Origin of the sequence: Streptomyces sp. NPDC051913 (assembly GCF_044593635.1) — a bacterium.
Taxonomy (GTDB): domain Bacteria; phylum Actinomycetota; class Actinomycetes; order Streptomycetales; family Streptomycetaceae; genus Streptomyces.
In genome coordinates, this window is record NZ_JBIUCI010000019.1 from 3,662 (window position 1) to 61,332 (window position 57,671).

Below are 57,671 nucleotides of genomic sequence, written 5' to 3' on the forward strand. Positions count from 1 at the left end.
CGGCCGGCCCGGCGGACGTGGAAGCGGATGCGGGCACTGGTTCGCCGAGGAGGCCGGGTGATCTGGCCCCGGCTTCCTCGGCGCGGCGATCGGCCAGGGGGCCGACTGCGGCTGGCGGCCCGCAGCAACTCGCGGCTGGGTATCCGGTAGTGGGGCCGGGCCACGAGGTGGATGCGGGCACGGGTTCGCTGAGGAGGCCGGGTGACCTGGCCTCGGTGCGCGAGGGTCGGTCGCCGGGGACTACCGCGATGGTCAGCCGCCTTGTCGGCCGCCGGGTAGGCCGCCACGGTCGGTCACTGTGGTCGCCCACTGTTCACAGCAGCCGGCCACCACCGTGACCGTTCGCGGCCCAGGTATCCGAATGTCCCGGCCGGGACGTGAGGTAGGGCGTCGGTTCAAGAGGGCGCGCGGGGCGGGCGGTGGTCGGTCGTGGGCCTCCGATCAGGTTCAAGCAGCACTTGAGGGGGTCCGGCAATCCTCGAATCCCACCCCGTGCGACGCAGGTCGGGGTAGAGGAGGATGTCATGTCGGACGAACGGCCGGTGCGCCTGCACTGTTTCGCGCACTCCGGAGGAGGCGTCTCCGTCTTCGACCACTGGGCGGAGAACATCGGCCCCGGAGTGGAGGTGGTTCCGGTCCCCGCGCCGGGCGGACCACGCCACCGATCCGACAGTCGTACAACCGCGTACGAGGCCCTGCTCGCCGACGTACTGCCCCGGTTCACCGACCCGGACCCCGGCCCGTACGTCCTCTACGGACACGGCCTCGGCGCGATGGTCGCCTTCAGCGTCACCCGCGTCCTGCACGAGGCAGGCCTGCCCGGCCCGGCGCTTCTCGCCCTCGCCGCCTGCCCGCCGCCCCGCATGGCCCCTGCCCTGCCGGACGCCCGCACCGCGACGGACGCCGAGCTGCTCGACGCCCTGAGCGCCAACGGGGCCGTGCCGCCCACCAGCGACGAGGGCATCTGGCTGCACGCGATGCTGCCCGTGCTCCGCGCCGACCTGGAGCTCGCCCAGTCCCTCGAGGACGCGGCCGCCACACCCTCTCCGGCCGGACCGCTCACCACCCCGATGCTGATCGTCGCCTCACAGGGCAACCCGCTGGCGCCGCCCACGATCGCGGACGGCTGGCGGCAGTGGACCGACGGGCCCTCCTGGCTCCGCACCGTCCCCCAGCACCACTTCTTCGCACGCGGCCGTGAACTGCCCCGCCTGCTGGGCCGCGCCTGCCGGGTCACCGGCCGCCTCGCCCGGGAGAGCGTGCCGGTCGGCTGAGCGAGTACATGCGGACAACCGGCGCGGGCATACGACGCCCGCCCACCCCCTGAATTCCAGAAATACACGTCGGTGAGGGCCGACCACCACCCGGTCGCGCCCGGATCGACCCGGACTCTGTTCATCTCCGAGCGGTCTTCCGAAGACCATTCCGAGGATCATTCCGAAGGTCATTCCGAAGGTCATTCTGAACGGCATTCCGAATGGTCTTCTGGACGGTCTTCGGACGGCCGCCACAAACCCCGTTCATGTTCCCGTCGGCGCTATAGGAGGAGGGGAGCTCAAATGATTGCTGAGCATGCGGACAAGAGGGCGCGCACAGTGCACGCATCCGCACCTGCCGGCGTGGCCTACGCGCTGATGGCCGACGCGCCGAGCTGGCCGCTCTATTTCTCCTCGATCATCCATGTGGAACAACTGGAATTCGACGGCGTAAGAGAGCGGATGCGGACCTGGACCCTCCTCGACGGTCAGGTCAAGGCGTGGACCTCGCAGCGGCACCTGGACCCCGTGGCACGCCGCATGGAGTTCTGGCAGGAGATCGCCGCACCCCCCTTCCGCACCGCGGGCGGCATCCTGAGCGCGCGCCCGGACGGCCCGCACGACAGCGAGCTCGAACTGCGCTACGACTACAGCGTCGGCGCCGACTCACCCGACGACCTGGAGTGGGCGCAGCGGGCCACCGATGCCCACTCCCGTGCCCAGCTCGCCGACCTCAAGGCGTTCGCCGAGCGCTGGACGCGGCTGGACGAACTCGTCCTGTCCTTCGAGGACACGGTCCACATCAAGGGCCCCGCCGAACTCGTCTACGACTTCCTCTACCGGGCCGGCGACTGGCCCGACCTGGCACCTCACGTCCAGCAGGTGGACCTCACCGAGACCGTCCCCGGTGTGCAGCACATGACCATGCGGACGTGTACCGAGTACGGCACCCACACCACGTCCTCGGTACGGATCTGCTTCCCGCACGCCGAACGCATCGTCTACAAGCAGACGGCTCCGCTGCCCCTCCTTGAGGCCCACACCGGCGAGTGGTCGGTCGTCCCGGACGAGCGAGGCGTCACGGTCACCGCGCAGCACAACGTCGTCTTGAGCGAGGAACAGATCGCCGACGTACTGGGCGAGCAGGCGACCCTCGCCGACGCCCGCCGGCATGTGCGCGAGGTGCTCGGCCGCAACAGCCGCGTCCTGCTCGCCCACGCCAAGACGCACGCGGAGAGCGCTGTCCGCATGCTGTGACCGGCGTGTGAGCGCGAAACGGGGGGCCGGGCTCACGGATGACCTCTGCCGGACTCGGGCAGCGCTCCACACCCGCTTGGGAAATCGGACGCCGGGCGCCTGCTGCCCTTAGCGTGCTGAGCACGACCGTTGTCGATTCCGGCGGACCAGGAGGGGTCATGGAAGCGAGGCAGTACGGCAGGGCTCCGGGCCCCGTCCGTCCCGGCCGGTGCCGCCGACGTCGTACGCACTCCTTACGGCCGGCCCCCACCGGGGCCGCAGGCGGCTCGTCCTAGGCACGGCGCCCGGCTCCCGCAAGAGCTGAGTGAGCGCCACCAGCAGCTCATCCACCAGCTACCGAGAGGAGAGAGGGGACCGCGCCGGTCACGGCGGAGCGCATGTCCCTGGACGCGTATGACTGTTCCTCGCTCCTCGCACGCGGTGATGTCCGTGGTCGTGGACCCCGGACCCGTCCCGCACGACACCCCGTGGGACCTCGAGTTGCGCGGGCCGCTCGACGATGCCGTGCTGGCGGGCGTCCTGGGTGAGCTCGCCGACGGCGACCCCGACCGGGCCGACCGGCAGCACCGGCTGCTGCGGCACGGCCCCGACCACCACACGCTCCGGTTCACCCCGGCCGAGGACGCGACCGCCGCCTTCGTGGTGGGCCGTCTCGCCGACCTGCTCACCGAGCGGTCTGCCGCCGACCATCCCCTCACACCCGCCCAGTGCGCCGCCCTCACATCCGGCGGCGGCCCCCGCTACGAGGCGATCCACCTCGAACCCGGCGGCCCGCTGGACACGGACACGGTACGCGAGGCACTGCACGCCGTTCTGGCGGCCCATCCGCAGCTGGGCTTCCGCCTGGACAGCAGGGGCAGGCGGCTGAGCGGACATGGCGCGGTCACGGCCGTGGGCCGGGAAGGAACTTCGTCCCCGTCCCTGTCCCCGTCCCCGTCCTCGTCCTCGATCTCGGTCGAGCAAGGGCTGCTGGTGGAGGGCGAGTTCACCGACGAGGCCGGCTTCAGCGCCGCCGTCGACTCCGTCGGCCGCGGTCTCGACGCGTACGCAGGCGTCCAGTTGCGGGCCCTGCTCGCCCGGGACCGCCGCCCGGCGGGGGAGCGTGCCGACCGGCTGGTCCTGGTCGCCCATGAACTCGCGGTGGACGCCGCCTCTTGGCGGATCGTCGCCGACGACTTCCTCACCGCCCTGGAAACGGTGACGGCGAACGTTCCGGTACGGCGGCCGGGACGCGCGCCGGGCGGGCTGACCGACTGGGTCACCGAACTGCGCGAACTGGCCCGCGATCCCGCCGAGATGCGCCACTGGTCGACCGTCGCCGAGCGCAGGACCGGGGGCGGCGACTCCCGCACCTCCGCCCATGTGGCCCGCGCGAACGACACCGTCGAGGCGGCGGACACGGCCTTGCCGGAGACGCGGGACGCCGGGCCGGCCGGGGCCGTGCCCGAGGTGGGACCGGTCGGGGTGGTGCCCGATGCCGGGCCGGCCGGAGACGTGCCCGACGCGGGACCGATCGACGTACGACGTACCGGCTTCGCCCTGCCCGAGGCGGCCACCGAGCGGATCACCCACGGCCTGGCCCAGCGGCTCGCACTGACCGTCGGACAGGTGCTGACCGGTGTGTTCGCGCTGGCCCTGGCCCGCTGGCAGCACACCGACGACGTCACCTTCGACGTCCGCAGCGACCCGCGCACCGGTCACCCAGGTCTACGTCGCCATGTCGGCCGCCTCACCGATGTGCACCCCGTCCATCTCACCCTGGACCGCGGCCTCACCACCCTGGGACAACTGGCCGCAGTGGCGGGCCCCTTGGCGGCCGCCGCCGGACACGCACCGGGCGGCGCCGGGTTCGGGGCCTGTCGGGAGTGGAGCCCCGACCCACTGCTGCGCACCACTCTGCGCGAACTGCCGCCCGCCCAGGTCTGCTTGACCCTGCACGGCTCGGACGAACTGCTGCCGCCCGCCGCCCGCCCGGTCCCCGGGGGCCCGATCGACCGCGACAACGGCGGCAGCACCGCGCGCAGCGCCTCGCACCGACTGCACGCATGCGCCCACATCGCCGACGGCAAGCTGCACTTCGGCCTCGACTGGATCCCCGACCCGGCCGACGGCATCACCGACACCACCGTGGCCGCCCTCGGCGACCTGCTGCGCGAAGTGCTGGCGGAGCTGGCCGAGGCTCCCGACGCCCCGATCCCGTCCGTCTTCCGCGCCACCCCCCAACAGGCGGCGCTGTACCTGGGCGGCGACGGACAGCCCGGCACCGGCCGCCACGTCGAGCAGGTCGTATGGGTCTGGCACGGCCCGCTGGACCTGGAGCGCTTCACCGCCGCCTGGCAGGCCGTCTTCGACTGCGAGACCGTGCTGCGCACCGCGTTCACCGGCGGCCCCGAACCCCAGCTCATGGTCCACAGCCGGGTCGCCCCCGAGATCACCCGCCGCGTCCACCGCGGCGACGACTGGTCCCCGCTCCTGGAGCGCGACCGGCTGCGCGGCTTCGACCTGCGCTGCCCCGGAGCCCTGCGCCTCACCCTGCTGGAGACGGACGGGAGCCACCGCACCGGCGCCCCCTCCACCCCCACCCGGATCGTGCTCACCTATCACCGGGCACTGCTCGACAACTGGAGCGCCCACATCCTGCTGCGCGAGTTCTACCGCGCCTACCTCGCCGGCGGCAGCCTGCCCGGCGGCGAACGCCGCCCCGACCTACGGGACTACGCTGCCTGGATCGCCGCCCAGGACCCGGAGACCACCCAGGACTTCTGGGCGCGCTCCACACCGCCCGACGCCGCCGCCTCCAGGCCGGGCCGCTCCGTCCGAGGCACCGCGGCACTGCCCGGCGTGGGCCGGGCCCGGCTCCGGCTGACCCCTGCAGAAACCATCCGTCTGGCGCTGTGGGCGGGCCGCTGGGGCATCGCCGAGAGCACGGTCCTCCAGGCCGTCTGGGCGATGCTCATCTACCGCGCCTCCGACGCGACCGGCGGCCCCGCCCCCGTCTGCTTCGCCGTGACCGCCCCCGGACGCGGCATACCCCTCGACGGCGCCGCCCGCATGCTGGGGCCGCTGCGCAACGCCCTGCCGATGTCCGTCGAGGTGGACCCGGCCGGCACCATCCCCAACCTGCTGCGCCAACTGCGCGACCGCGCCCTGGACATGGCCGCCTACGAATGGGTTCCCGTCGGCTGGTTCCGCACCCACGACCAGCACGCGCCCGGCGTCGGACACGCCGACACCGTCATCGTCTTCGAGGACCTGCCGCACCCGGTGAAGGGCCTGGAGGCCGAACTCGCCGCCCACGGCATCAAGGCCGAGTTCCCCGGCACCGTACCCGCCCGCTCCGTGCTGCCCATCGGGCTGCTCGCCCACCACGACAGCTCGGGCCGCCTCGTCCTCACCCGCGTCCACGACCGCGACGTACTCGACGAGGAGGCGGCAGCCGAACTGCTGGTGCAGAGCGCCACACTGCTGCGCGAACTCCCTTCCAGAACAGGGGAGTCCACCACCGTCGCGGAGATCCTGAGCCTTCTGGAGGGCAGGACCGTACCCCGCATGACCGAGCCCCCCGGCCCCGGCCGGAGCGCCCCGCTGGTCACCCTGCGCGCGGCACGGCGCGAGGCGTCGGGCACGATCTGCCTCATCCCACCGCCAGGCACCCCGGCGACCTGCTACGACCTGCTGTCCCGCGCCTACACCGGCTCCGACGAGCTGCTGGTGCTCACCACCGACGCCGACAGCGCCCACGCCGCCCTCGCCGCCCACGGAACCGGCCGCCACCTCCTGCTGGGCGGCTTCTCCGGCGCCGGCGGCCTCGCCTGCGACCTCGCCCGACGCATCGCGGCCGACGGCGGCCCCCGAGCGAGGGTCGTGGTCGCCGGAGTCTCCGCCGACGACCAGGAACGCGCCCGCGAACTCGCCCGCGCCCTCAAGAACGCCGGGATGAGGAACGCCGGTACACCGGACAATCCCCAGTAGTGCCTGGTCAGTTCCATATGGGCCGCCCCTCGACCCCGGTTCCGCCGCACTTCAAGCGCTCCTCGTTCGACGTCGTCCATCGTGGCCGTGACACGGGTCACTTCGCCCGGTCTGTGACGCCGTCCGTGCTTGGGCCGCAATCAACTGGAGTGTCATGTCCCGTCGTCTGTTCACCTCGGAGTCCGTGACCGAGGGACATCCCGACAAGATCGCCGACCGGATCAGCGACACGATCCTGGACGCCCTGCTCGGCCAGGACCCCGCCTCCCGGGTCGCGGTGGAGACCCTGATCACCACGGGGCAGGTGCATATCGCGGGTGAGGTGACCACCACCGCGTATGCCCCGATCGCCCAGTTGGTGCGTGAGGCGATCCTCGACATCGGTTACGACTCCTCCGCCAAAGGCTTCGACGGCGCCTCGTGCGGGGTGTCGGTGTCGATTGGGGCGCAGTCCCCGGACATCGCCCAGGGTGTCGACACCGCCTATGAGTCACGGGTGGAGGGTGAGGAGGATCTCCTGGACCGTCAGGGGGCCGGCGACCAGGGTTTGATGTTCGGCTACGCCTCCGATGAGACGCCGAGTCTGATGCCGCTGCCGATCGAACTCGCCCACCGGCTGTCCTTCCGGCTGACCCAGGTGCGCAAGGACGGCACGGTGCCTTATCTGCGCCCGGACGGGAAGACGCAGGTGACCATCGAGTACGACGGTGACAGGCCGGTCCGTCTGGACACGGTGGTGGTCTCCTCGCAGCACGCGGCCGATATCGACCTCGACGCGCTGCTCACTCCGGACATCCGCACGCATGTCGTGGAGCCGGTGCTGGCTCAGCTCGCGGTGGACGGGATCAAGCTGGAGACCGAGGGTTATCGGCTGCTGGTCAACCCGACGGGACGGTTCGAGATCGGCGGGCCGATGGGTGATGCGGGCCTGACCGGCCGGAAGATCATTATCGACACCTACGGCGGGATGGCCCGCCATGGTGGTGGCGCGTTCTCCGGCAAGGACCCCTCCAAGGTCGACCGCTCGGCCGCCTACGCCATGCGCTGGGTCGCCAAGAACGTGGTCGCGGCCGGACTCGCCAAGCGGTGTGAGGTGCAGGTCGCCTACGCGATCGGCAAGGCCGAACCGGTCGGGCTGTTCGTGGAGACCTTCGGGACCAACACCGTCGCCGTCGAAGCGATCGAGCAGGCCATCACCGACGTGTTCGACCTGCGCCCCGCCGCCATCATCCGCGACCTCGACCTGCTGCGCCCGGTCTACACCCAGACCGCCGCCTACGGCCACTTCGGCCGCGAACTCCCCGACTTCACCTGGGAACACACCAACCGCGCCGACGCCCTGCGCACCGCAGCCGACGCCCGCTAGGGCACCAGACCACCACCGGTGATCAGCGACCGAAGCGACCCAAGGAGTGCCCGTGCGCATCGCGGTGACAGGATCGATAGCCACCGACCACCTGATGGTCTTCCCCGGACGGATCGCGGACCAGCTGCTGCCCGAGCAGCTCGCCCACGTCTCGCTCTCCTTCCTCGTCGACCGACTTGAGGTGCGCCGGGGCGGTGTCGCCGCGAACATCGCCTTCGGGCTCGGCGGCCTCGGCCTCGCACCCCTGCTGATCGGAGCGGTGGGCACGGACTTCGCCGAGTACGAGCTGTGGCTGAAGGAGCACGGCGTCGACACCGGGGGCGTGCACGTCTCCGCGGAACGGCAGACCGCCCGCTTCATGTGCATCACCGACGAGGACACCAACCAGATCGCCGCCTTCTACGCGGGCGCGATGGCCGAGGCGTCCGACATCGACCTGCGCCCGCTCGTCACCGGACCCGACCGCCCCGGCCTCGTCCTCATCTCGCCCGACGACCCGGCGGCGATGCTGCGCCACACCGCGGAATGCCGCGACCTCGGCATCCCCTTCGCGGCCGACCCCTCACAGCAACTGGCCCGCCTCGACGGCCCCCAGGTCCGTGACCTCGTCGACGGCGCCACCTGGCTCTTCACCAACGAGTACGAGGCCGCGCTGCTCAAGGAGCGCACCGGCTGGAGCCGCGCCGACGTCCTCGCGACCGTCGGCACCTGGGTCACCACCCTGGGCGAGAAGGGCGTACGCCTCGAACGCCTCGGCCAGGCACCCCTCGTCGTCCCCGCCGTCCCCGACGCCCCGACCGCCGACCCGACCGGCGTCGGCGACGCCTTCCGCGTCGGCTTCCTGGCCGCCGTCGGCCAGGGCGCCCCGCTGGAGTCCGCGGCCCGACTCGGCTGTGCGCTGGCCTCCGTCGTCCTCGGCGCGGTCGGCTCGCAGTCGTACGAGATCGACCGGGCGCAGCTGACCGGCATCGTCGAGCGCACCTACGGCCCCGACGCGGCCCAGCCGCTCGCCTCCGTCCTCGGCGACCTGTCATGACCGCCCCCCACAACGCCCGCATCGCCGCCCTCCGCGAGGCGCTCGCCACCCGCGTGGTCGTCGCCGACGGAGCCATGGGAACCATGCTCCAGGCGCAGGACCCGACCCTTGAGGACTTCGAGAACCTCGAAGGCTGTAACGAGATCCTCAACGTCACCCGCCCGGACATCGTCCGCTCCGTCCACGCGGAGTACTTCGACGCCGGCGTCGACTGCGTGGAGACCAACACCTTCGGCGCGAACCACGCGGCCCTCGGCGAGTACGACATCCCTGAGCGCGTCCATGAACTGTCCGAGGCCGGCGCCCGCGTGGCCCGCGAGACCGCCGACGTGTACACGGCAGGCGACGGTCGTCAGCGCTGGGTCCTGGGCTCCATGGGCCCCGGCACCAAGCTGCCCACTCTCGGCCACGCCCCCTACACCCTCCTGCGCGACGCCTACCAGCGGAACGCCGAGGGCCTCATCGCCGGCGGCGCCGACGCGCTGCTCGTGGAGACCACCCAGGACCTGCTCCAGACCAAGGCCGCCGTCCTCGGCGCCCGCCGCGGCCTCGAAGCGCTCGGCCTGGACGTGCCACTGATCGTGTCGGTGACGGTGGAGTCGACCGGCACCATGCTGCTCGGCTCCGAGATCGGCGCCGCGCTCACCGCGCTGGAGCCGCTCGGTATCGACATGATCGGCCTCAACTGCGCGACCGGCCCCGCCGAGATGAGCGAGCACCTGCGCTACCTCGCCCGCCACTCCCGCATCCCGCTCTCCTGCATGCCCAACGCCGGCCTGCCGGTCCTGACCAAGGACGGCGCCCACTACCCGCTGGCCCCTTCGGAGTTGGCGGACGCCCAGGAGAACTTCGTACGGGACTACGGCCTGTCCCTGGTCGGCGGCTGCTGCGGTACGACGCCTGAGCACCTGCGTCAGATCGTCGAGCGGGTACGGGGCATGGCTCCGGGGGAGCGGGAACCGCGTCCCGAGCCGGGCGCGGCCTCGCTGTACCAGACGGTGCCGTTCCGTCAGGACACGGCGTACATGGCGATCGGTGAGCGGACGAATGCCAACGGGTCGAAGAAGTTCCGTGAGGCGATGCTGGAGGGTCGCTGGGACGACTGTGTGGAGATGGCCCGGGACCAGATCCGTGAGGGCGCGCACATGCTGGACCTGTGTGTGGACTACGTCGGCCGTGACGGTGTGGCGGACATGGAGGAGCTGGCCGGACGCTTCGCGACCGCGTCGACGCTGCCGATCGTTCTGGACTCGACCGAGGTCGACGTCATCCAGGCCGGCCTGGAGAAGCTGGGCGGCCGTGCGGTCATCAACTCCGTCAACTACGAGGACGGCGACGGCCCGGAGTCCCGCTTCGCGAAGGTCACCAAGCTCGCCCAGGAGCACGGGGCGGCGCTGATCGCACTCACCATCGACGAGGAGGGCCAGGCCCGCACCCCCGAGACCAAGGTCGCCATCGCCGAGCGGCTGATCGACGACCTGACCGGGAACTGGGGCATCCACGAGTCGGACATCCTCATCGACACCCTGACCTTCACGATCTGCACCGGTCAGGAGGAGTCGCGCAAGGACGGTATCGCGACGATTGAGGCGATCCGTGAGCTCAAGCGGCGCCATCCGGATGTGCAGACGACGCTGGGTTTGTCGAACATCTCCTTCGGTCTGAATCCGGCGGCCCGCATCCTGCTCAACTCGGTCTTCCTGGACGAGTGTGTGAAGGCGGGGCTGGACTCGGCGATCGTGCACGCGTCGAAGATCCTGCCGATCGCGCGGTTCAGCGAGGAGGAGGTGCGGACGGCCCTCGATCTGATCTACGACCGTCGCGCCGAGGGCTATGACCCGCTCCAGAAGCTGATGGCGCTGTTCGAGGGCGCGACCGCGAAGTCGTTGAAGGCGGGCAAGGCCGAGGAACTGGCCGCACTGCCGCTGGAGGAGCGGCTGAAGCGGCGGATCATCGACGGCGAGAAGAACGGCCTGGAGGCCGACCTCGAAGAGGCCCTCCAGGACTCGCCCGCTCTCGACATCGTCAACAACACGCTCCTGGACGGTATGAAGGTCGTCGGTGAGCTGTTCGGGTCGGGGCAGATGCAGTTGCCGTTCGTGTTGCAGTCGGCCGAGGTGATGAAGTCGGCGGTCGCCTATCTCGAACCGCACATGGAGAAGTCGGACGCGGAGGGCAAGGGCACGATCGTGCTGGCCACGGTCCGCGGGGATGTTCATGACATCGGTAAGAACCTGGTCGACATCATCTTGTCGAACAACGGCTACAACGTGGTCAACCTGGGCATCAAGCAGCCGGTCTCGGCGATTTTGGAGGCGGCCGAGGAGCACCGGGCCGATGTGATCGGTATGTCGGGACTGTTGGTGAAGTCCACGGTGATCATGAAGGAGAACCTGGAGGAGCTCAACTCCCGGGGCATGGCCGCTGATTACCCGGTCATCCTGGGGGGTGCGGCGCTGACCCGGGCGTATGTCGAGCAGGACCTGCACGAGATCTACGAGGGTGAAGTCCGTTACGCCCGGGACGCGTTCGAGGGTCTGCGGCTGATGGACGCGCTGATCGGTGTGAAGCGGGGCGTGCCGGGGGCTGTCCTGCCGGAGCTCAAGCAGCGCCGGGTCAAGCCCGTCGCGAGTGCCGTCGTCGTCAAGGAGAGTCCGGACAGTCCTGAAGAAGGGGGGCGTTCCGATGTCGCCGTCGACAATCCCGTCCCCGCGCCGCCCTTCTGGGGCACCCGGGTCGTCAAGGGCATCCAGCTCAAGGAGTACGCCTCCTGGCTGGACGAGGCCGCTCTGTTCAAGGGGCAGTGGGGGCTGAAGCAGGCGCGCAAGGGTGACGGGCCCACCTATGAGGAGCTCGTGGAGACCGAGGGGCGGCCGCGGCTGCGCGGGCTGCTCGACCGGCTTCAGACGGAGAACCTCCTTGAGGCCGCCGTCGTGCACGGCTACTTCCGCTGTGTGTCCAAGGGCGAGGACCTGATCCTGCTGGACGAGAACGGGTCCGAGCTGACCCGTTTCGCGTTCCCGCGGCAGCGCCGTGGCCGTCGGCTGTGTCTGGCCGACTTCTTCCGTTCGGAGGAGTCGGGGGAGACCGACGTCGTCGGGCTTCAGGTCGTCACCGTCGGCTCCCGGATCGGGGAGGAGACGGCCCGGCTCTTCGAGGCGAACGCCTACCGCGACTACCTCGAACTGCACGGCCTGTCCGTCCAGTTGGCCGAGGCCCTCGCCGAGTACTGGCACGCACGCGTGCGCGGCGAGCTCGGTATCGCCGGGGGTGACCCGGGCTCGCTGGACGGCATGTTCCGCACCGAGTACCAGGGCTGCCGCTACTCCTTCGGCTACCCGGCCTGCCCCGACCTGGAGGACCGCGCCAAGATCGCCGCCCTGCTCCGGCCGGAGCGCATCGGCGTCCATCTGTCCGAGGAGTTCCAGCTGCACCCCGAGCAGTCCACGGACGCCATCGTCCTGCACCACCCCGAAGCCAGCTACTTCAACGCCGGAGGCCGGGAGTGACGACGACCCTGCGCGACCTGCTCGACCGGGGAACCCCGTCGTTCTCCTTCGAGTTCTTTCCGCCGAAGACACCCAAGGGCGAGCGGACGCTGTGGGAGGCGATCCGCCGGATCGAACCGCTGGCCCCGACCTTCGTCTCGGTCACCTACGGAGCCGGCGGCTCCTCCCGGGACCGTACCGTCGAGGTGACCAAGCGGATCGCGACCGAGACGACCCTGCGCCCCGTCGCCCATCTGACCGCGGTCGGGCACTCGGTGTCGGAGTTGCGGCACATCATCGGCCAGTACGCCGACGCCGGCGTCCGGGACGTCCTCGCCCTGCGCGGTGACCCGCCCGGCGACCCCAACGCGCCCTGGATCGCCCACCCCGAAGGCTTCACCCACGCCCATGAACTGGTGCGTCTGGTCAAGGAGTCGGGGGAGTTCAGCGTCGGGGTGGCGGCCTTTCCCGAGCGGCATCCGCGCTCGGCCGACTGGGAGTCCGACATCCGGCACTTCGTCGCCAAGTGCAAGGCGGGCGCCGACTACGCGGTGACCCAGATGTTCTTCCACGTCGAGGACTACCTGCGGCTGCGCGACCGGGTCGCCGCGGCCGGCTGCGACACCCCGGTCATTCCGGAGATCATGCCGGCCACCGACGTACGCCAGATCGCCCGCTTCGCCGAACTCAGCGGCGCCGCCTTCCCCGAGGACCTCGCCCACCGCCTGGACGCCGTCCGCGACAACCCGGCGGACGGCCACCGCATCGGCGTCGAGTACGCCACCGCGATGGCCGAGCGGCTCCTCGCCGAGGGCGCCCCCGGCCTGCACTACATCACCCTCAACAAGTCCACGGCGGCCCTGGACATCCACCGCAACGTGCTGGCGGCGACCCGCGTCACCGCGTGAGGTCCACGGCACGACCGACCGAGCCGAACAGAGTCCAGCAGGAGGCGCAGGTGTACGACACTCCGGAGGAAGACGGCAGACAGTCCCAGGACATCCACGTCCTCGCCCCGCCGATCCGGCTCGCGGGCATCGACGAGGACGACTCCTGGGAGCCCCACGTCGTACGCGGCATCGACTGACGCCACCCTGCTCCACCGGTCCACGAGTGGGCGTTGGCAGTTTCCGACGAGCGGCGATGCGGAGGGGGTGCGGACATGGACGGTCTGCTGCGCGGCGGTGCGCGATGGTTGAGGAACCGCTGCCTGTGGCCGCTCTGGCGGTCCCTGGCGGCCTTCGGAGCCATGCATCTCGGCACCGGAACGCCCCAGGACCAGGGCCACGGCCAGGACATGGCTGATCCCGCCGCCGGCTCCCGCGGTTTCCTCGCGGGTCAGCTCTGGCGACGGTTCCTGGTGCTGCCGCCGGGGGTCGGTGGGCCACCGCCCGCCCACCCCGAGCGACTGCGTGCTGATCTGCCGCTGACGGCGCAGGAACGGCTGCTCGCCCGGGATTTGTGGCCCGGTTACGAACAGCGCGTCCGCGACACCAACTGACTCACCGTTCCTGACTCACCGTTCCTGACTCATTGCTCCTGGCTCACCATTCGATGAGGGCGAGCCCTGCGGCCATGCCGCCGCCGAAGCCGGCGAGGAGGATCAGGTCACCCCGGTGCAGGGCGCCTGCTCGGTGCGCTGCGTCGAGGGTGATGGGGATGGAGGCGGCGCCGGTGTTGGCGTAGGTCTCCAGGGTCTTGTGCATGGTGGCGTTCGGCAGGGCCAGCTCGGTGAACAGGTCGTCGAGCATGACGCCGTTGGCCTGGTGCGGGATGAAGTGACGGATGTCGTCGGGGACGACACCGGCCTCGTGCAGGAACTGCTTGACCAGCTGCGGGACATGGTCGGCGACGAAGCGGCGTACGCCCCGGCCGTCCATGGTGAAGTACTGCTGGCCCTCCTCAAGGGCCTCGGCCGTCAGGGGGGCGCGGCTGCCGCCGCCGGGGACCTTGATCAGGTCGGAGAGCTCACCGAAGGTGTGCAGGTCCAGGTGCCTGATCCGCGGCCCGCTCTCGCCTTGTCCGAGGACGATGGCGCCGGCTCCGTCGCCGAACAGCACGACCGTCCTGCGGTCGGCGGGGTTGAGGATGCGGGAGTAGATGTCGGCGCCTATGACGAGGGCGTGGCCGCCCTTGCGGGCCAGCAGGTTCTCCGCCGCCGACAGGGCGAACACCTCACCGGAGCAGACGGCGTTGACGTCGAAGGCGGCAGCGCCGGTGGCACCGAGGTTGCGCTGGACATAGGAGGCGGTGGGGGGTTGGGGCCGGTCGGGGGTCGACGTGGCGACCACGATCACGGACAACTGCGCGGCCGTGATGCCCGCCGACTCCAGCGCGGCGCGCGCCGCGGCGGTCGCCAGGTCCGACGTGGCCTCGTCGTCGGCGGCCCAACGCCGTTCACGGAAGGCCGTCTTGGTGATGATCCAGTCGCTGTCGACTCCGGCCGGTGCGCCGACTTCGTCGTTGGAGACGATCCGGTCCGGTACGTAGGCACCCGTACCGATGATCCTGACATCCTGCATGCGAGTGCCGCCCCTCAAGTGATGTTCGAATAACTGTGCGAATGTGGGACCGGATCGTGCGGGCGCCCCGGGGGCTGCCCGCACGAAAACGACTCCGGTCGGGCAACGCCCCAGGGGCGCGGGCTGTATCGATTTGCGGCTCCGCCGCGTGGGCGCGACCAGCCCCCACGGCGCCGCAGTCGAACGCTCAGCGCGCTTGGTAGATCCGCTTGTGACCGCTGATCCCGGCCAGCCGGAACGGCCCCGTGGTCTGCTCCTCCGTGGCGTAGTCGCCCCCGTCCGTGGGGAACGACCGCTCGTGCAGGTCGCGGTAGCCGGCGTAGTCGACCGGCTTGCGCCGGTTGATGGCCTCGTGGTTCGCCTCGGTGCGCAGCTGGTCGCGGTAGCCGGCGACGACCGTACCGGCGAAGAACTCGGCGACGCTGCCGGAGCCGTAGCTGAGGAAGCCGATGGACTTGCCGGTCAGGTCGTCGGACTGGTCGAGCAGCGCCGACAGGCCCAGGTACACGGAGGCCGTGTAGCTGTTGCCGACCACCGTGTTGTAGGCCGTGGTCAGGCCGATGGCCTGCGCGATGGCGTCCTTGTCGGTGTCCTGGCCGCAGTAGTTCAGCAGGTGGCGGTGGGCCTTGAAGGCCATCTTCGTGAACGGCTGGTGGTAGCAGAACGCGGCGAACTCCTCCAGGCCGCGGCCACCCTGCTCGCTGTAGTCCTTCCAGGTGCCCTCGACGGCCTGGAGGTAGGCGTTGATGGACTCGTGGCCGTCGACCAGCGCGGTGTTGAGGTAGTTGGGCCGCCAGAAGTCCATGACGTCGGCGGTGAACAGGCCCGAGGGGTCCTCGATGCGCACCAGGGCCGGGTCGAGGCTGACCAGCATGGCCACGGCCGCCGCGCCCTGCGTCGCCTCGCCGGGGCTGTCGAGCTCGTACTTGGAGACGTCACTGGCGATCACCAGGACCTGCTGGGCGGGGTCGCGCTGCACCAGGCCGATGGCGAACTGGAGGGCGGCCGTGGCGCCGTAGCAGGCCTGCTTCAGCTCGACGACACGGGTCGCCGAGGGCAGTCCGAGCAGCGAGTGGACGTACACGCCCGCCGACTTCGCCTGGTCGATCGAGGACTCGGTGGCGAAGACGACCGTGCGGATACGCTCGCTGCCGTGCCGGGCGATGATCGGCGCGGCGGCCGTCGCGGCGAGGGTCACGATGTCCTCGTCGGCGGCGGGGATGCTCATCGAGTGCTGGCCGATGCCGACGTGGTACTTGCCGATCTCGGTGCCGTTGTAGTCGGCGAGCGCGGTGTGCGGCAGCACGAACTCGCCCGTGGCGAACGACAGATCGTGGATTCCTATGGAGAGGGACATGACCTAGACACCAACCTTTGCGGTCTTGTTGTCGCGTTCCAGCTGGACGTGTGCGCGCATGAGCTCACCGGGGTTGGTCTGCGCCGCGAGCAGCGAGAGTTCGCCGCACAGCACCGTGGCCGCCGCGAGGACGGCGAGGCGGCGGGCGTTCTCGCCGGGCGCGGCCTCGGCCCGGCAGCCGAGCCGGGTCAGGTTCGTCTCCACGAAGCCGAGACCCTTGCCGTTGCCGACCGTGCCGACGATCAGGTTCGGCAGGGTGCAGGCGAAGTAGAGGTCGCCGTCGCGGTCCTCGGCCATCACGACGCCCTGCGATCCCTCGATGATGTTGGCCGCGTCCTGGCCGGTGGCCAGGTAGAACGCGAGCAGCATGTTGGCGTAGTGGGCGTTGGCCGAGCGGATGCCGCCGGCGAGGAGGGTGCCGAGCAGGTTCTTGCGGATGTTCAGCTCGACGATCTTCCCGGCCGTGGTGTGCAGCACGTCGCTCACCACGTCACGCGGGATGAGGATCTCGGTGACGACGTTCTTGCCGCGGCCGAGGATGCCGTTGATGGCGGTGGCCTTCTTGTCCGTGCAGTAGTTGCCGGAGATCGAGCCGTAGGAGATGCCCGGGATCGTCTTGAGAAGGTGGGCGAGCAGGGCGTCGGAGGCCAGGGTCGCCATGTTGTGGCCCGAGGCGTCGCCGGTGGTGAACTCGAAGCGGATGAACAGCAGGTTGGCGTTGATCTCGTGCCGGATGCCGATGAGCTGCGCGAACCTGCTGCAACCGCGCACCACCTCGCGCAGCTCGTCGATACGGGCCTCGATGGTCCGCGCGGCCGTCAGGGCGGTCTGGGCGTCCACGGCCTCGACGAGGACCGAGCGGGTCATCCGCTCGTCGACGAGGGTGGCGACGATCCCCTTCTCGGCCAGCCGGGACACCTTCGCGCCGCGGCCGACGGACGGCCACAGCGGCGACTCGTAGGTGGCCAGCGGAACCTGGGTCTCGGTGGTGGCGACGTTCCCCGAGATGCGCAGGGGGCCGACCCAGCGCATGGGGACGCCGGCGATCGCGTGTGCTTCGGTCATCGTGAGCTTCCTGTCATCTCGGTGAGGGCGTCGATGGAGCTGGAGCGCTGGGCGAATTGCCGGGTGTCGATGCCCCGGTCGACACAGAAGTCGCGGAGCTCGCCGTGGATCAGCAGGTCGCAGTGGGCGAGTTCGGCGGGCGTGCGCGCGCCGAGCATGGTCTGGAGGGCGGCCAGCTGGTCGAGCCAGGTGGAGATCTGCGCGACGAGCGCGGAGACCCCACCGTCGACCAGGGTCCGCAGGAACCCGCCCGAGGAGCCGACGGCACGGGCGCCGAGGGCGAGGGCGCGGGTCACGTCCAGCGGGTTGCGGACCCCGCCGGAGGCCAGCACGGGAATGCCGACGTCCTGCGCGTCGAGAAGGCAGGCGACCGTGGACTGGCCCCAGTTGTGCAGGAACGCGTAGTCGGCGAGCTCACGCCGGCCGTTCTCGATCCGGGCGAAGTCCGTGCCGCCGCGGCCACTGACGTCCGCGACCCGCACACCCAGGTTGGGCAGCGCGAGGATCGTCTGCCGGCTCAGACCGTTGCCGACCTCCTTGACGATCACCGGGACGTCGACGCCCGCCGCGATCCTCTCGATCTGCGCCGCCCACGATCCGAAGGAGCGGTCGCCCTCCGGCATGGGCGTCTCCTGCGCCGTGTTGAGGTGGATCTGCAGCGCGTTCGCCTCGATGAGGTCGATGGCGCGGCGCGCGTTGTCGACCGACGCCGTCGCGTTGACGTTCGCCAGCACGAACCCGTCGGGGTTCTCGCTGCGCAGCACCCGGAAGGTCTCCGCGCAGGACGGGTCCTTGAAGTAGGCGTGCATGGAACCGGACGCGATCGCCACCCCGGTCTCCCGGGCGGCCGTGGCCAGGTCCCGGTTGATGGCACCGGTCTTGGCACTGCCGCCGGTCATCGCGTTGATGTAGAGCGGCGCCTGCCAGGTGATGCCGGCGAAGCTCGTGGCCAGGGACACGTCCGGGCGGTCGATGCCGGCCAGGGCGTGGTGCACGAACGACACCTCGTCGAACTGGTTGCGTCCGCTGTGCGCGTGCTGCTGCTCCATGGCGAGCCGGACGTGGTCGTCCTTGCGCTGAGCGCTACTCATGCTTGGTTCCCTTCCAGGGCGGGACGCAGGGGCAGGGGCAGCACCCCGGCCGCGGCCCACCGTTGACGTACCTGCGAGATGTCGTGCGCGGCCCGCTCGTCGAGCAGGGCGATACCGCAGTCGCCGCCGCCCGCCCCGGAGGGCTTGGCCGCGCCGCCGACCGCTTCGGCCGCGTCGCACAGCGCGGTCAGTTCGGGCGTGAAGATGCCGAGGCCGACCTCGTCGTCCAGCCGGGCCAGCTCCTGCCGGGCCCGCCGGATCTCGTGCAGCAGCGCGGGGCCGTCGCCGTCCTCCAGCGCGGTGACCGCGGCCTGGACGAAGTCGGCGGTGGTCTCGATGAACTTCTGGTGCGAGGCACTGCCCCGCCAGGTCCGGCGCCGGTGCAGGTCGGAGACGAGCGCCTCGGTCGAGGCGGGGCTCTTGGTCCAGCCGACCTGGAAGGACAGCCCGGCCGGTGCCGGCAGCCGGCGTACCGAGAAACCGGGCCAGGGCGCCCGCAGCGCCTCCGCCACGCCCCGGGCGCGGGCCAGGTCGAGGACCTGCGCCCGGTCGGGGGCGCTGTAGGCGATCCAGCCGCCCCAGGTGCTGGCGGCGAGATCACCGCCAGAACCCTTGGGCTCGATACGGGCGGTGGCGAGCAGCGCCAGCCGGAACCGCTCCTCGGTCGTCAGCCGCAGACCGCAGTACGACGAGACCGCGTCGACGGTCGCCACCGTCACCGCGCCGCTGGAACCCAGGCCGTACTTACGGCCGTGCTCGTGCAGAGTGCTGCTGATCGACACCTTCAACGGCGGTACGGGCAGCCCGCGTTCGCCGAGCAGCTCGGTCACGGTCTCGACCGCGGACACCACATGCGGCATCCGCCCGTCGCCCCCGGCCAGCCGGCCGCCGTGCCGGCGCAGCCGCACCGGCCGCGAGCCGAGGTCGGAGTCGACGACGACATCGGCGTCGGCGTCGGCGGCTTCGGGCTCGGACGCGGTGACGGTGATGTACCGGTCGACGGCCACCAGGATCGCCTGGTTGCCGGGCTCGACCACCGCGTACTCGCCCGCGACGAACAACTTGCCCGGCGCGCGCCGCACCACGGCCTGCTGACCGGCCATCACACGCCCTCGTCCAGCAGCCGGGCGCCCGGACCGGGCACGGCGACGTGCACCGAACCGCCCGCCGCGGCCTCGCGTACGATCGCCGCCACCCGGTCCGTGTCCGCGCGCCGGCACAGCACCTTGACGTTCGGTCCGGCGTCCATCGTCACGTACGCCGGAACCCCGTCCCGGCGCAGTCGCAGCACGCCGTCGATGACGGTGAGCGAGGCCGGCGACATGTACCGCACCGCGGGGCGCGCCGCCAGCATCGTGGCGTGCATGCCGAGCGCGTTGCGTTCGGCGATCTCACCGACCGCCTCCAGGTCACCGCGCCCCAGCGCCGCCCGCATGTCGACGAGGTCGGCCTTGCTGGACTCCGCCCACGGCTCGAACAGCGGCGAGGTGTCCATGGTGCGGCGCATCGCCGTACGGCTGGACACCTCCTTGGGGCCCGCGTTGACGACCGCGACGACCAGCGCCGGGTCCAGGCGGGCGGCGTCCACGGGTTCGGCGTACGAGCTGGCGTCCGCCTCCTGCGGGGTGCCGGTGGGCGTGCCCGCGTGCCACACGGCGAAGCCGCCGAAGATCGACCGCGAGGCCGAGCCGGAACCGCGCCGGGCCAGCCGTGACAGGCCCCGCGCGTCCAGATCGAGCCCGTAGGCGGCGGACGCGGCGACGGCCAGCGCGGCGAACCCGCTGGCCGAGGACGCGAGTCCGGCCCCGGTGGGCACGGTGTTCTCGGTGTCGACGACGGCCCGCAGCGGGCTGCCCGCCCGCTCCCGGACCAGGTCCAGGAACGCGACGATGCGGCGCTCGGCCTCACCGGTCGCGGGCCGCCCGTTGAAGACGACCGTGTCCTGACCGGCCTCGGGGGCGAGCCGGACGCGGGTGGTCGTGGGGAACACGGACAGGGTCATCGACAGGCTGTCCGTGCGGGGCAGGAACAGCTTCTCGTCGCTCTTGCCCCAGTACTTGATGAGCGCGATGTTCGGGTGCGCGACGGCCGTCGCGACCGGCTGTTTGGCACGTACGGTCTGCTGATCCGTCCGTACGGTCGGCTGGTCAGTGCGCATGGTCGGCGACCCTCCTCAGCGGCACGACCCACGTCTGGACGGCGCCGGCCTCGTGCAGTTGCCGGGCGACCTCGCGGGCCTGCTCCGGCTGGGTCAGGGCGAGGACACAACCGCCCAGGCCACCGCCGGTGATCTTGGCGCCGAGGCTGCCCGCCTTCAGCGCGCCCTCGACCATCGCGTCGATCCGGTCGGTGCTCAGCCCGGCGGCCCGCATCAGCTCGTGGTACGCCGTCAGTAGTGCCCCGAGCCGCTCCGACCTGCCGTCGGCGAGGGCCACTTCGGCCGCCTCGACGAGCCGGGTCGCCCGGCGCAGGAACCGCTCCTGGGCCCCGGCCTCCCGCTGGAACCCGGACCGCAACAGCTGCACGGCCTCCTTGGTGCTGCCGGCCGTACCGCTGTCCGCGAGGATGAACAGGCCCTCGCAGCCCACGGTCAGATCCCGGGCCTGGCCCGCCTGGAAGCGCAGTGGGGCCGCCGCGCCTACCGCCATGGCGTCCACGCCGCTGGCCCGGCCGTGCGCCACGTTCTCGGCCGTCTGCACCAGCTCGAACGCCGTACTGCGGTCCAGCTCACGGTCGAAGAGATCGGCCAGGGCCATGACGATCGCCCGCGAGTGCGCGGCGCTGGAACCCAGCCCCCGACCGAGCGGGATGGCACCGTCGAGAATCACGTCCAGGTGCCGGGTGCCGGTGATGCCCATGCGCTCCTTGAAGGCATGGGTCAGCTGACGCAGACCGTCGGAGGCCCACGTCACCACCGCGCGGGACGCGGAACCGGTCATGGTGAAGGACAACTCGCCCTGCGCATCGCCGGTCGGCGTCGACCATCCGGCGCTCGCCGTGGCCGTGAGCTGCGGAATCGGCAGCGCCAGTGCCGGCGCCCCGTACACGACCGCGTGCTCTCCCAGCAGGATGGCCTTGGCATGGGCGCGGCCGATGCCCACGGAGCGAGCCCGGCGGCTTCCCGGCACTCCTTCCAATGAGGTCGGTAGTGTCAACCCACTCAGCTCCCCTTGTCGTTTCTGCGTTGCGGCGTTCACGGGCAGGTGCGCGGACGGCGCTGCAGGGCGATCTCCGTCAGCTCGTCGATGTCGAATTCCGAGCGGCAGTTCGGCGCGCCGTAGCGGGTGATCTTCCCGCGGCTCACCCATTTGCGGATGGTCGCCTCGGACACCCCCACGGCGAGTGCCGCCACATTCGTGGGGACAAGCCGGTGACGTGGCGGTTTCATCATGCGGTGACACCCTTTCGCTGCTGCTCCATGAGCCGCCTCAGGTTCAGCCATTCGTGCATTTCCCAGGAATGTCCGGCCGAGCATTCGATGCTGCCGTTACCGGTGACCCCGCCATTCAGCGCGGGCCTCATCGTTCCTTCGCAGTCGTCCATGGCGCACTGTCGGACGAGGGCGTTCACACTGCTGGGATCGGGGTCGATCGTGCCGCGCAACTCGGCGACGAGGCCCTCGATCTCGTCCACGAAATCGGCGGCCGGCGGCTGCGCCGCGAGCCACTCCAGATGCCGTGCCAGAAACCTCGACAGCTGCGGAACGGAATGCGCCGGAGCCGGGACTCCCCGCTGCTCCACGACGATCTCCGACCAGGAAACGAGAGTCTCGAGGAGGTTGTGCCGGGCATCCAGCACCGAGATGTTCAGGTAGTCCCGCCGCGCACTGCCCGACACCTTCGTCGGGTTGGTGCGTCGCGGCGTCGGCGACACATGGTGCAGGCTCTCCTGGTGCAGCCCGGGCAGCGCGCGCAGATCGCGCTCCACCTGACCCAGGCAGTCGGCGCACAGCAGTGACCCGGTGCCGGCGCGCCGCTCGTCGTCGTGGCTCCTGGGGCACGGGTCGGTGTTCATCGAATCTCCCTCACGAGGCGGCTCGCCGTCCGCGACCTCCGTGAAATCCCATGTGTTTTCCATGTCCCGTACCCCCGTCGATTTCCCAACTCCCGCGTGCGCGTGGGGCGCTCGCGGACCATTGCTTCTTCAGGGGAACTCCAGATTCCCATCCATATCCCCGGAGAGTCGGTGCGATTCCGTCCGAAGCGGAATCGGTGACGCTTTTCGACGAACGTACCGAGGGCTGACCGAGGCCTGCTGGAGTCCCGATACAGCCTTCTTCGCGGCTCGCCAGGAAGCCGGGACAGACCTGATCAGGAGACCGGCTTCCGTTTTCTCAAGCGGGGTTCAACCGGGATCTAAGCATTGGTTGAGCGACTGCCCCGACCGTTGCGGAGAAAGGAGGCGCTGTGGACGGTACGCATGCAGGCGAACGCGCAGTAAGCGTCGGACTCACCGCAAGGCCGCGCACGTCGGTGGCCGGTCCGAGGGTTCCGGGGGACCCGGTCCCGGCCGGCCGTCTGGACCAGCGCGACCCTGTCCTGCCCGTCGAGAGCGGAGGTACCGGTCACTTGAAGGTCTGTCTCGTCGGCGCCGGGCCGCGTGGCCTTTCCGTACTGGAACGGCTCTGTGCCCAGGAGCGGAAATCGCCGCGCTGGGATGCCGTCACCGTCCACGTCGTCGACCCGGACCCCCCGGGCGCGGGACGGGTGTGGCGTCCGACGCAGTCCCGGCATCTGCTGATGAACACCGTCGCCTCGCAGGTCACGGTCTACACCGACGCCAGCGTCCGCATCGACGGCCCGCTGGACGAGGGGCCGAGCCTGTACGAATGGGCCAAGGCCCTGGCCTCCAGCACCCTGGAGCCCGGCGCGGAGTGCGGCTACGACGAGGCCGCCCTCGCCGAGGCCGCCCGCCTCGGCCCCGACAGCTACCCCACCCGGGCCCTCTACGGCTCCTATCTCACCTGGGCGTTCCAGCAGGTCGTCGCCGACGCCGCCGCCCATGTGACGGTGCTGACGCACCCGGTGCGCGCGGTCGCTCTTGAGGACGAGACCGTGCGGACGGGCCCGCAGACCGTCGTCCTGGAGGACGGCACCCGGCTCACCGGCCTGTCCGCCGTCGTCCTCGCCCAGGGCCATGTCCCGGTCCGACTCTCCGACACGGAAGCGGGGTTGACGGCCTACGCGGAGCGCAACGGCCTGATCTACCTCGCTCCGTCCAACCCGGCCGACGTCGACCTCTCCGGCATCGGCCCCGGCGAACCCGTGCTGTTGCGCGGACTCGGGCTCAACTTCTTCGACTACCTCGCCCTGTTCACCTACGGCAGGGGCGGCGTCTTCACCCGCGTCGACGGCCGCCTGGTCTACCGGCCCTCCGGCCGCGAACCCAGGCTGTACGCCGGCTCCCGGCGCGGCGTGCCCTACCAGGCGCGCGGCGAGAACGAGAAGGGCGCCCACGGCCGCCACCACCCCCGGCTGCTGACCACCGGCTACATCGCCGAACTGCGCGCCCGCGCCCCGCACAGCGGCGCGATCGACTTCGCCGCCGACCTGTGGCCGCTGGTGTCCAAGGAGGTGTGCGGCGTCTACTACGCGGCACTGCTCACCGCACGCGGTGCGGCCACGGCCGCCGTCGACACCTTCGTCGAGGCCTATCTGCACGCCGAACCCGGCCCCGAGGAGGACCACCTCCTGGACGCCATCGAGGTCCCGGCCGCCGAACGCTGGGACTGGGAGCTCATAGCCCGCCCCTACGGCGATCGCGTCTTCACCGACCGGGCCGCCTTCCGGGCCTGGCTGCGCGGGCACCTCGACGACGACGTGCGCCTGGCCCGGCAGGGCAACGTCAGCGGGCCCGTCAAGGCCGCCCTCGACGTCCTGCGGGACCTGCGCAACGAGCTGCGGCTCGCCGTCGACCACGCGGGCCTGACCGCCGAGTCCCACCGGGACCACCTCGACGGCTGGTACACCCCGCTCAACGCCTATCTCTCCATCGGCCCGCCCGCCTCCCGCATCGAGGAGATGGCCGCGCTCATGGACGCCGGCATCCTCGACGTGACCGGCCCCGGCCTGCGCGTCACCGCCGACGGCGACGACCCGCTGGGCCCCTGCTTCACCGCCACGTCGACCGCGATACCGGACGTGTCGATCCGGGCCACCGTCCTCATCGAGGCACGGCTGCCCGAGATCGACCTGAGGCGCACCGCGGACCCGCTGATGAGCCGGCTGCTGGACACCGGCCAGTGTCAGCCGTTCCGCATCCCCGGCCAGGGCAGCGCTCATGAGACCGGCGGCCTGGCGGTGTCCGAGCGGCCCTACCACCTCCTCGACGCCCAAGGCGCCCCGCATCCACGGCGGTTCGCGTACGGCGTGCCCACCGAGTCGGTGCACTGGGTGACCGCCGCGGGCATCCGGCCGGGCGTCGGCTCGGTCACCCTGGAGGACTCGGACGCCATCGCGGCGGCGGTCCTGGCCCAGCCCGCACTGCCCGCGCACACAGGGGAGTCAGCCACGGTGACCCTGGCCGCCGCACCTCACACGAAGGCGATCGCATGACGCCCCCCTATGAGACCTCCCGCGCGCACACCCTCTCCGCCCACCTGGACGCGGGGCTCCTCTCCCCGGTCCGGGCGGGCACCGAGGCCGAGGCGGCCGTCGGGGACGGTGCCTGGCTCCAGGCGATGCTCGACGCGGAGGCGGGCCTGGCCCGCGCCCAGGCCCGCTGCGGCACCGTCCCCGCCCAGGCCGCCGCGGCCATCACCGCCGCGGCCCGCGCCGACCTGCTGGACGTACGCGAACTGGCCCTGGCCGCGCGGGAGACCGCGAACCCGGTCGTGGGCCTGGTCAAGGCGCTCACCGCGGTCGTCGCCGAACACTCCCCGCAGGCCGCCGAGTACGTCCATCGCGGCTCCACCAGCCAGGACGTCTTCGACACCGGCGCGATGCTGGTGGCCCAACGGGCGCTGCGGCTGATCGTCCGCGATCTGCGCTCGGTCGCCGACGCCCTGGGCCGCCTCGCCGCCGCCCACCGGGACACGGTGACCGCGGGCCGCACCCTGGCCCTGCACGCCGTACCCACCACCTTCGGGCTCAAGGCGGCCGGCTGGCGCCAACTGGTCCTCGACTCCGTCGAGCGCCTGGAACGGATCGAGCTGCCGGTCGCGCTGGGTGGCGCGGCCGGCACCCTCGCCGGCTACCTCCAGTACGCCGGTGAGGGCGCTGACCCCGCGACCGTGCTCGACGAACTCGGCGCCGCCTTCGCCGACGAGACCGGTCTGGCCGAACCCGCCCTGCCCTGGCACGCCCTGCGCACCCCCGTCGCCGACCTCGGCGCGGCGCTCGCCCACACCACCGGCGCCCTCGGCAAGATCGCCGCCGATGTGCTGGTCCTGACCCGCACCGAGGTCGGCGAGGTCGCCGAACCCGCGGTCACCGGACGCGGCGTCTCCTCGGCGATGCCGCACAAACGCAACCCCGTGCTCGCCACCCTGATCCGCTCGGCCGCGCTCCAGGTCCCCGCGCTGGCCACCGTATTGCTCCAGGCCCTGCCCACCGAGGACGAACGGTCGGCCGGGATGTGGCACGCGGAATGGCAGCCCCTGCGCGAGGCCCTGCGGCTGACCGGAGGCGCCGCGCACACGGCCGTCGAACTCGCCCGCGGGCTCCTGGTGCGCCCGGAGCGGATGCGGGCCAACCTCGCCGCGACCGGCGGACAGCTCGTCTCCGAACGTGTCTCGGCGGTTCTCGCGCCGCGCCTGGGCAAGACGGCGGCGAAGGAACTGCTCACCCAGGCCTCGATGCTGGCCTCCCGCACCGGGCTTCCCTTGGCCGACGTCCTGGCCGACCTGCCCCAGCTCGCCGGCCTCCTCACCCGAGAGGAGGCGACCGCACTCCTCGACCCGGCCGGCTACACCGGCCTCGCCGGCCCGCTCGTGGACCGGGCCCTGACGACCCCGGCCCACGCCCCGACCCCGTCGCCCTGACGGCGGGAACGAGATGGTGCGTACGGCGCGGGCGACGCCGTACGCACCATCGGTGCACCGCGATATCAGCGCCCCGCCTCAAGCCCCCCTCGAATGCCACTTGAGCCGCCGTCGAACCTGGTCGCGTCGGCTCCCGCGCGGCGCATGATGCAAACACAACGCACAGGGGAGGCGGCCGAGTTGAGTCTGGACGCACGTGTTGTCGACAGGGGCGGCGGCCACGGCCACGCCGTGGTGATCGGCTCCGGCCTCGCCGGGCTCACCGCGGCGCGGGCACTGGCGAACCTCATGGACCGGGTCACCGTCGTCGAACGCGACTGGCTGCCGCGCGGTCCCGGCCGCCGCCGGGGTGTGCCCCAGGCACGCCACACCCACACCCTGACCACCACCGCCCACGAAGGTCTGGAGCGGCTGTTCCCCGGGGTCCGCCACGACCTCGTGCGGGCCGGCGCGGTCCGCGTCCGCGTCCCCGCGGACCTGCTGACGCTCGGCCCGGCCGGCTGGCTGCCCCGCTTCGACACGGGCCTGTCCCGGTTCAGCGCCGGCCGCGACCTGATCGACGCGGTGGTACGGGACCGGGTGCGCGCCGACCCCAAGGTGACCTTCCTGCCCGACCAGGAGGCCGTCGCCCTGGAGGCAGGCCCCCAGGACACCGTCGCCGGCGTATGGGTCCGCACCCGCGACCGGCGCTCACCGGACGGCTTCGCACCCCGGCGGCTGCTGTCCGCCGACTTCGTGGTGGACGCCTCCGGCCGCGGCTCCCGCGTCCCCGAATGGCTCACCGAACTCGGCTACGCACCACCGCGCGAGACCGTGTCCGCCGCCGCGACGACCCACGCCACCACCCTCTACGCCCCGCCCGTCGGCCATGTCGCCGACTTCGAGGGCGTGCAGCTCATGCCCGCCCCCGGCGACCCCCGCCGGGCCCTGCTCAGCCCCGTCGAGGGCGGCCGCTGGTCGGTCACGATCAGCACCGGCGACGACAGCACACCGCCCACCGACCACACCGAACTCCTCGACGCCGCCGGCTCGTTGCGCGACCCGCTGCTGCGCGACCTCATCGCGAACGCCACCCCGCTCGGCCCCGTCTACACCTGCCGCACCCGAAGCAGCCGACGCCACTACGAGCAACTGCGCCGCTTCCCGGACCAGTTACTCGTCGTCGGTGACGCCCTCGCCACCCTCGACCCGGCCCACGGCCACGGCATGACCCTCGCCGTGGAGTGCGCCCTCGCCCTGGAGCAGGTGCTCACCGCACACGGCACCGCCGTCGGGATCAGCCACCGGCTGCGCCGGGCGCTGGCCCACCGCCTCGCCCCCGCCTGGCGGTCGGCCACCCGCCCGCTCGATGCGCCGGAGGGCCTGCGCGCCCGGCTCGGCAGCCGGTACGGCTCCCGGCTCGCCGTCGCCGCCACCACCGACCGGCAGGCCGCGACCGAACTGCTCACCGCGCACGAGACCCTCGCCCCACTCGCCGCCCGCGCCCTGTGGGCCACCCTGCGCCCCCGGAGCGAGGCCGCCGCACCGCCACCGCCCACCGCCACCCACGGCCCCGACGCCCGCCGACGCCGTCCCGCCGCACCGACGGCACCCGTCATCGGCGTCGCCACCGGCTCCGTACGGCCCCGGCCCACCGGCTCCTCGGCCCACTGGCCCGCCGTGGCCCCGGCCGGAGAACGGCGGCGACCGTGAACTGGGCCTGGCTTCACGCCACTTGGCGCGTTCAACGCCGTCGCGGACGACATCGCACACTCATACGCTCGGCCTCATGACTGAGGTGACTGAGGCGGAGCAACCAGCCGACCACGCAGAGCACTTGCGGCCACAGATCCGTCAACTCTCTCAAGGATCCCTTGAGTTGCCACTTGAGTATCACTTGAGCGCGGTTGTTCGCCCTTGCCGCGCGTCGATAGCGTTTCACCAGCTCCAGGGCACGGGCCCGCTTGCGCCGCGGCAGGCCACCTCCATGACCGGCCGGACGCCGGCCGTACCGGGTGTGCCTGTGACGGCCGAGCGGCGACGGGAGGGCGCGCGGGTATGAGCACGACCGAGAGGGCGCCACACAGTGTGCGCACCACACCAGCCAAAGGCGAACGGATAGCGGACTGGGCAGACGGACGGCTCGGGATCTACAGCCTCCGGTTCCTGCTGCGCAAGGTGTTTCCCGACCACTGGTCGTTCATGTTCGGCGAGATCGCGCTCTACAGCTTCATCGTGCTGATCCTCACCGGCGCCTGGCTCACCATGTTCTTCGACCCGAGCATGAGCGAGACCGTCTACCACGGGTCGTACGTCCCGCTCCAGGGCATCCCGATGTCCCAGGCGTACGCCTCCACCCTCGACATCAGCTACGAGATCCGCGGCGGCCTGTTCATCCGGCAGCTGCACCACTGGTCGGCCCTGATCATGATCGCCGCGCTGTGCGCACACACACTGCGGCACTTCCTGACCGGCTCGTTCCGCAAGCCGCGCGAGCTGAACTGGCTGATCGGCTTCATCATCCTGGTCCTGGTCACCCTGGAAGGCTTCGTCGGCTACTCACTCCCCGACGACCTGCTCTCCGGCACCGGCCTGCGCATCGCCGAAGGCGTCACGCTCGCCATCCCGGTGGTCGGCACCTATCTGACGCTGTTCCTGTTCGGCGGCGAATACCCGGGAACCGACATCATCCCGCGGTTCTACAGCATCCACATCCTGCTGATCCCGGGCATCGTGCTGGCGCTCACCGCGGCCCACCTGATCCTGGTCTTCTACCACAAGCACACCCAGTTCCGAGGCCCCGGCCGCACCGAGAACAACGTCGTCGGCCAGCCCCTGATGCCGCACTACACGGCCAAGGCGGGCGGGTTCTTCTTCCTCGTCTCCGGTGTGCTCGCGCTGCTGGCGGGCATCGCCCAGATCAACCCGATCTGGACCTACGGCCCCTACCGCGCCGACCAGATCTCCCAGGGCTCCCAGCCCGACTGGTACATGGGCTTCCTCGAAGGCGCCCTACGCGCCATGCCCGCCTGGGAATTCGTGCTGCCAGGCGGCTACACCGTCAACATGGGCGTCCTGCTGCCCGCGGTCATCCTGCCCGCCCTCATGATCAAGATCTTCGCCGCGTGGCCGTTCCTGGAAGCCTGGATCACCGGCGACAAACGGGAACACCACCTGCTCGACCGGCCCCGCGAACAGCCCACCCGCACCGCGTTCGGCCTCGCCTTCGTCAGCTTCTATCTGGTGCTGTTCTTCGGCGGCGCCAACGACGTCCTGGCCGAGCACTTCCATCTGTCCCTGAACCAGATCACCTGGGCGGTACGGATCGGCCTCTTCGCCGTTCCGGCACTGACCTACATCATCACCAAGCGCATCTGCCTCGGCCTCCAGCGCCGCGACCGCGACAAGCTGCTCCACGGCCGCGAGACCGGACGCATCAAGCGGCTGCCGCACGGCGAGTTCGTCGAGGTCCACGAGCGCCTCGACCGCGAGACCGAGTACACCCTGCTGTCCAGGGAGATGCCCGAGATCCTGCCGGCCCCCGAGGCCACCGACGCCGACGGCGTGCCCAACCCCCACGTCCGCGAGGAGAAGCGGCGCCATCTGCTCAGCCGCTGGCTGTTCGGCGGCCAGATCGCCAAGCCCACCCGCGAGGAGATGCGGCACGCCCTGGAACACCTCGACCCCGACCACGCCCCCTCACCCAACGGTCACGCCGCCCTCGAAGAGCGCGACCAGGACCGGCACCAGAACCAACAGGTCCACTGACCCGGCGCACGAGCGGAGCACCGGGTCGGCATGAGAACGCGGCGCGGGTGATCAGGGGACGGATCACCCGCGCCGCTGCCGTTCCCCCGCCCTTGTCCTCCGGCCGCCGTGCCGGAGCATCCACGGAGGCCCGATGAGCCGAATCCCACGGCACCGGGACGAGCCCCGGGCCGAGTCCATCACCCGGGCCCGCCCCGGCCTGTCCCAGGACCTGCGCGGCCGTCAGCGCCGCTACGTCACCGCCATGCTGGTGCGCACCGCCTGCGTCGTCGTGATGGCGCTCACCTGGAACCGCTGGCCGGCCGTCGCGGTCTGCGCCCTGGCGGGCGGGGTCCTCATCCCGTACGTCGCCGTCGTCGCCGCGCAGGCGGGCTGGCGCCAGCAGCGCGGCGTACGGCCCGAACTGGCCCGCCCCGTCACCGAACCCGCGCCCCGGGTCGTCCTCGAACCCACCCTGGTCCTGCCACCGGAACAGAACACGGCGGCCTGAGCCCCGACACACGAAAAACGCCGGGCCGGACACCTTGAGGAAGGTGTCCGGCCCGGCGTGTGCCCGGCTGTTCGCGTTCTCAGCGCGCCCGGTCGGCCTCGCGGAGGATCGCGCAGGCCTCGGCCACCGGGTCGGCGTGCCCACCGGGGTGCACGACCAGATGGAGACGCTGCGCCCGCCCGTCCTGGACGTCGAGCACCAGGGCGTGCAGCACGGTGCCCTCCCGGTCCCGGAAGACCCAGCCGGCCCGGTCGCCCACCAGGGACTCGTCCAGGGTGATGCCGACCCGCGCGAGCGGCGGCACGATCGCCGAGAGCATCCGCGCGACGTTCTCGGCACCGGCCACACACGTGGGCCACGGCAGCGGTTCACGCCCGCCGTCGCTGACCGTCGCGACCGCGTCGAGCAGCTGACGGCAGGCCTCCTCGGAACACCCGAGGGCCGCCGCGATCCGCTCGTCAGCGCACCCGAACGCCTCCCGCAGCACGAACACCGCGCGCTCCAGCGGGGACAGCCGCTCCAGCACCATCAGCGCCGACAGCGACAGCGAGTCCGCCAGCTCCGCCGGCCGGTCCAGGTCGGCCAACCCGCTGTCGGCGAGCAGCGGCCCGACGACCTCACCGCGCGCCACACGGGCCGACTGCAAGGCCCTGGCCGCGATCCGGGTGACCTCGGCCGCCAGGTGCCCCTCGACGGAGGCGGGCTGTTCCGGCGCGGCCATCCAGCGCAGCCAGGCCGCCTGCACCGCGTACTGGGCGGCGCGGGTCTCACCCAGGATCCGGTAGGCGATCGCGTACAGCAGGGGCCGCAGCTTCGTGAACTCGTCGGCTCTGCGCACAGCGGCTCCTCGGCAATGGCCCCCGGGGGGGCGTGCCCGCCGTCAGGGGGGGGGCGACGGACGGGCACGCCTCGGGGGAGGGGGGATCCCAGCCCACTGTAAGAGCGGCCGACCGCCGATTTCTCTACCGGCAGCGGAAGTTCGAGTTCAAATGCAGTGAGGATCCACTGTCGGAGGACGAACGGCATTCATGTCAATGGGACTCGACCGCATTTCGAGGGAATCCACCAATACTCGGGATTCAAACTCCAATGACACTCAGGGAAGTTGACGCAATGACGAGCACTCGAACCAGCCCCGTTCAGGCCGTCGAGGACGCGCTCCGCCGGTTCTTCGCCGACCGCAGGGACGAGGCCGCGGCGATCGGCCCGGCCTGCGTCGACGCGGTCACCGAGCTGGAGACGTATGTACTGCGCGGCGGCAAGCGCGTCCGCCCGACCTTCGCCTGGCTCGGCTGGCTCGGCGCCGGAGGCGACGAGAACGCCGACGGCACGGCCGGTGGTGCCACGGCCGAGTCGGTGGCCCGTATCGGCGCCGCCCTGGAGCTGTTCCACGCCGCCGCCCTGATCCACGACGACGTCGTCGACGCCGCCCCCACCCGCCGCGGCGCCCCCGCCGCCCACGTCATGTTCGCGAGCCTGCACCGGGACGCCTGCTGGAACGGCGACGCGGAACTCTTCGGCACCGGCGCCGCGATCCTGACCGGCGACCTCGCCCAGGGCTGGGCCGAGGACCTCGTCCACACCTCCGGGCTGCCCACGCCGGCGCTGGCCCGGGTGGTCCCGGTCTGGTCGGCCCTGCGCACCGAGGTGCTCTGCGGTCAGCTGCTCGACGTCACGGCCGAGGCGGCGGGCCAGGAGGACATCGACACACCCCAGCGCGTCAACCAGTACAAGACGGCCTCGTACACGGTGGAACGCCCACTGCACATCGGCGCCGCCATCGCCGGCGCGGACGCCGAACTCATCGCCGCCTACCGCGCGTTCGGCAGCGACATCGGCATCGCCTTCCAGCTCCGCGACGACCTGCTCGGAGTGTTCGGCACCCCCGAGGAGACCGGCAAGCCGTCCGGCGGCGACCTCATCCAGGGCAAGCGCACCGTCCTGTTCGCGGCGGCGCTGAAGTACGCCGACCAGCGCGACCCGGACGCCGCCAAGTTCCTCCGCACGAAGATCGGCACCCCGATCACCGACGACGAGCTCACCGCGATGCGCGCCGTCATCACCGACGTCGGCGCGGTGGACCACATCGAGCGTGACATCACCCGGCGCACCGAGCGCGCCCTCGCCGCCCTGCGGTCGAGCAGCGCCACCGACCACGCGAAGGACGAACTGACCGCTATGGCGATCAGCGCGACCCAGCGGACGTCGTGAACCGGCGGACGTCTTAACCCGGCGGACGTCGTAATACTTGGAAATTGCTCAACTCCCGCTCTATAAAAGCCCCTTGGGTGACTCAGGTCACCTCAAGGGGCTCTTGGTTTTCGCATTAGATGCGTGTCACAATTTTTGCACGTCCTCCCTGCCCGAATTCGTTTCAGTGGCAGTGAGTTGACGTCCCATCCGCCGGTTCGTAGCGGCACAAGGTGCCCTCCCGGCTCAGCTCCCCTTTCGACACCGTATTTCGATCTGTGGAGAACGCATGCCCATGAGCAGGTTGCGCTGGCTGACCGCGGGGGAGTCCCACGGTCCCGCGCTCGTCGCGACGCTGGAGGGTCTGCCCGCCGGCGTGCCGATCACCACGGAGATGGTGGCGGACCACCTGGCCCGGCGCCGGCTCGGCTATGGACGCGGTGCCCGGATGAAGTTCGAGCAGGACCAGGTCACCTTCCTCGGTGGCGTCCGGCACGGACTCACGCTCGGCTCGCCGGTCGCCGTCATGGTGGGCAACACCGAGTGGCCGAAGTGGGAGCAGGTCATGTCGGCCGACCCGGTGGACGAGGAGATCCTGGCCGGGCTCGCTCGAAACGCGCCGCTGACCCGCCCGCGTCCCGGTCATGCCGACCTCGCGGGGATGCAGAAGTACGGCTTCGACGAGGCTCGGCCGATCCTGGAGCGTGCCTCGGCGCGTGAGACGGCGGCCCGGGTGGCGCTGGGGGCGGTGGCCCGGTCGTATCTGAAGGAGACGGCGGGGATCGAGATCGTCAGCCATGTCATCGAGCTGTGCTCGGTGAAGGCGCCGCTGGGTGTGTATCCGACGCCGGCGGACGTGGAGAGGCTGGATGCGGATCCGCTGCGCTGTCTGGACGCGGACACGTCGAAGGCGATGGTGGCGGAGGTCGACCAGGCTCACAAGGACGGCGACACCCTGGGGGGTGTGGTCGAGGTCCTGGCCTACGGCGTTCCTGTCGGTCTGGGCTCGCACGTGCACTGGGACCGCAAGCTCGACGCCCGTCTGGCGGGTGCGCTGATGGGCATCCAGGCCATCAAGGGTGTCGAGATCGGCGACGGCTTCGAGCTGGCGCGGGTGCCGGGTTCGAAGGCGCACGACGAGATCGTCAACACGCCGGAGGGCATCCGCCGTGTCTCGGGCCGCTCGGGTGGTACCGAGGGTGGTCTGACCACGGGCGAACTGCTGCGTGTGCGTGCTGCGATGAAGCCGATCGCCACTGTGCCGCGTGCCCTTCAGACCGTCGATGTGTCCACCGGTGAGGCGGCTCCGGCCAATCATCAGCGTTCCGACGTCTCCGCGGTTCCGGCCGCGGGGATCGTCGCCGAGGCGATGGTCGCGCTGGTCCTCGCGGACGCGGTCGCCGAGAAGTTCGGGGGCGACAACGTCGTCGAGACCCGCCGCAACGTCCAGTCGTACCTCGACCACCTGCACATCAGCTGAACGTTCCCCGCGGGCAGCACCCTTCCCGCAGCTCCCGCAACCACCTTTTCCGAGCACACGAGCACACAAACAGGGGTTGACCGTGTCCGAATCCGTAGACGTAGACACCACGGCGACGTCCGCCGCGTTCACCGACGCGTCCGAGGTGCGGAGCCACAACCGCGCCATCGTCGAGCAGTACATGAAGACCCTCGGGCAGGACCGGCTGCGCCGCCACGAGCTGTTCACCGAGGACGGTGTCGGCGGGCTGTGGACCACCGACACCGGTTCACCCGTCGCCACCCACGGCCGCGACCGGCTCGGCGAGCACGCCGTCTGGTCCCTGAAGTGCTTCCCGGACTGGGAGTGGTTCAACGTCCGGATCTTCGAGACGGACGACCCCAACCACTTCTGGGTCGAGTGCGACGGCCGCGGCAAGATCCGCTTCGGGGACTACCCCGAGGGCCTCTACGAGAACCACTTCCTGCATTCCTTCGAGTTCGAGGACGGGAAGATCAAGCGCCAGCGCGAGTTCATGAACCCGTTCCAGCAGCTGCGCGCCCTGGGCATCCCGGTCCCCGAGATCAAGCGCACCGGAATCCCCACCTGATGACGCCCCCTGGCACGAACGACCCCACCGCTGGATCGGAGATCGGCATGAACGAAGTCGTGAAGGACGTCACCCGGGACATCCGTGTCCGTGAGGCGTTGCAGCAGCCCGAGTGGAGCGATCTGCTCCAGCTGAGCCGGGTCGGCGAGGCACTCGCCTCCCGCCCCACCCTCGTACAGCCCGACGACGTGGCCACCATGCGCACCCTGCTCGGCAAGGTCGCCGCCGGTGAGGCCCTGGTCGTGCAGTCCGGGGACTGCGCCGAGGACCCGCAGGACTCCACCGCCGAGCACGTCGCCCGCAAGGTCGCCGTCCTCGACCTGCTCGCCGGGGCGCTCGGCCTGATCACCGGCAAGCCCGTCCTGCGCGCCGGACGTATCGCGGGCCAGTTCGCCAAGCCCCGCTCCAAGCCCACCGAGATCATCGACGGCGTCGAACTCCCGTCGTTCCGTGGACACATGGTCAACGCCCCCGAGACGGACGCCGAGAGCCGGCGCGCCGACCCGCTGCGCATCCTCACCGGCTACATGGCCGCCAGCGACGTCGTCGACCACCTCGGCTGGCGCGAGCGCGGCGCGGGCCGCGACGTCGTCAACCCCCGCGTGTGGACCAGCCACGAGGCGCTGCTCCTCGACTACGAGGTGCCCATGCTCCGCGTGGACGAGCAGGGCCGGCTGTTCCTCGGCTCGACCCACTGGCCGTGGATCGGCGAGCGCACCCGCCAGGTCGACGGCGCCCACGTCGCCATGCTCGCCCAGGTCAGCAACCCGGTCGCCTGCAAGGTCGGGCCCTCCATGGAGCCCGAGGAGCTGCTGGCGCTGTGCGAGCGCCTCGACCCGTGGCGCGACCCGGGCAAGCTCACCCTCATCGCGCGGATGGGCGCCGGCAACGTCGCCGACCGCCTGCCGCGCCTGGTCGAGGCCGTCCGTGAGGCCGGCCACCCGGCGATCTGGCTGACCGACCCGGTGCACGGCAACACCGTCAACGCGCCCAGCGGCCACAAGACCCGCCTGGTGGAGACCGTCGCCCTGGAGGTCTCCCGCTTCGTCACCGCCGTACGCGACGCGGGCGGAGTCGCCGGCGGACTGCACCTGGAGACCACGCCCGACGACGTCACCGAGTGCGCCTACAACAAGGACGACCTGCACACCGTGGGCGAGCGCTACACCTCCTTCTGCGACCCCCGCCTCACCGCGCGGCAGGCCATGTCCGTCGTCGAGTCCTGGACCGCCTGAGACCCCACGCACCCAGCAGGAACAGGAGCCGAAGCCATGACCGGCATACCTCCCATCTCCGCGTACCCGCTGCCCGCCCAGGGCGACCTGCCGCCGGCCGCCGTCGACTGGAAGGCCGACCCCGCCCGGGCCGTCCTCCTCGTCCACGACATGCAGCGGTACTTCCTCAAACCGTTCCCCGACAGCCTCCGCGACGACCTGATACGCGGCGCGGCGCAGCTGCGCGAGCGCTGCGCCGCGCTCGGCGTCCCCGTCGCCTACACCGCCCAGCCCGGCGGCATGACCGACGAACAGCGCGGTCTGCTCAAGGACTTCTGGGGCCCCGGCATGCGCACCACCCCCGAGGACCGCCAGGTCGTCGACGCCCTCGCCCCGGCCGCCGACGACTGGCTGCTCACCAAGTGGCGCTACAGCGCCTTCTTCAAGACCGACCTGCTCCAGCGGATGCGGGACACCGGCCGCGACCAGCTCATCCTGTGCGGGGTGTACGCCCACGTGGGCGTCCTCGCCACCGCCGTCGAGGCCTACACCAACGACATCCAGCCGTTCTTCGTCGCGGACGCCACAGCGGACTTCTCCCAGGAGTACCACCGCTCGGCCCTCACCTACGCCGCCGAGCGCTGCGCCCGCGTCCTCACCGCGAAAGAGGTGTTCGCATGACGTACGGCGATCTGCTCGACCAGGCGCTGAACGGTCCCGCCCAGCAGCCGTACGCGCTGCTGCACCGCCCCGGCGCCACCGGCTCCGACGTCGTCGAGGTCCTGACGGGCGAGGTCTCCCTGCCCGCCACCCTCGCCGACATCGACCTGCCGGAGAGCACGCGGGACGGCGCCCACCACGAGGTCCTCGTGGTCCTTCCCTACCGGCAGCTCACCGAGCGTGGCTTCGCCTGCTCCGACGACGGCACCCCGCTCGTCGCCATGACCGTCACCGGCCAGCAGCGGCTGCCCCTCGACGAGACCCTGGCCCGCATCCCCGACGTGCCCACCACCCTGTCCGGCGGCGACTTCGACGTCGACGACGCCGCCTACGAGGACGTCGTACGCCGCATCGTCAAGGAGATGATCGGCACCGGCGAGGGCGCCAACTTCGTCATCAAGCGCACCTTCGTCGCCGACATCACCGACTACGGCCCGCGCAGCGCCCCCGCCCTGTTCCGCCGGCTCCTCACCCGCGAGTCGGGCGCCCACTGGACGTTCCTCATCCACACCGGCACCCGCATCCTCGTCGGCGCCTCCCCGGAACGGCACGTCAGTCTCCAGGGCGGCACCGCCGTCATGAACCCCATCAGCGGCACCTACCGCTACCCTTCGTCCGGGCCCACCCTCTCCGGCGTCCTTCAGTTTCTCGGCGACCGCAAGGAGACCGACGAGCTGTACATGGTCCTCGACGAGGAACTCAAGATGATGGCCCGGATCTGCCCCGGCGGCGGCCGGGTCGTCGGCCCGTACCTGAAGGAAATGGCGAGGGTCGCGCACACCGAGTACTTCATCGAGGGCCGCACCGACCGCGACGTCCGCGACATCCTGCACGAGACGATGTTCGCGCCCACCGTCACCGGCAGCCCGCTGGAGAGCGCCTGCCGCACCATCACCCAGTACGAGCCCGGCGGCCGCGCCTACTACAGCGGCGCCGCGGCACTGATCGGGCGGGACGCGGACGGCGAGCGGGTCATGGACTCCGCGATCCTCATCCGCACCGCCGACATCAGCGCCGAAGGCCGCATCGGCATCGGCGTCGGCGCCACCATCGTGCGCCACTCCGACCCCGCCTCCGAGGCCGCCGAGACCCGCGCCAAGGCCGCCGCCCTCGTCTCCGCGTTCGGCGGCGCCCCGGAGACCGAACGCTTCGCCGACCACCCCGTCGTCCGCGAGGCCCTCGGACAGCGCAACACCTCCATCGCCGACTTCTGGCTCACCGACGCCGAAGCCCGCGAGGCGGCCCGCCCCGAACTCGCCGGACGCAGCGTCCTCGTCATCGACGCCGAGGACACCTTCACCTCCATGCTCGACCAGCAACTGCGGTCCCTGGGACTGCGGGTGACCGTCAGCCGCTTCGACGAGCCCTACTCCTTCGACGGCCACGACCTGGTCGTCATGGGCCCCGGCCCCGGCGACCCGCAGGAACTCGCCCACCCCAAGATGGCCCACCTGCACCAGGCCATCGACACGCTGCTGCGCGAGGGACGCCCCTTCCTCGCCGTCTGCCTCAGCCACCAGGTCCTCGGACTGCGCCTCGGCCTGCCGCTGCGCCGCAGGGACACACCCAACCAGGGCGTGCAGAAGCAGATCGACCTGTTCGGCGGCCCCGAACGCGTCGGCTTCTACAACACGTTCGCCCTGCTCGCCGACCACGACGAGTTCCACGCGGACGGCATCGGCCCCGTCCAGGTGAGCCGCGACCCGGCCACCGGCGAGGTGCACGCCCTGAGCGGCCCCGGCTTCGCCTCCATGCAATTCCACCCGGAATCCGTGCTCACCCGAGAGGGACCGCGCATCGTGGGGACGCGCCTGGCCGCTCTGCTCACCCCGGCGAAGGCCGCCCACGGGGCCTGAAAACCCCCGGGCGACCGCACCAGAACGGCCGGGCCGACGCCCTCCCCCGAGCGTCGGCCCGGCACCGCCGACACCCCATCGGCACCCGCCGACACCCCATCGGCACCCGCCGACACCCCATCGGCACCCGCCGACACTCATCGGCACCCGCCGAGACCAGAACCACTGGGAGACCAGATGCATACGTACGTCGTCGTCGACGCGTTCGCGCGCGAACCCCTCACCGGCAACCCGGTGGCGGTGTTCTTCGGGGCCGACGACCTGACCGCCGAGCAGATGCAGCGCATCGCCCGGGAGATGAACCTGTCGGAGACCACCTTCGTGCTCCGCCCCCGCCAGGACGACACCGACGCCCATGTGCGGATCTTCACCCCGGTCAACGAACTGCCCTTCGCGGGCCACCCGTTGCTCGGCACCGCCATCGCCCTCGGCGCCCGCACCGACGCCGACCGGCTGCGCATCGAGACCGCCATGGGCGTCGTACCGTTCGAGCTCGAACGCGCCGGCGGCAAGGTCGTCGCCACGAGCATGCGGCAGCCGGTGCCCGTCTGGGAGCCGTTCGACCGCACCGAAGAGCTCCTGGAGGCCCTCGGCGTCCACGACTCCGTCCTCCCCGTGGACATCTACCGCAACGGCCCCCGCCACGTCCTCGTCGGCTTCGAGAGCGTCGAAGCCCTCTCCAAGGTCGACCCCGACCACCGCGCCCTCGCCCGCTTCCCCGACATGGCGACCAACTGCTATGCCGGAGAAGGCAGTTCGTGGCGCAACCGCATGTTCTCGCCCGCCTACGGCGTCGTCGAGGACGCGGCCACCGGCTCCGCCGCGGGCCCCATCGCCATCCATCTCGCCCGGCACGGCCTCATCGAGTACGGGCAACGCATTCAGATCACCCAGGGCGTCGAGATCGGCCGCCCCTCACCCATGGGCGCGCTCGCCCACGGCCAGGGCGACCACGTCACCTCCGTCGAGGTCTCGGGCCCCGGAGTGGTCACCATCGAAGGGGTGCTCCATGTCTGACCTGTCCCAGCTCCACGCCACCAACGGCATGGCGGTGACCACCCGCGGCGGTTCCAGCCGCTCCGAGACCCTCACCGGCAACCTCCACGTGCCCTTCCCCGAGTTCATCGCACCCCCCGCCGAACCCATGGGGCTGCTCTCGGCATGGCTGGAGTCCGCCGTCACCCACAACGTCCGCGAGCCCCGCGCCATGGCCCTCGCCACCGCCGACGCCCGCGGCCGCGCCTCCTCGCGCATCGTCGCCCTCACCAAGGTGACGGACACCGGCATCGTGTTCATCACCCACTCCGACAGCCGCAAGGGCCGCGACCTCGCCGAGAACCCCTGGGCGTCCGGCGTCCTGTACTGGCGCGAGACCACCCAGCAGATCACCCTCGCCGGCCCGGTCACCCAGCTCTCCGAGGCCGAGTCCGAGTCCCTCTGGTACGCGCGGGCCGTCTTCACCCACGCCATGACGACCGTCTCCCGGCAGAGCAAGCCCCTCGACGACCTGGAGCACTTCGCCCGGCTGCGCTCCGAGGCCCTCGACCTGGGCGAGCCGCAGCGCCCGCTGCCCCGGCCCGCCACCTTCGTCGGCTACCGCCTCGACCCCGCCAGCATCGAGTTCTGGGGCAACGGCGTCGACCGCCTCCACGAACGCCTCCACTACGAGCGCACGGACGCCGGCTGGCAGTTCAGCCGACTCCAGCCCTGAGCCCCGGGAGCCATCATCACCACGTCCACGTCACCGGTGTTCACCGACCACCACGACCTGCGCGCCCGCAACCGCGAGGCCGTCGAGCAGTACATGCGCACCGGCCCCGAGGCCCGGCTCATCCGGTACACCCTCTACACCGACGACGGCACCGCGTCGCTGTTCTACACCGACATCGGCCGCCCCATCGTCGTCACCGGCCGCGAGAAGCTGAAGCGGCACGGCGAACTGTCGCTGAAGGTGCTGCCCGACTGGCAGTGGTACGACGTCCAGATCTACGAGACCCAGGATCCGTCCGTCATCTGGGTCGAGTGCGACGGCGAGGGCACGATCCGCTTCCCCGGTTATCCCGAGGGCCACTACCGCAACCACTTCATCCACGGCTTCACCCTGCACGACGGGAAGATCGCCGCCAGCCGCGAGTACACCAACCCGATCGAGCACATGAAGTCGCTGAGCATCGAGACCCCGCACATCCGCCGGGACTGGATCCCCACGTCCTGACCCGCGTCCTGCTGCCACGGGCCGCCCACCTGTTGTCAGGTGGGCGGCCCTTTTTTTGCGTTCCCCTCCGTCAGCCCAGGTAGCGCTGGATCGTCGGCTTGAGGAGCGCGACCAGCTCGTCCACCGGGGTGGAGGCGATCGGCTCCAGCTTCACGATGTAGCGCATCAGGACGACGCCCCACACCTGCGACGTCGCGGCGTTGACGTTGACCGCCGGCACGCCGATGGTCTCCGCGGCCTGGTAGATGTCCATGTCGGCGATGCCGATGGACTTGCCGGCCTGCGCGAACAGCTGGTTGGTGAGGAAGCCGCGCATCTGGTCGGCGCCCTCGTCACTGTTGACCGCGGCGGTCAGGAGCCCGAGCAGCCTGGGCCGCACCTGCGGGTCCTCCCACAGCACGAAGGCCGCGCGGAGAAGCTTCTCGGCGAGCTCGTCACGCGCCCCGGCGAGCGCGTTGGCGCCGGCGTCCCCGAGCGCGCCACCCAGCGAGTCCAGGGCCGAGCGCTCTTCGACCTCAGTGGCTTCCGACATTCTTCCTCCAGGTGTTTCGGTAACGGTGTTTCTCTAGTTGCGTTCGGCTGCGGTGCGCAGGGCGTCGGCGCGGTTGGTGTGTTCCCAGGTGAAGTCGGGGAGTTCGCGGCCGAAGTGGCCGTAGGCGGCGGTCTGGGTGTAGACCGGGCGCAGCAGGTCGAGGTCGCGGATGATGGCGGCGGGGCGCAGGTCGAACACGTCGGTGATGGCCTGCTCGATGGCTTCGACGGTGACGGTGTTGGTCCCGAAGGTCTCCACGAACAGCCCGACCGGTTCGGCCTTGCCGATCGCGTAGGCGACCTGCACCTCACACCGCTTGGCGAGTCCGGCCGCGACCACGTTCTTGGCGACCCAGCGCATGGCGTAGGCGGCCGAGCGGTCGACCTTGGAGGGGTCCTTGCCGGAGAACGCGCCACCACCATGGCGGGCCATCCCGCCGTAGGTGTCGATGATGATCTTCCGGCCGGTCAGGCCCGCATCACCCATCGGCCCGCCGATCTCGAACCGGCCCGTCGGGTTGACCAGCAGCCGATAGCCGTCCGTCTCCAGCTTGATCCCGTCCGCGGCGAGCTGGGCCAGGACGGGCTCGACGACATGGGTGCGGATGTCGGGGGTGAGCAGCGCGTCGAGGTCGATATCGGCGGCGTGCTGGGAGGAGACGACGACCGTGTCCAGGCGGACCGGCTTGTCGCCGTCGTACTCGATGGTCACCTGCGTCTTGCCGTCCGGGCGCAGGTAGGGCACCGTGCCGTCCTTGCGCACCTGGGTCAGCCGGAAGGAGAGCCGGTGGGCGAGTTCGATCGGCAGCGGCATCAGACTCGGCGTCTCATCGGAGGCGTAGCCGAACATCAAACCCTGGTCGCCGGCCCCCTGACGGTCCAGGAGATCCTCCTCACCCTCCACCCGTGACTCGTAGGCGGTGTCGACACCCTGGGCGATGTCCGGGGACTGCGCCCCGATGGACACCGACACCCCGCACGAGGCGCCGTCGAAGCCCTTGGCGGAGGAGTCGTAACCGATGTCGAGGATCGCCTCACGCACCAACTGGGCGATCGGGGCATACGCGGTGGTGGTCACCTCACCCGCGATATGCACCTGCCCCGTCGTGATCAGGGTCTCCACCGCGACCCGGGAGGCGGGGTCCTGGCCGAGCAGGGCGTCCAGGATCGTGTCGCTGATCCGGTCGGCGATCTTGTCGGGATGTCCCTCGGTCACGGACTCCGAGGTGAACAGACGACGGGACATGACACTCCAAGACGTCAGTGGGTGGGTGTACGGAGGTGGCCGGGGAGAGTCCCCGGCCACCTTGGTTTCTCAGCGCCTCGTCGGCGGTCGGTCAGCGCTTGGCCAGCTGGTCCTTGAGCTGGTCGGCGAGTGCGAGCCGCTGCACCTTGAGCGTCGCGGTGCGCGGCAGCTCGGCCTCCGGGATCTGCACCGGGTCCGCGAGCTGCGGGAAGCCGGCCGACGCGGCACGCCACCGCTCCAGGTCCAGCGGCTTGTCGCCGTGGGTGCAGATCACCGGCACCGCCTCGGAGTTGGGCCCCTGGACGACGACCAGTTCGCTCAGCTCGTGCAGCTCGGCCAGGACGACGTCCTCGATCTCCAGGGAGCTCGTGACGCCCGGGATCATGTCGACCTCGCGGTCGAGCATGTGCAGACAGCCGAACCGGGTGAAGTAGCCGACGTCGCCGGTGCCCCACCACTCGCCCTTGCGGTTGGCGTCGTAACGCTCCTGCTCGCCGTAGTACGTCTTGGCGATGCCCGGCCAGGCGACCTCGATACGGCCGGGGCTCTGCTCGGTCGGGCGGTGGCCGTCGCGGCTGACGACGCGCACCTTCGCCGCGCCCAGCGGCATCTGCCAGCCCACGCACCGCCCGTTGGCCTTGTGCGCGGAGTTCCGGAAGTAGGCGCGGCCGACGGCCGGGCCGACCTCGCTCTGCCCGTAGATCTGGAAGAACAGGGCGCCGCGCCGGTCGGAGGCCTTGAGGAGTGTGCTCATCGTGCCCGGGTGGATCGCGTCGAAGGTGCTGCTGAAGACCTTGACCGAGGCGAAGGGCGCCCGCGGGTCCTCGGCCAGGCCCTCCCACTCCATCAGCGAGTTGGGCAACGCCTCGATGAGGGCCGGGCGGTGCTCGATGAAGTGCTCGGCGACGACCGCGGGGTCCGTCTCCCGCAGCAGCAGGACCGGGTACTCCTTGAGCAGCGCGAGCGACATCGCCGCGACCATCCGCGAGTGCACGAACGGCACATGGATGGCAACGGTCTCCTTCTTGCGCAGCAGGGCCAGCAGCCGCCACTGCGGCAGCAGACGGATGCCCTGGGTGCGGGCGGTGTGCACCACGAGCTTGGGGATGCCGGTGGTGCCCGAGGTGTGGGTGATGACGGCGGCCTCGTCGATCGGCCGGATCACCGGCTTCACCCGCGGGGAGCCCGCGAGTTCACCGAGCGAGATCGCGCCCGGCCGGTCGAAGGCCGAGGTGATGACGCGCTCGGTGAGGTCCGCCAGCGGCACGTCGGCGAGGGTGTCGAGCTTGTTGCCGTCGGTGAGCAGCGTCGGCCGGCCGACCCGCTCCAGCAGGACGCCCACGGTGGCGGGGTCCAGGGCGGGAGAGATGTTGACGACGATCCCGCCGATACGGGAGATCGCCGACGCGAGCATCCAGTGGTCGGCGCCGGCAGTCTTGTAGATGAAGACGTGCTCGTCGGGCCGGACCCCGGCGGCCCACAGGCGGGCCGCCAGGTCGTCGACGTGGTCGGCGTACTGGGCCACCGTCAGCCGGCGTCCCACCTCCGGCAGGGCGTCGAGGTCGTGGTCCAGGGTGATCGGCGTCGACGGGTTCACGGCCGCGGCCATCTCCGGCAGGAGACCGATGTGCAGGCCGCGCTTCTGTATCGATGAGTAGGCGGTTGAGCCCTTCATCGGGCTGTCTCCTTTGCGCTGGGCGATGGATGTGCGGGCTGTCGCCGGCTCTGTGCGGGATACCGGGGGGGGGGTGAGGGACGCGCCGGGAGAGGCCCTAGGCTGCCGCGCGGCCCGCCTTCAGCGCCGCCGCCGTCTCCGTGACCCGGCGGGCCTGGTAGCGGGCGCCTTCCAGGACGACCTCGCTGGGGCCGCCGTTGCTGTTTCCGGCGCCCGAGACATACGAAGTGCCGTACGGATTACCCGTCTTGAACTGGATCGGGTCCGTGTAGCCGGGCGGGACGATGATGCCGCCCCAGTGGTAGAAGGTGTTGCTCAGCGCCAGGATCGTGGACTCCTGGCCGCCGTGCGCGGTGCCGGTCGCGGTGAAGGCCGAGACGACCTTGTCCGCGAGCCCGCCCCGCTGCCACAGCGGGCCCGCGGTGTCGATGAACGCCTTCAGCTGGCTGGAGACGTTGCCGAAGCGGGTCGGGGTGCCGAACAGCACCGCGTCCGCCCACTCCAGGTCGTCGAGCGTGGCCACCTCGACGTCGGCCGTGTCCTCGATGTGCTGGGCCCACGCCGGGTTGGAGTTGACCGCCTCCGGCGGGGCCAGCTCGCGGACCTTGCGCAGGCGCACGGTCGCGCCCGCCTTCTCCGCGCCCTCGGCCGCGGCCTGCGCCATGGTGTGCAGGTTGCCGGTGGCGCTGTAGTAGATGATCGAGACGTTGACGGCTGCCATATACGGTTCTTCCTTCGCTGACGTTCCGTCTGCCGGGTGCGCGCCTGCTACCGGGCGACGACGAGGGTGGCGGGCTCCGCGACATGGAACGAGACGTCCTCGAACCCGGCCTTGATCAGCCAGTCGCGGTAATCGCTGCGGGTCCAGGTGCTGCCCTGCCGGGTCTTGAGCAACATCTCCGAGGCGAAGATCAGCGGGAAGGCCGGGCCGCTGCGGTCGTCGTCGACCACGTAGTCGTTGACGACGAGGGTGCCGCCGGGCTTGAGGGCCTGCCGGAGCCGGGAGAAGACCTCGATGTTGCTCTCCGGGCTCTCCTGGTGGGCGATGTGCGAGTACACCGCGACGTCGTACTCGGCCGTACCGAAGTCGGTGGTGTGGAAGTCGCCGTTGAGCGTGGTGAACCGGTCCCCGACCCCGCGCTCGTCGAGCAGCCGGCGGGCGATCTCGTTGATCGGCTCCCAGTCGAGCTGGGTCGCCCTGGCGGCCGGGTTGGCCTCCAGCCAGATCCCCGAGTAGATGCCCGAGCCGCCGCCCACGTCGAGGATCGAGATCTCCCCGGCGTCGGCCAGCCCGAGCACCTCGGCGGCGACACCCGCGGCGGGCACCGACTGCGCGGCGATCGCCGTGACGATGCCCTCCCAGTGCGGGTTGTTGGCGACCTCGACGACCACGTCCTTGATCGGCCCGCCGACCCGGACGACCTCGGCCAGATCGGTCAGCGAGCCCGTGTGCCCCAGCTTCAGCCTGGCGAACGGGGCGAGCGACACCGGAGTGTCCTCGACCAGGTAGGTGGCCGCCTCAGGGGTGTTGCGGTAACGGCCCTCGTGCAGCTCGACCAGGCCGATGCTGACCAGCCCGTCGAGGAGGGTCTGCGCACCGCGCTCGGCGATGGCGGCCCGGCGGGCCAGCTCGTCGGCGCTGTCCACGCCGTCGGCGAGGTGGGTGAAGACCGAGTGGGTGGCGGCTGCGGCGAGGACCCCGGTGGCCCAGTAGCCGTTGATCAGCCGCATGATGCCGACAGGTGACGGCTGGTTGTTGGTCATGCTGCCCCTCCCAGGGCGAAAGTGGCGGGCGAGGTGGCGGTGGAGTGGGTGTGCACCGCGCTGCGCAGCGCGGCGACGACCCGCTCGACCTGGTGGGGCTTGAGTTCGGCGTGCATGGGGATGGAGAGCTGGCGGGCGAACAGGTCCGCCGAGACCGGGCAGGTCTGCTGGGCCTTGAACACCGGCTGCACATGGCCGGCCCAGGTGCCCTGCTGGCAGCCGATGCCCTGGCCGCGCAGCTCCGCGGCGACCGCGGCACGGTCCACGCCGGCGTCCAGGGTCACCATGTACGTCTGCCAGGCGTGGGTGCGGTCGTCGGGGACCGTCGGGGTGCCCACCAGGTCCTCGTCGGCGAGGAGTTCGGCGTACTGCGCGGCGACCGCGCTGCGGCGGGCCAGCAGTTCGTCGATCCGGCCGAGCTGCACCTGGAGGATCGCCGCGGCGATGTCGGACAGCTTGAAGTTGTAGCCGATCTCGGTGAACGTCGGCACGGGCAGGCCCACGACCTTGCCCATGTCGAAGATGCTCCCGATGCCGAACGAGGAGCGCAGCCGCGCGTCCTTGCCGATCTCCGGGTCGTGGGCGAGCAGCGCGCCGCCCTCACCGCTGGAGGCGCCCTTGCGTCCGTGGAAGGACAGGCACCCGATCTCGGCCAGCGCACCGGCCTGCCGGCCCTGGTAGGTGGCGCCGACCGCACAGGCGGCGTCCTCGACGAGGAACAGCCCGTGCCGGTCGGCGATCTCCTGCAGTTCCGTGTAGTCGGCGGGCATGCCCACCGTGTCGATCGCGACGATGCCCGCGGTGCGCGGGGTCACCAGGTCGGCCACCGCCTGCGGGTCGACCGTGTAGGTGTCGGGCCGTACGTCGGCGAAGACCGGCGTCGCGCCCACGTACAGCGCGGCCTGCGCGGGCGCCGGGAACCCGTAGTCGGCGACGATCACCTCGTCGCCCGGCCCTACGCCGAGCGCGAGCATCGCCAGGTGCAGCGCGGCCCCGCAGTTGGCGAGGGCCACGGCGTCACCGACGCCGTACTTCTTGGCGAGCTGGGCCTCCAGGGCCTTGCCCTTGGGGCCTTGTCCCGCGGGCCAGCCGGAGGCGAACACCTCGGCCACGGCGGCCAGTTCCTCCTCGCCGAGGCTCGCGTGGACGAGCGATATCGGTTCCATCTGGGGTCAGCTCCCACTCTGCTTCACGTGCGTCGCGTGCGTCGTCTGGCCGGGGATGTGCAGAGCGGGCGGGTCGTAGCGCAGCGGCGTCAGCTGCTCGACGTCGTACCGCTTGCGCATGGCCTCCACGGCCGCGGCGTCCACCGTGGTGCCGCGCGACCAGATCTCCGCGATCTCTTCGAAGTAGTCCTCGTGGATGGGCGAGGGCAGGCACTGGAACAGCATCTTCACCGGCCTGTCCGTGGCGTTGCGGAACGCGTGCGGAGTGCCGGGCGGCACGAACATGCAGCCGCCCTCGCTCGCCCGGATCACGCGGTCGCCCTTGGGGGACACCCAGTCGTGCCAGCTGTCCGGTGTGCGCTCGGTCGGCTCGAAGCACAGCAGGTCGAGCTCGCCCTCCAGGACGTAGAAGAACTCCTGGGCGTCACCGTGCACATGGGCCCCGACGTCGAAGCCGGGCGGCACGACCACTTCGAAGATCGACACGGAGGAGCCCATCTCCTTCGTGGCCTTGAAGGTCACCTCCTGTGCCCGGGTGACCAGCTTGCGCCCGGCGCCCGCCGGGAGGATGAGGTCGGTCATACGCGTCCCCTCCGCTGTTCGTACCGGTGCTCAGGACGTGGGCCGGGAGGAGTCGGAACCCCAGGTGCCCAGGGCCATCTCGGCGGTGATGCCGGGACCGAAGCCGGCGATCAGACCGGTGGCGCCGGGGGCCGGGGCGTCCTCCTCGAAGAGGCGCCGGGCGGCTTCGAGGACGACGGCGCTGGCGATGTTCCCGTACTCGCTCAGGGTCGACCAGCTGTGCCGGAAGACGTCCCGGTCGACCTCCAGGAACTTGGCGAGGTCGTCGAGGATGCGCGGGCCACCGGCGTGCACGATGTAGAAGTCGAGCTTGCCCGCGTCCCAGCTGTGGTCCTTGGCGAGCTCGCGCAGGACCGGGGCGAGCGGCTCCATCGTGCCGGGGACCCGGCGGTCGAGCTGGAAGTGGAAGCCGGTGTCCTTGACCGCGTAGGAGATCCAGTCCTCGGTGTTCGGTATCAGGTAGGAGGCGTTGCGCTCCAGCTCGATGCCGTTGCCGCCGATGCCGCGGACGACGGCGGCGGCGACCGCGTCACCGAACAGGCCGTCGGAGAGCAGCGAGCCGATGTCGTCGGCCTCCGGCTGGTAGCACAGCGAGCACAGCTCGCAGGAGACGATGAGGACGTTGCTGCCCGGGTGGGCCACGCAGAAGTCGTGGGCCCGGTTGATGGCCGCGCCGCCCGCCGCACAGCCGAGCTGGGCGATGGGGATCTGCCGGGTGTCGGGGCGGAAGCCCAGCTTGTTGATGAGCCACGCCGTCAGCGACGGCATCATGAAGCCGGTGCACGACACGTAGATCATCGCGTCGATGTCCCGGGCCCGCAGATCGGCGTTGGCCAGCGCGCGCTCGATGACCTCGGGGGTGCGCTTCTTCGACTCGACCTCGTAGATGCGGTTGCGCTCCTCGAAGCCCGGGTGGCGCAGCGTCTGCTCGATGGGCTGCACGATGTGCCGCTTCTTCACGCCGGTGTTGCGGATCAGGCGGAGGGCCAGGGGCAGTTGCGGCTTTCCGGCGTGCGCCTTCTCCGCAAATTCCAGAGTCTCTTCCACCGTGATGATGTGTTCCGGCGCCATCATGGCCGGCTTGCAAAGCCTGGGCATATCTGGAATCCACTTCTCTTGGGGTCTCGACAGCGGGGGCGGTGCGGCGGGCGGGTCACGCTTGCTCAGCAAGCGCTACAAGGTGCCTCAAGACCGAGCGGTCGCGGCTGGCGGCGACGAGCCTCGGATGGTTCAGTGGCAGGGGTGCCGGACAGGGAAGGCGATCACGGCGAAGTACGTGAACATGGCGATGAGGCCGGGAGAGTCCGGGAAAGGACTTCGGCTGTCCGGGAGATACCGTCGGCTGTCAGGTGCGCAGGGGCTGGATTCGCCCTGCGGGAACCGGCGAACGACCCTCGGCCCATTGCCTCTTGCTGTTTTCGGGCAGGCGAGGGGTGCGAAAATAGTGACACGCGCTGAGGAGCCGAGCCAAGTGCCTGTTAGGCATACCCGAGCCAGACTCCAGGCGTACTCTCGCGCGCTTCAGGCAGGGGTCAGGACCCACCCCGCCGCACCCCTTCTGACCAGCGCGTTCATTGATCCGCGCGCGAGTCGCGAGACCCCGTTCCCGACCCTTCGGAAGCATGCGTTCCGGCCTCCGTGGCGCACCGGGCACCCATCGCCTCAAGTGAATCAAGACCGTACGGCAGGGGATCGTCCAGCACATGTGTGCCGGATTCCGTCGGCGGCCCGTCACATTTGCCCGCCGCGGCCTGTCACACAGGCGAGGCTCTGCTGGGAGGAAGCGACCTGATGAACGAAAACGAATGGCTGGCCGCCCGATTCGAGACCGACCGCCCCCGGCTGCGCGCGGTGGCCTACCGGGTGCTCGGATCCATGGCGGAGGCCGACGACGCCGTCCAGGAAGCCTGGCTGCGGGTGACCCGCTCGGACGCCAGCGAGGTGGAGAACATGAGCGGCTGGCTCACCACCATCGTGGCCCGGGTCTCGCTGAACATGCTCCAGTCCCGCAAGTCGCGCCGCGAGGACCTCGTGGACGCCCCCGAGACCGACCACGCCCACCACCGGGAGGCGGAGTCGGTCGACCCGGAGCAGGAGGCGCTGCTCGCCGAGTCGGTCGGGGCCGCGATGTTCCTCATCCTCGACACCCTCACGCCCGCCGAACGGCTGGCGTTCGTCCTGCACGACATGTTCGCGGTGCCCTTCGAGGAGATCGCCCCGATCGTCGACCGCACCCCGGCCGCGGCCCGCCAGCTGGCCAGCCGGGCCCGCCGCCGCTTCCAGCGCCAGGGCCTCAAGCCGGAGGCCGTGGACATGGACACGGTCGCGAAGACCCCGCCCGCCCCGGCGGGAAACCCGGCCGGCGAAGCCTCCCAGGCCGGCAAGGCCGACTTCGTGCACGCCTTCCTCACCGCGTCCCGCGAGGGCGACTTCGAGGCGCTGCTGGCCATCCTCGCCCCGGACATCGTGGTCCGCGCCGACCACGCGGCCGTGCAGATGGGCATGGCCACCGGCATCGGCCTGGCCACGGGCGCGGGGCTCACCGAGGAGATGCGCGGCTCCGACGCCGTCACCCGCGCCTTCTCCAAGCTCTCCTGGGCGCCGGTGCCCGCCCTCATCGACGGCTCCGCGGGCCTCGCCTACGTCCGCGACGGCGTGGCGCACGCCGTGTTCCGCTTCGACATCGCCGAGGGCCTGATCACCAACATCGACATCCGCGCCGACCTGACCGGCCTGGACATCATCATCCTGAACTGAGCACGAAGAAGGGGCGGCCCCTGTGGGCCGCCCCTTCTTCCGTGTCTGCGGAACCTCAGTCCTCCAGCGCGTCGAACGCCTTCAGCAGCCGCCGCTGGATATCGGTGATGTGGTAGTACGCGCCGAGCTTGTAGTACTCCTCCGTGGGCGACAGCGTCAGCCCGTACACGAGGGTGCGCTTCTCGCCGACATACGCGTACGGCGCCTTCGTGCCGTAGTCGCGGAACTGCTCGATGTCGCGCTCGTCCACGGACGGCACCAGCGTCGGGTCGGTGGAGATCACCGCGAAGCACAGCCGGTCGATCTTGCCGGTGTCCCAGTTGAGCGTCGGGTAGACCGAGAACGAGCGCTTGCAGAACTCCAGCCCCAGCTCGGTCGGCACATGCAGACCCAGCTCACGCACCAGAGCCAGCACCGACTCCGGCGCCAGCGTCTGCTGGCTCAGCTCGCTGAAGTACAGGTTGACCTGGCGCTTCTTGTAGTCCATCGACGTCATCTGGACCTTGTCCAGCCCGTAGCGGGCGAACAGCTCCGCGTTCTCCGCCACGGACGCCGGCATCGAGGGGATGGCGCTCAGCTGCGCGACCCCGGGCATGTCGTCGGTCGGGAAGAACGCGTACGTCTTCTTGAAGCCACCGGTGACCTCGCCGTCGATGGCGAACATCGACACCGGCAGATGCTTCTGGGTGTCGGCCAGCAGATCGTCCACGGGGTGACCGGTCGCCGGGAACAGCCCCTTGTCCACCACGGTGGCGTACGGGTCGCCCTGGCTGGTCGGCACCGAGATGCTGAAGTCCAGCTCCGTGGAACGACGTCCGCTCGCCATGGAGAAGACGACGACACCGTCGGTGAGGGTGTCCTGGAACTCGGTCAGCAGCGGGTAGATCTTCTCGCGTGCGCAGGTCACGCCCAGCAGTCCAGCCGCCTCCTCCATGGCCGCGTACACGCGCTCGACATCAGCGGCTCCGGACATTCATACCTCCACGCGTCGATCCTGACGATCCGTCCGCGCCTCAGCGTCGGCCATCGACCTTGAACCACGCTGGAGGATCGATTGGCGCTGACTGGTCGAACAGACCCTCGACGCCATGGGGCACGCACAATGGCCGAAGCATTGCCTGCCCGATCGAGAGTGGGGGCGAGTTCACGAGTGGCTGACGACACGAACAATGCGGATGCGTGGCGCATAGCGGCGCTGGAACGCGAGATCCAGGAACTGCGCCGCACCAACGAGGAACTGCGCGTGTACGTGGCCAGAGAGCTCGAATCCGACTCCGAATTCACGGTCGTGGCCGACCAGGAACTGGCGGAAATAGACGTCGCCGGCGCCCGCGGAGCAAGCACCCCTGCACCCCCGCGCCCCCTGGCCGAGTTCCACGCCCTCGGCCCCATCGAGGCCTACGTCGGCGGCCGGCTCGTCGACCTCGGCGCCCCCAAGCAGCGCGCCCTGCTCGCGCTGCTCGTCGGCAAGGTGGGCCGGCCGGTGGCCGTCGACACCATCGTCGAGGAACTGTGGGCCGGCCAGCCGCCGCCGTCCGCGGTCTCCTCCCTCCAGGCCTACGTCGCCAACCTGCGCCGCGTCCTGGAACCCGACCGCGCCCCCCGCACCCCGCCGACGGTCCTGCGCACCTACGGCCGCGGCTACCTCCTCGACACCCGGGTCGTGGAGGTCGACGTGCACTGGTTCGGCGAACGCTCCGTCGCCGGCTGGCAGGCCCTGGACCGGGGCGACGCGCGCAGCGCGGTCCACGAGTTCGAGGCGGCGCTGGCCCTGTGGCGCGGCCAGGCGTACGCCGAGGTCGCCGACACCGCCTACATCCGGCCCGACGTGGCCCGCCTCGAAGAGCTGCGCCTGTCGGTGGTCGAGGGCCGGTGCGCGGCCCTGCTCGCCGTCGGCGTCCACGAGATCGCGGTGGCCGAACTGGAGGCGTTCGTCCAGGACCACCCGCTACGAGAGTACGGCTGCGAACTCCTGGGCCTCGCCCTCTACCGGGCGGGCCGCCAGGCCGACGCCCTGGCCGTGCTCCGCACCAACCAGCGCCGCCTGGCGGACGAACTGGGCATCGACCCGCGCCCGGCCCTGCGCCGCCTGGAGCAGCAGATCCTCACCCAGTGCGCGTCCCTGGACTGGCACCCGGCCCCCCGCCCCGCCGCCGCGACCCGGCGCCCCCCAGAGGTCCCCGACCGCCGGCCCGTCCGCCGCCCGCCGACCCACCGCGACCACCTGCCCAGGCCCGACTTCTTCCGCTCGTCCCTGCTGGCGGAGCTGTAGTCCGCGCATCGCGGACCACCCCGCGGCCACGGGCCGTGACCCTGCCCTCCCCGCTGCCCCAAGACGTCCGGCAGCGCCCGACACCACCGCTTCGTCGGCCTGGCACCCGCACGGACCTCGCCCCGCTGCCCCAAGGCGTCCGGCAGCGCCCGACGCCACCGCTTCGTCGGCCTGGCAGCCGCAGGGGCCTCGCCCTGTTGTTCTGGGGCGTCCGGCAGCGGCTGATGCCACTGCTTCGTCGGCCTGGCAGCCGCACGGACCTCGCCCTGCTGCCCCAAGGCGTCCGGCAGCGGCCGACGCCACCGCCTCCTCCGCCCCGCAGCCGCACGGACCTCCCCCTGCTGTTCCAGGGCGTCCGACAGCGGCTGATGCCACCGCTTTGTCGGCCTGGCAGCCGCAGGGGCCTCGCCCTGTTGTTCCGGGGCGTCCGGCAGGGACTGATGCCACTGCTTCGTCGGCCTGGCACCCGCACGGACCTCGCCCCGCTGGGCCAAGGCGTCCGGCAGCGACTGATGCCACCGCTTCGTCGGCCTGGCACCCGCACGGACCTCGCCCCGCTGGGCCAAGGCGTCCGGCAGCGCCCGACACCACCGCTTCGTCGGCCTGGCACCCGCACGGACCTCGCCCCGCTGCCCCAAGACGTCCGGCAGCGACTGACGCCACCGCTTCGTCGGCCTGGCAGCCGCAGGGGCCTCGCCCCGCTGTTCCAGGGCGTCCGGCAGCGGCCGATGCCACTGCCTCCTCCACCCCGCAACCGCACGGACCACGCCCGCTCACCCGCGTCATCAGCGGCCGACGCTCCGGGGCAGGCCGGTCCACGCGACACGAGCCAGCCGCGGGCGGCGCGCGGCGCTCACGCCTCCGCGGTCCGGCGGGGCGGGGAGCCGGCCAGCGGCGAGGAGTCCTCGTAACGGACCTCGTAGCGCCGCTCGGTGAACTTCCAGCCGTCCCCGGTGCGCTGGTAACGGTCGTGGTAGATGGCGTAGTTGAGGCCGCCCCGGCCGTCGAAACCACGCCCCACCTCCGACATGTAGGCGCGGCCCGAAGCGGTGTCGCCGTCGAGCACGATCAGACCCGGGTGCGTATTCTGCACCAGGAAGTCCACGACCTTCGGCACCCGCCTGCCCCACGCCCGGATCTCCTCCGGACCCTCCAGCTCGATGGGGATGTTGGGCATCCGCAGCACCCCGTCGTCCGTGAAGAGCGTCGCCACCCGGTCGTAGTCGCGCATCATCACCCCGTCGGTGAACTCACCGCGCAGCGCCTCGATTTCGACGCGGTCCGCGATGGCCTGGAAGTCATTCATCGCTTTCCTCTTTCTGATTACCGGAATTCCCGGACGGTGTGTTCGTCCGCCTCACCATGACGACAGCCCGGCCCCGCCGAATGTGACAGCCGAAGGCCGTTTCCCGGCCCGAGTCCCCCGGACGGGTGAGCGCATACGGCACCGCGTTCGACGTAGAGCGAGCACGTTCGACGTATTGCGGTGTTCTTCGAGGTCAGCGGCCGTCCATGGGCGGCGCCAAGTGGGCGCCAACCGGCTCCATAGTCGGCCCCAACCACCCCACCCGATGCTGGATGCCGCAGCACTGGCCGAAGTGCGTCGTCATGCCTGTTCACCCGTAATCCACGACGGCCCGCCGCGCGTGTGGGCCCTCATCTGATGGAAGGCCGAATATGGAGGCTACCGAGGTTCCGGTTCTGATCGTGGGCGGAGGCGGCTGCAGCCTGTCCGCCTCCGTCTTCCTGTCGGACCACGGTGTGCGGCACCTGCTCGTGGAACGGCACGCGGACACGTCGATCCTGCCGAAGGCGCACTACATCAACCAGCGCACGATGGAGATCTTCCGCCAGCACGGCCTCTACGACGACGTCGTCGAACGCGCCTCCACCACCGACCGCTTCGGCCGGGTGCGCTGGCAGACCACTCTCACCGGCGAGGGCCCCCTGGACCGCCGGATCATCCACGAGATGGACGCCTTCGGCGGTGGCGCGCTGACCGAGGTGTACGCCGCCGACGGCCCCGTACTGCCGTTCAAACTGCCCCAGTTGCGGCTGGAGCCGATCCTGCGGCGGCAGGCCGAGGAACGTAACCCCGGCGGGGTCCTCTTCTCCCACGAACTGGTCTCCTTCACCCAGGAGGACGACCACGCCGTCGCCGAGATCCGTGACCTCGCCACCGGCGAGACCACCCGGGTCGTCGCCCGGTACGTCATCGCCGCCGACGGCGGCCGCACCCTCGGCCCCCAGCTCGGCGTCCAGATGCAGGGCACGGTGAAGATGGCCGACGTCTCCACCGCCTACTTCTCCGCCGACCTGTCCAAGTGGTGGCACGACGGCACCCTGATGACCTGGTTCATCAACCCCGAGCGCGCCGACCGCAACTTCACCCTGCTGGAGATGGGCCCCAACTGGGGCCGGCAGTGCGAGGAATGGGGCCTGACCTCCTTCCTCCTGGGCGACGCCGACCGCGCCGACCCCGAGGCCGTCGCCGTCCGCATCCGCGAGGTGCTGGGCCTGCCCGACCTCGAACTGACCGTGCACAAGGTGTCGCAGTGGACGGTGGAGGGCGTGCTCGCCGACCGCTACCGGTCCGGCCGCGTCCTCATCGTCGGCGACGCCGCCCACCGCCAGCCGCCCACCACCGGCCTCGGCCTCAACGGCGGCATCCAGGACGTCCACAACCTCGCCTGGAAGCTCGCCGCCGTCCTCTCCGGCCAAGCCGACGACGGACTCCTCGACACCTACGAGAGCGAGCGGCGCCCGGTCGGCAAGCGCAACGTCGACTGGGGCCTGGCCGCCTGGTTCCACCACCGCGTCATGACGGAGGCCGCCCTCGGCCTCGGCCCGCACGTACCGCCCGAGCGCCGCTCCTCCGCGTTCGCCGGCTACTTCGAGCAGTCCGAGGTCGGCGACGTCAGGCGGGCCAGGGCGGCGGAGCTCTTCGCCACCCACCGCGCCGAGTGCCAGGCCCACGACCTGGAGATCGGTTACGTCTACGAGGAAGGCGCCCTCGTCCCCGACGGCACCCAGGCGCCGGCCGGCTCGCCCATGGGCACCGAGTACCACCCCACCACCCGCCCCGGGCACCGGCTGCCGCACGCCTGGCTGGAGCGCGACGGCCGACGGCTGTCCACCCACGACCTGGTCGGCGCCAACGGCGGCTTCGCCCTCCTCACCGGCCCCACCGGCACCGGCTGGGCCGAGGCGGCCGAGCAGGTCGCCGAGAAGTTCTCGATCCCCCTCACCGTCGCCCGCATCGGAGCCGGCGCCGAGTACACCGGCGACGGCTGGGCCGACGTACGGGAGATCACCGAAGACGGCGCCGTCCTGGTACGCCCCGACAACCACGTGGCGTGGCGCTCCATGGACGCGGCCGACCATCCGGCGGCCGTGCTGACACAGGTGTTGTCCCAGCTCATGGACCACGGGACAGCCGACAGGACCTAGCCCCGAAGGTCCCGCCGGGAAATCGGTGACGGCAGCCCGTCACATTCCTCCGCCGGGACCTGTCAAAGGGACGAGGCCTTGAGTCCGACCCAAAAAACAACGAGGAGAACAGACCATGTCCACAACCAGTGCCGTGCCTGCGGCAAGGGACTCACGGCGGTGGATGGTTCTCGCCGTCATCTGTGTCGCCTACCTCATGCTCACCCTCGACATGACGGTGATGAACCTGGCTCTGCCGTCGGCGCAGGAGGCCCTCGACTTCTCGGACGCGGACAAGCAGTGGATCGTCACGTCGTACGCCCTGTGCTACGGCACGCTGCTGCTGATCGGCGGAAAGCTCTCTGACCTCATCGGCCGCAGGGAGACCTTCCTCGTCGGCCTGGTCGGGTTCGCCGCGGCCTCCGCGGTCGGCGGCGCGGCCAACAGCTTCGGGATGCTGGTGACCGCCCGCGCGGCCCAGGGTGTCTTCGCCGCACTGCTCGCGCCCACCACCCTGTCGATGCTGGCCACCACGTTCACCGACCCCAAGGAGCGCGGCAAGGCCTTCGGCGCCTTCAGCGCGGTCGCGGCCAGCGGCGGCGGTCTGGGTCTGCTGATCGGCGGCGCGCTCACCTCCGGCCTGAACTGGCGCTGGTGCATGTACGTCAACCTGGTGTTCGCCGCGTTCTGCCTGATCGTCGGCGGTCGCCTGGTGCCGCGCCAGCCCCGCGCCAAGGCCAGCCTGGACATCCCCGGCGTCATCCTGGTCTCCGCCGGCCTCTTCGGCCTGGTCTACGGCTTCTCCAACGCGGCCACGCACTCCTGGGGCACCCCCTCGACCTGGGGCTTCCTCGCCGCCGGTGCCGTGCTGCTGATCGTGTTCGCCGCCTGGCAGACCCGCGCCCAGCAGCCGCTGCTGCCCCCGCGCGTCGTCACCGACCGTAACCGCGGTGGTGCCTACCTGACCTCGCTCCTCGTCGGGATCGGCATGTTCGGTGTGCTGCTCTTCCTGATCTACTACCTGCAGACCGAGCTCGGCTACTCCGCGATCAAGTCCGGTCTCGCCCTGCTCCCGATGATGATCGTCACCGGTGTGGCCAGCAACGTCGGCAACATCAAGGTGATGCCGAAGTCCGGCCCGCGTCCGCTGATCACCATCGGCATGCTGGTCAACGCCGGCGCGATGCTCTGGCTGACGCAGATCGGCGCCGACTCCAACTACGCCACCGCGATCCTCGGCCCGCTCATGCTCATCGGCCTCGGCATGGGCATGATCTACGCCGCCGCTCTGAACACCGGCACCTCCGGTGTGGCCCCGCAGGACGCGGGCGTCGCCTCGGCGACCATCAGCGCCGGC

At 71.0% G+C, this 57,671-nt stretch carries 47 protein-coding genes (1 of these 47 cut by a window edge); 27 read left to right on the forward strand and 20 right to left on the reverse strand.

From position 1 onward, the window contains the following. The first annotated feature begins 524 nt into the window (after positions 1-524). The 9 genes from ACIHIX_RS38915 (at position 525) to ACIHIX_RS38955 (ending at position 13,876) form a co-directional block, all read left to right on the forward strand. Positions 525-1,274, forward strand: coding sequence for a thioesterase II family protein (locus ACIHIX_RS38915; RefSeq protein WP_399964889.1), 750 nt, complete (start codon positions 525-527; stop codon positions 1,272-1,274). A 285-nt stretch (positions 1,275-1,559) separates the two neighbouring features. Continuing rightward, entirely contained in the window at positions 1,560-2,513 is a 954-nt protein-coding gene (locus tag ACIHIX_RS38920) for an aromatase/cyclase (protein WP_399964890.1), read from the forward strand. Positions 2,514-2,906: 393 nt separating this feature from the next. Further along, the gene (locus ACIHIX_RS38925) at positions 2,907-6,485 is read left to right on the forward strand and encodes a condensation domain-containing protein (RefSeq protein WP_399964892.1); all 3,579 of its coding nucleotides are present in this window, start codon (positions 2,907-2,909) and stop codon (positions 6,483-6,485) included. A gap of 154 nt (positions 6,486-6,639) precedes the next feature. Next, positions 6,640-7,851: a methionine adenosyltransferase gene (gene metK, locus ACIHIX_RS38930; RefSeq protein ID WP_399964894.1), complete on the forward strand. Its 1,212-nt coding sequence runs from the start codon at positions 6,640-6,642 to the stop codon at positions 7,849-7,851. Between the two features lie 52 nt (positions 7,852-7,903). After that, the gene (locus tag ACIHIX_RS38935; protein ID WP_399964896.1) at positions 7,904-8,887 is read left to right on the forward strand and encodes a carbohydrate kinase family protein; all 984 of its coding nucleotides are present in this window, start codon (positions 7,904-7,906) and stop codon (positions 8,885-8,887) included. Beyond that, positions 8,884-12,396, forward strand: coding sequence for a methionine synthase (gene metH, locus ACIHIX_RS38940; RefSeq protein ID WP_399964898.1), 3,513 nt, complete (start codon positions 8,884-8,886; stop codon positions 12,394-12,396). Before ACIHIX_RS38935 ends, metH begins: the two co-directional genes overlap by 4 nt. Then, positions 12,393-13,283 carry a methylenetetrahydrofolate reductase [NAD(P)H] gene (gene metF, locus ACIHIX_RS38945; RefSeq protein WP_329344774.1) on the forward strand — a complete coding sequence of 297 codons (891 nt, stop codon included), beginning with the start codon at positions 12,393-12,395 and terminating at the stop codon, positions 13,281-13,283. Before metH ends, metF begins: the two co-directional genes overlap by 4 nt. Positions 13,284-13,333: 50 nt before the next feature. Then, positions 13,334-13,462, forward strand: coding sequence for a hypothetical protein (locus tag ACIHIX_RS38950; RefSeq protein ID WP_399964900.1), 129 nt, complete (start codon positions 13,334-13,336; stop codon positions 13,460-13,462). Positions 13,463-13,537: 75 nt separating this feature from the next. After that, positions 13,538-13,876: a DUF6059 family protein gene (locus ACIHIX_RS38955; RefSeq protein ID WP_399964902.1), complete on the forward strand. Its 339-nt coding sequence runs from the start codon at positions 13,538-13,540 to the stop codon at positions 13,874-13,876. 43 nt (positions 13,877-13,919) lie between these two features. Here the strand turns inward: ACIHIX_RS38955 and ACIHIX_RS38960 are convergent, their stop codons facing one another. The 9 genes from ACIHIX_RS38960 to ACIHIX_RS39000 all read right to left on the reverse strand — a co-directional run bounded on the left by ACIHIX_RS38960 (position 13,920) and on the right by ACIHIX_RS39000 (position 22,424). Next, complete coding sequence (locus ACIHIX_RS38960) at positions 13,920-14,897, reverse strand: 3-oxoacyl-ACP synthase III family protein (protein WP_399964904.1); 978 nt, start codon at positions 14,895-14,897, stop codon at positions 13,920-13,922. 187 nt (positions 14,898-15,084) lie between these two features. After that, positions 15,085-16,254, reverse strand: a complete 1,170-nt coding sequence (locus ACIHIX_RS38965) for a hydroxymethylglutaryl-CoA synthase (RefSeq protein WP_331728979.1) — start codon at positions 16,252-16,254, stop codon at positions 15,085-15,087. Positions 16,255-16,257: 3 nt separating this feature from the next. Continuing rightward, positions 16,258-17,319 carry a hydroxymethylglutaryl-CoA reductase gene (locus ACIHIX_RS38970; RefSeq protein WP_331728975.1) on the reverse strand — a complete coding sequence of 354 codons (1,062 nt, stop codon included), beginning with the start codon at positions 17,317-17,319 and terminating at the stop codon, positions 16,258-16,260. Next, positions 17,316-18,410, reverse strand: coding sequence for a type 2 isopentenyl-diphosphate Delta-isomerase (gene fni / locus ACIHIX_RS38975; RefSeq protein WP_399964906.1), 1,095 nt, complete (start codon positions 18,408-18,410; stop codon positions 17,316-17,318). Before fni ends, ACIHIX_RS38970 begins: the two co-directional genes overlap by 4 nt. Beyond that, positions 18,407-19,513, reverse strand: coding sequence for a phosphomevalonate kinase (locus ACIHIX_RS38980; protein WP_399964908.1), 1,107 nt, complete (start codon positions 19,511-19,513; stop codon positions 18,407-18,409). Before ACIHIX_RS38980 ends, fni begins: the two co-directional genes overlap by 4 nt. After that, entirely contained in the window at positions 19,513-20,568 is a 1,056-nt protein-coding gene (gene mvaD, locus ACIHIX_RS38985) for a diphosphomevalonate decarboxylase (RefSeq protein WP_399964910.1), read from the reverse strand. The genes ACIHIX_RS38980 and mvaD overlap by 1 nt, the downstream gene beginning before the upstream one ends. Next, positions 20,558-21,511, reverse strand: coding sequence for a mevalonate kinase (gene mvk, locus ACIHIX_RS38990; RefSeq protein ID WP_399964912.1), 954 nt, complete (start codon positions 21,509-21,511; stop codon positions 20,558-20,560). The genes mvaD and mvk overlap by 11 nt, the downstream gene beginning before the upstream one ends. A 92-nt stretch (positions 21,512-21,603) precedes the next feature. Continuing rightward, complete coding sequence (locus ACIHIX_RS38995) at positions 21,604-21,801, reverse strand: hypothetical protein (RefSeq protein WP_109499984.1); 198 nt, start codon at positions 21,799-21,801, stop codon at positions 21,604-21,606. Beyond that, entirely contained in the window at positions 21,798-22,424 is a 627-nt protein-coding gene (locus ACIHIX_RS39000) for a hypothetical protein (RefSeq protein ID WP_399964914.1), read from the reverse strand. The genes ACIHIX_RS38995 and ACIHIX_RS39000 overlap by 4 nt, the downstream gene beginning before the upstream one ends. A 554-nt stretch (positions 22,425-22,978) precedes the next feature. Here ACIHIX_RS39000 and ACIHIX_RS39005 point away from each other — a divergent pair. The 5 genes from ACIHIX_RS39005 (at position 22,979) to ACIHIX_RS39025 (ending at position 30,628) form a co-directional block, all read left to right on the forward strand. Continuing rightward, positions 22,979-24,964: an FAD/NAD(P)-binding protein gene (locus tag ACIHIX_RS39005; protein WP_399964916.1), complete on the forward strand. Its 1,986-nt coding sequence runs from the start codon at positions 22,979-22,981 to the stop codon at positions 24,962-24,964. After that, complete coding sequence (gene pcaB, locus ACIHIX_RS39010) at positions 24,961-26,391, forward strand: 3-carboxy-cis,cis-muconate cycloisomerase (RefSeq protein ID WP_399964918.1); 1,431 nt, start codon at positions 24,961-24,963, stop codon at positions 26,389-26,391. The genes ACIHIX_RS39005 and pcaB overlap by 4 nt, the downstream gene beginning before the upstream one ends. 180 nt (positions 26,392-26,571) lie before the next feature. Further along, positions 26,572-28,083 carry an NAD(P)/FAD-dependent oxidoreductase gene (locus ACIHIX_RS39015; protein ID WP_399964920.1) on the forward strand — a complete coding sequence of 504 codons (1,512 nt, stop codon included), beginning with the start codon at positions 26,572-26,574 and terminating at the stop codon, positions 28,081-28,083. A 345-nt stretch (positions 28,084-28,428) separates the two neighbouring features. Beyond that, entirely contained in the window at positions 28,429-30,138 is a 1,710-nt protein-coding gene (locus ACIHIX_RS39020) for a cytochrome bc complex cytochrome b subunit (protein WP_399964922.1), read from the forward strand. Between the two features lie 133 nt (positions 30,139-30,271). Continuing rightward, the gene (locus ACIHIX_RS39025) at positions 30,272-30,628 is read left to right on the forward strand and encodes a DUF3099 domain-containing protein (RefSeq protein WP_331728939.1); all 357 of its coding nucleotides are present in this window, start codon (positions 30,272-30,274) and stop codon (positions 30,626-30,628) included. A 79-nt stretch (positions 30,629-30,707) separates the two neighbouring features. Here the strand turns inward: ACIHIX_RS39025 and ACIHIX_RS39030 are convergent, their stop codons facing one another. Then, complete coding sequence (locus ACIHIX_RS39030) at positions 30,708-31,466, reverse strand: sigma factor-like helix-turn-helix DNA-binding protein (protein WP_399964924.1); 759 nt, start codon at positions 31,464-31,466, stop codon at positions 30,708-30,710. Positions 31,467-31,741: 275 nt separating this feature from the next. On the opposite strand from ACIHIX_RS39030, the gene ACIHIX_RS39035 reads away from it, so the two are divergent. From ACIHIX_RS39035 to ACIHIX_RS39075, 9 genes are all read left to right on the forward strand, one after another. Further along, the gene (locus tag ACIHIX_RS39035; protein WP_399964926.1) at positions 31,742-32,839 is read left to right on the forward strand and encodes a polyprenyl synthetase family protein; all 1,098 of its coding nucleotides are present in this window, start codon (positions 31,742-31,744) and stop codon (positions 32,837-32,839) included. Positions 32,840-33,113: 274 nt separating this feature from the next. Next, positions 33,114-34,298: a chorismate synthase gene (gene aroC / locus ACIHIX_RS39040; RefSeq protein ID WP_399964928.1), complete on the forward strand. Its 1,185-nt coding sequence runs from the start codon at positions 33,114-33,116 to the stop codon at positions 34,296-34,298. Positions 34,299-34,380: 82 nt separating this feature from the next. Further along, positions 34,381-34,887 carry a PhzA/PhzB family protein gene (locus ACIHIX_RS39045; RefSeq protein WP_399964930.1) on the forward strand — a complete coding sequence of 169 codons (507 nt, stop codon included), beginning with the start codon at positions 34,381-34,383 and terminating at the stop codon, positions 34,885-34,887. 47 nt (positions 34,888-34,934) lie between these two features. Further along, entirely contained in the window at positions 34,935-36,122 is a 1,188-nt protein-coding gene (locus ACIHIX_RS39050; RefSeq protein ID WP_399964933.1) for a 3-deoxy-7-phosphoheptulonate synthase, read from the forward strand. Positions 36,123-36,158: 36 nt separating this feature from the next. Continuing rightward, positions 36,159-36,782, forward strand: a complete 624-nt coding sequence (locus tag ACIHIX_RS39055) for an isochorismatase family protein (protein ID WP_399964935.1) — start codon at positions 36,159-36,161, stop codon at positions 36,780-36,782. Continuing rightward, complete coding sequence (locus ACIHIX_RS39060) at positions 36,779-38,677, forward strand: anthranilate synthase family protein (protein ID WP_399964937.1); 1,899 nt, start codon at positions 36,779-36,781, stop codon at positions 38,675-38,677. Before ACIHIX_RS39055 ends, ACIHIX_RS39060 begins: the two co-directional genes overlap by 4 nt. Positions 38,678-38,854: 177 nt before the next feature. Further along, on the forward strand, positions 38,855-39,694 hold the full coding sequence (locus ACIHIX_RS39065; protein WP_399964939.1) for a PhzF family phenazine biosynthesis isomerase: 840 nt from the start codon (positions 38,855-38,857) through the stop codon (positions 39,692-39,694). Further along, positions 39,687-40,388, forward strand: coding sequence for a phenazine biosynthesis FMN-dependent oxidase PhzG (gene phzG, locus ACIHIX_RS39070; RefSeq protein ID WP_399964941.1), 702 nt, complete (start codon positions 39,687-39,689; stop codon positions 40,386-40,388). Before ACIHIX_RS39065 ends, phzG begins: the two co-directional genes overlap by 8 nt. A 36-nt stretch (positions 40,389-40,424) precedes the next feature. Continuing rightward, positions 40,425-40,892, forward strand: a complete 468-nt coding sequence (locus ACIHIX_RS39075) for a PhzA/PhzB family protein (protein ID WP_331728917.1) — start codon at positions 40,425-40,427, stop codon at positions 40,890-40,892. A 70-nt stretch (positions 40,893-40,962) separates the two neighbouring features. Here the strand turns inward: ACIHIX_RS39075 and ACIHIX_RS39080 are convergent, their stop codons facing one another. The 8 genes from ACIHIX_RS39080 to ACIHIX_RS39115 all read right to left on the reverse strand — a co-directional run bounded on the left by ACIHIX_RS39080 (position 40,963) and on the right by ACIHIX_RS39115 (position 48,954). After that, positions 40,963-41,424 (reverse strand): hypothetical protein, encoded by a 462-nt coding sequence (locus ACIHIX_RS39080; protein WP_331728915.1) that lies wholly within the window; start codon positions 41,422-41,424, stop codon positions 40,963-40,965. Positions 41,425-41,457: 33 nt separating this feature from the next. Continuing rightward, a complete protein-coding gene (metK, locus tag ACIHIX_RS39085) occupies positions 41,458-42,669 on the reverse strand; it encodes a methionine adenosyltransferase (RefSeq protein ID WP_399964944.1) in 1,212 nt (403 codons plus the stop codon). A gap of 91 nt (positions 42,670-42,760) precedes the next feature. Continuing rightward, on the reverse strand, positions 42,761-44,344 hold the full coding sequence (locus ACIHIX_RS39090) for a class I adenylate-forming enzyme family protein (protein WP_399964946.1): 1,584 nt from the start codon (positions 44,342-44,344) through the stop codon (positions 42,761-42,763). 97 nt (positions 44,345-44,441) lie between these two features. Next, positions 44,442-45,065 (reverse strand): NAD(P)H:quinone oxidoreductase, encoded by a 624-nt coding sequence (wrbA, locus tag ACIHIX_RS39095; protein ID WP_399964949.1) that lies wholly within the window; start codon positions 45,063-45,065, stop codon positions 44,442-44,444. 47 nt (positions 45,066-45,112) lie between these two features. After that, positions 45,113-46,108, reverse strand: a complete 996-nt coding sequence (locus ACIHIX_RS39100) for a methyltransferase dimerization domain-containing protein (RefSeq protein ID WP_399964951.1) — start codon at positions 46,106-46,108, stop codon at positions 45,113-45,115. Continuing rightward, entirely contained in the window at positions 46,105-47,274 is a 1,170-nt protein-coding gene (locus ACIHIX_RS39105; protein WP_399964953.1) for a DegT/DnrJ/EryC1/StrS family aminotransferase, read from the reverse strand. Before ACIHIX_RS39105 ends, ACIHIX_RS39100 begins: the two co-directional genes overlap by 4 nt. Positions 47,275-47,280: 6 nt before the next feature. Continuing rightward, positions 47,281-47,856 carry a cupin domain-containing protein gene (locus ACIHIX_RS39110; protein ID WP_331728899.1) on the reverse strand — a complete coding sequence of 192 codons (576 nt, stop codon included), beginning with the start codon at positions 47,854-47,856 and terminating at the stop codon, positions 47,281-47,283. A gap of 30 nt (positions 47,857-47,886) precedes the next feature. Beyond that, a complete protein-coding gene (locus ACIHIX_RS39115) occupies positions 47,887-48,954 on the reverse strand; it encodes a type III polyketide synthase (protein WP_331728896.1) in 1,068 nt (355 codons plus the stop codon). 693 nt (positions 48,955-49,647) lie between these two features. Between ACIHIX_RS39115 and ACIHIX_RS39120 the strand changes: the two genes are divergently transcribed. Then, positions 49,648-50,613: a sigma-70 family RNA polymerase sigma factor gene (locus ACIHIX_RS39120; protein ID WP_399964955.1), complete on the forward strand. Its 966-nt coding sequence runs from the start codon at positions 49,648-49,650 to the stop codon at positions 50,611-50,613. Positions 50,614-50,668: 55 nt separating this feature from the next. On the opposite strand, the gene ACIHIX_RS39125 is transcribed toward ACIHIX_RS39120, so the two are convergent. Then, on the reverse strand, positions 50,669-51,586 hold the full coding sequence (locus ACIHIX_RS39125; protein WP_399964957.1) for an aromatic prenyltransferase: 918 nt from the start codon (positions 51,584-51,586) through the stop codon (positions 50,669-50,671). A gap of 177 nt (positions 51,587-51,763) precedes the next feature. On the opposite strand from ACIHIX_RS39125, the gene ACIHIX_RS39130 reads away from it, so the two are divergent. After that, positions 51,764-52,885 (forward strand): BTAD domain-containing putative transcriptional regulator, encoded by a 1,122-nt coding sequence (locus ACIHIX_RS39130; protein WP_399964959.1) that lies wholly within the window; start codon positions 51,764-51,766, stop codon positions 52,883-52,885. 853 nt (positions 52,886-53,738) lie between these two features. On the opposite strand, the gene ACIHIX_RS39135 is transcribed toward ACIHIX_RS39130, so the two are convergent. Then, complete coding sequence (locus ACIHIX_RS39135) at positions 53,739-54,191, reverse strand: nuclear transport factor 2 family protein (protein ID WP_399964961.1); 453 nt, start codon at positions 54,189-54,191, stop codon at positions 53,739-53,741. 371 nt (positions 54,192-54,562) lie between these two features. On the opposite strand from ACIHIX_RS39135, the gene ACIHIX_RS39140 reads away from it, so the two are divergent. Together ACIHIX_RS39140 and ACIHIX_RS39145 are read left to right on the forward strand one after the other, a co-directional pair. Then, complete coding sequence (locus tag ACIHIX_RS39140) at positions 54,563-56,335, forward strand: FAD-dependent monooxygenase (RefSeq protein ID WP_399964963.1); 1,773 nt, start codon at positions 54,563-54,565, stop codon at positions 56,333-56,335. A gap of 115 nt (positions 56,336-56,450) precedes the next feature. After that, positions 56,451-57,671: the 5' portion of an MFS transporter gene (locus ACIHIX_RS39145; protein ID WP_399964966.1), read on the forward strand. 291 nt of this gene lie beyond the right edge of the window; 1,221 of the gene's 1,512 nt are visible here — the first part of the coding sequence; its start codon is at positions 56,451-56,453; the stop codon falls past the right edge of the window.

Coding starts and splice junctions, on each gene's coding strand:
- ACIHIX_RS38915 (WP_399964889.1), top strand. CDS start 525: ATGTCGGACGAACGGCCGGTGCGCCTGCACTGTTTCGCGCACTCCGGA.
- ACIHIX_RS38920 (WP_399964890.1), top strand. CDS start 1,560: ATGATTGCTGAGCATGCGGACAAGAGGGCGCGCACAGTGCACGCATCC.
- ACIHIX_RS38925 (WP_399964892.1), top strand. CDS start 2,907: ATGACTGTTCCTCGCTCCTCGCACGCGGTGATGTCCGTGGTCGTGGAC.
- metK (WP_399964894.1), top strand. CDS start 6,640: ATGTCCCGTCGTCTGTTCACCTCGGAGTCCGTGACCGAGGGACATCCC.
- metH (WP_399964898.1), top strand. CDS start 8,884: ATGACCGCCCCCCACAACGCCCGCATCGCCGCCCTCCGCGAGGCGCTC.
- ACIHIX_RS38955 (WP_399964902.1), top strand. CDS start 13,538: ATGGACGGTCTGCTGCGCGGCGGTGCGCGATGGTTGAGGAACCGCTGC.
- ACIHIX_RS38960 (WP_399964904.1), bottom strand. CDS start 14,897: ATGCAGGATGTCAGGATCATCGGTACGGGTGCCTACGTACCGGACCGG.
- ACIHIX_RS38965 (WP_331728979.1), bottom strand. CDS start 16,254: ATGTCCCTCTCCATAGGAATCCACGATCTGTCGTTCGCCACGGGCGAG.
- ACIHIX_RS38970 (WP_331728975.1), bottom strand. CDS start 17,319: ATGACCGAAGCACACGCGATCGCCGGCGTCCCCATGCGCTGGGTCGGC.
- fni (WP_399964906.1), bottom strand. CDS start 18,410: ATGAGTAGCGCTCAGCGCAAGGACGACCACGTCCGGCTCGCCATGGAG.
- ACIHIX_RS38980 (WP_399964908.1), bottom strand. CDS start 19,513: ATGGCCGGTCAGCAGGCCGTGGTGCGGCGCGCGCCGGGCAAGTTGTTC.
- mvaD (WP_399964910.1), bottom strand. CDS start 20,568: ATGCGCACTGACCAGCCGACCGTACGGACGGATCAGCAGACCGTACGT.
- ACIHIX_RS38995 (WP_109499984.1), bottom strand. CDS start 21,801: ATGATGAAACCGCCACGTCACCGGCTTGTCCCCACGAATGTGGCGGCA.
- ACIHIX_RS39000 (WP_399964914.1), bottom strand. CDS start 22,424: ATGAACACCGACCCGTGCCCCAGGAGCCACGACGACGAGCGGCGCGCC.
- pcaB (WP_399964918.1), top strand. CDS start 24,961: ATGACGCCCCCCTATGAGACCTCCCGCGCGCACACCCTCTCCGCCCAC.
- ACIHIX_RS39020 (WP_399964922.1), top strand. CDS start 28,429: ATGAGCACGACCGAGAGGGCGCCACACAGTGTGCGCACCACACCAGCC.
- ACIHIX_RS39025 (WP_331728939.1), top strand. CDS start 30,272: ATGAGCCGAATCCCACGGCACCGGGACGAGCCCCGGGCCGAGTCCATC.
- ACIHIX_RS39035 (WP_399964926.1), top strand. CDS start 31,742: ATGACGAGCACTCGAACCAGCCCCGTTCAGGCCGTCGAGGACGCGCTC.
- aroC (WP_399964928.1), top strand. CDS start 33,114: ATGAGCAGGTTGCGCTGGCTGACCGCGGGGGAGTCCCACGGTCCCGCG.
- ACIHIX_RS39050 (WP_399964933.1), top strand. CDS start 34,935: ATGAACGAAGTCGTGAAGGACGTCACCCGGGACATCCGTGTCCGTGAG.
- ACIHIX_RS39055 (WP_399964935.1), top strand. CDS start 36,159: ATGACCGGCATACCTCCCATCTCCGCGTACCCGCTGCCCGCCCAGGGC.
- ACIHIX_RS39060 (WP_399964937.1), top strand. CDS start 36,779: ATGACGTACGGCGATCTGCTCGACCAGGCGCTGAACGGTCCCGCCCAG.
- ACIHIX_RS39065 (WP_399964939.1), top strand. CDS start 38,855: ATGCATACGTACGTCGTCGTCGACGCGTTCGCGCGCGAACCCCTCACC.
- phzG (WP_399964941.1), top strand. CDS start 39,687: ATGTCTGACCTGTCCCAGCTCCACGCCACCAACGGCATGGCGGTGACC.
- ACIHIX_RS39080 (WP_331728915.1), bottom strand. CDS start 41,424: ATGTCGGAAGCCACTGAGGTCGAAGAGCGCTCGGCCCTGGACTCGCTG.
- metK (WP_399964944.1), bottom strand. CDS start 42,669: ATGTCCCGTCGTCTGTTCACCTCGGAGTCCGTGACCGAGGGACATCCC.
- ACIHIX_RS39090 (WP_399964946.1), bottom strand. CDS start 44,344: ATGAAGGGCTCAACCGCCTACTCATCGATACAGAAGCGCGGCCTGCAC.
- wrbA (WP_399964949.1), bottom strand. CDS start 45,065: ATGGCAGCCGTCAACGTCTCGATCATCTACTACAGCGCCACCGGCAAC.
- ACIHIX_RS39100 (WP_399964951.1), bottom strand. CDS start 46,108: ATGACCAACAACCAGCCGTCACCTGTCGGCATCATGCGGCTGATCAAC.
- ACIHIX_RS39105 (WP_399964953.1), bottom strand. CDS start 47,274: ATGGAACCGATATCGCTCGTCCACGCGAGCCTCGGCGAGGAGGAACTG.
- ACIHIX_RS39110 (WP_331728899.1), bottom strand. CDS start 47,856: ATGACCGACCTCATCCTCCCGGCGGGCGCCGGGCGCAAGCTGGTCACC.
- ACIHIX_RS39115 (WP_331728896.1), bottom strand. CDS start 48,954: ATGCCCAGGCTTTGCAAGCCGGCCATGATGGCGCCGGAACACATCATC.
- ACIHIX_RS39120 (WP_399964955.1), top strand. CDS start 49,648: ATGAACGAAAACGAATGGCTGGCCGCCCGATTCGAGACCGACCGCCCC.
- ACIHIX_RS39125 (WP_399964957.1), bottom strand. CDS start 51,586: ATGTCCGGAGCCGCTGATGTCGAGCGCGTGTACGCGGCCATGGAGGAG.
- ACIHIX_RS39135 (WP_399964961.1), bottom strand. CDS start 54,191: ATGAATGACTTCCAGGCCATCGCGGACCGCGTCGAAATCGAGGCGCTG.
- ACIHIX_RS39140 (WP_399964963.1), top strand. CDS start 54,563: ATGGAGGCTACCGAGGTTCCGGTTCTGATCGTGGGCGGAGGCGGCTGC.